49 protein-coding genes and 1 other annotated feature (2 of these 50 running past the window's edge) are annotated in these 57,671 nt (G+C 51.1%); of the genes, 11 read left to right on the top strand and 38 right to left on the bottom strand.

The genetic code is table 11. The features are described 5' to 3' along the window. From JFY74_03565 to JFY74_03550, 4 genes are all read right to left on the bottom strand, one after another. On the bottom strand, positions 1 to 2,127 hold the start of the coding sequence (locus tag JFY74_03565; GenBank protein ID QQG29153.1) for an amino acid adenylation domain-containing protein. 3,588 nt of this gene lie to the left of the window's left edge; only the first 2,127 of its 5,715 coding nucleotides appear in the window; it begins with the start codon at positions 2,125 to 2,127; the stop codon falls past the left edge of the window. A 76-nt stretch (positions 2,128 to 2,203) separates the two neighbouring features. Next, positions 2,204 to 3,121, bottom strand: a complete 918-nt coding sequence (locus JFY74_03560) for a diiron oxygenase (protein QQG29152.1) — start codon at positions 3,119 to 3,121, stop codon at positions 2,204 to 2,206. Positions 3,122 to 3,135: 14 nt separating this feature from the next. Further along, positions 3,136 to 3,420: a 2Fe-2S iron-sulfur cluster binding domain-containing protein gene (locus JFY74_03555; GenBank protein ID QQG29151.1), complete on the bottom strand. Its 285-nt coding sequence runs from the start codon at positions 3,418 to 3,420 to the stop codon at positions 3,136 to 3,138. 207 nt (positions 3,421 to 3,627) lie between these two features. Then, entirely contained in the window at positions 3,628 to 4,788 is a 1,161-nt protein-coding gene (locus JFY74_03550; GenBank protein QQG29150.1) for an MFS transporter, read from the bottom strand. 104 nt (positions 4,789 to 4,892) lie between these two features. Here JFY74_03550 and JFY74_03545 point away from each other — a divergent pair, with 104 nt between their 5' ends. Next, positions 4,893 to 5,660, top strand: a complete 768-nt coding sequence (locus JFY74_03545) for a helix-turn-helix transcriptional regulator (protein QQG29149.1) — start codon at positions 4,893 to 4,895, stop codon at positions 5,658 to 5,660. A 150-nt stretch (positions 5,661 to 5,810) separates the two neighbouring features. Here the strand turns inward: JFY74_03545 and JFY74_03540 are convergent, their stop codons facing one another. From JFY74_03540 to ribF, 10 genes are all read right to left on the bottom strand, one after another. Continuing rightward, positions 5,811 to 6,179 carry a VOC family protein gene (locus tag JFY74_03540; GenBank protein ID QQG29148.1) on the bottom strand — a complete coding sequence of 123 codons (369 nt, stop codon included), beginning with the start codon at positions 6,177 to 6,179 and terminating at the stop codon, positions 5,811 to 5,813. Positions 6,180 to 6,276: 97 nt separating this feature from the next. After that, positions 6,277 to 6,966, bottom strand: coding sequence for a YafY family transcriptional regulator (locus JFY74_03535; GenBank protein QQG30439.1), 690 nt, complete (start codon positions 6,964 to 6,966; stop codon positions 6,277 to 6,279). Positions 6,967 to 7,126: 160 nt separating this feature from the next. Then, complete coding sequence (gene carB, locus JFY74_03530) at positions 7,127 to 10,351, bottom strand: carbamoyl-phosphate synthase large subunit (protein QQG29147.1); 3,225 nt, start codon at positions 10,349 to 10,351, stop codon at positions 7,127 to 7,129. Positions 10,352 to 10,365: 14 nt separating this feature from the next. Next, a complete protein-coding gene (carA, locus tag JFY74_03525) occupies positions 10,366 to 11,514 on the bottom strand; it encodes a glutamine-hydrolyzing carbamoyl-phosphate synthase small subunit (GenBank protein QQG29146.1) in 1,149 nt (382 codons plus the stop codon). A gap of 445 nt (positions 11,515 to 11,959) precedes the next feature. Continuing rightward, positions 11,960 to 12,781 (bottom strand): 4-hydroxy-tetrahydrodipicolinate reductase, encoded by an 822-nt coding sequence (dapB, locus tag JFY74_03520; protein QQG29145.1) that lies wholly within the window; start codon positions 12,779 to 12,781, stop codon positions 11,960 to 11,962. A gap of 345 nt (positions 12,782 to 13,126) precedes the next feature. After that, a complete protein-coding gene (gene ispH / locus JFY74_03515; protein ID QQG29144.1) occupies positions 13,127 to 14,077 on the bottom strand; it encodes a 4-hydroxy-3-methylbut-2-enyl diphosphate reductase in 951 nt (316 codons plus the stop codon). Then, positions 14,058 to 14,531, bottom strand: coding sequence for an FKBP-type peptidyl-prolyl cis-trans isomerase (fkpB, locus tag JFY74_03510; GenBank protein QQG29143.1), 474 nt, complete (start codon positions 14,529 to 14,531; stop codon positions 14,058 to 14,060). Before fkpB ends, ispH begins: the two co-directional genes overlap by 20 nt. Further along, positions 14,531 to 15,046 carry a signal peptidase II gene (lspA, locus tag JFY74_03505; GenBank protein QQG30438.1) on the bottom strand — a complete coding sequence of 172 codons (516 nt, stop codon included), beginning with the start codon at positions 15,044 to 15,046 and terminating at the stop codon, positions 14,531 to 14,533. Before lspA ends, fkpB begins: the two co-directional genes overlap by 1 nt. Next, positions 15,043 to 17,856, bottom strand: coding sequence for an isoleucine--tRNA ligase (ileS, locus tag JFY74_03500; GenBank protein ID QQG29142.1), 2,814 nt, complete (start codon positions 17,854 to 17,856; stop codon positions 15,043 to 15,045). The genes lspA and ileS overlap by 4 nt, the downstream gene beginning before the upstream one ends. A 31-nt stretch (positions 17,857 to 17,887) precedes the next feature. Then, a complete protein-coding gene (gene ribF / locus JFY74_03495; GenBank protein QQG29141.1) occupies positions 17,888 to 18,829 on the bottom strand; it encodes a bifunctional riboflavin kinase/FAD synthetase in 942 nt (313 codons plus the stop codon). Positions 18,830 to 19,254: 425 nt separating this feature from the next. Here ribF and rpsT point away from each other — a divergent pair, with 425 nt between their 5' ends. Next, on the top strand, positions 19,255 to 19,518 hold the full coding sequence (gene rpsT, locus JFY74_03490) for a 30S ribosomal protein S20 (protein QQG29140.1): 264 nt from the start codon (positions 19,255 to 19,257) through the stop codon (positions 19,516 to 19,518). Between the two features lie 101 nt (positions 19,519 to 19,619). Here the strand turns inward: rpsT and nhaR are convergent, their stop codons facing one another. The 4 genes from nhaR to dnaK form a co-directional block, all read right to left on the bottom strand. Beyond that, positions 19,620 to 20,525, bottom strand: a complete 906-nt coding sequence (gene nhaR, locus JFY74_03485; GenBank protein QQG29139.1) for a transcriptional activator NhaR — start codon at positions 20,523 to 20,525, stop codon at positions 19,620 to 19,622. Positions 20,526 to 20,557: 32 nt separating this feature from the next. Next, positions 20,558 to 21,754: a Na+/H+ antiporter NhaA gene (gene nhaA, locus JFY74_03480; protein ID QQG29138.1), complete on the bottom strand. Its 1,197-nt coding sequence runs from the start codon at positions 21,752 to 21,754 to the stop codon at positions 20,558 to 20,560. Positions 21,755 to 22,040: 286 nt separating this feature from the next. Next, the gene (gene dnaJ, locus JFY74_03475) at positions 22,041 to 23,177 is read right to left on the bottom strand and encodes a molecular chaperone DnaJ (GenBank protein ID QQG29137.1); all 1,137 of its coding nucleotides are present in this window, start codon (positions 23,175 to 23,177) and stop codon (positions 22,041 to 22,043) included. A gap of 108 nt (positions 23,178 to 23,285) precedes the next feature. Beyond that, entirely contained in the window at positions 23,286 to 25,193 is a 1,908-nt protein-coding gene (gene dnaK, locus JFY74_03470; protein ID QQG29136.1) for a molecular chaperone DnaK, read from the bottom strand. Positions 25,194 to 25,675: 482 nt separating this feature from the next. On the opposite strand from dnaK, the gene satP reads away from it, so the two are divergent. Next, entirely contained in the window at positions 25,676 to 26,251 is a 576-nt protein-coding gene (gene satP / locus JFY74_03465) for an acetate uptake transporter (GenBank protein ID QQG29135.1), read from the top strand. A 113-nt stretch (positions 26,252 to 26,364) separates the two neighbouring features. Here satP and JFY74_03460 read toward each other — a convergent pair whose 3' ends face one another. Further along, positions 26,365 to 27,702 carry an MFS transporter gene (locus JFY74_03460; protein QQG29134.1) on the bottom strand — a complete coding sequence of 446 codons (1,338 nt, stop codon included), beginning with the start codon at positions 27,700 to 27,702 and terminating at the stop codon, positions 26,365 to 26,367. 127 nt (positions 27,703 to 27,829) lie between these two features. After that, positions 27,830 to 28,417: a molybdopterin adenylyltransferase gene (gene mog / locus JFY74_03455; protein QQG29133.1), complete on the bottom strand. Its 588-nt coding sequence runs from the start codon at positions 28,415 to 28,417 to the stop codon at positions 27,830 to 27,832. Positions 28,418 to 28,783: 366 nt separating this feature from the next. On the opposite strand from mog, the gene JFY74_03450 reads away from it, so the two are divergent. Further along, positions 28,784 to 29,872: a GGDEF domain-containing protein gene (locus tag JFY74_03450; protein ID QQG29132.1), complete on the top strand. Its 1,089-nt coding sequence runs from the start codon at positions 28,784 to 28,786 to the stop codon at positions 29,870 to 29,872. Positions 29,873 to 29,948: 76 nt separating this feature from the next. Here JFY74_03450 and tal read toward each other — a convergent pair whose 3' ends face one another. Further along, positions 29,949 to 30,902 carry a transaldolase gene (gene tal, locus JFY74_03445; GenBank protein ID QQG29131.1) on the bottom strand — a complete coding sequence of 318 codons (954 nt, stop codon included), beginning with the start codon at positions 30,900 to 30,902 and terminating at the stop codon, positions 29,949 to 29,951. Positions 30,903 to 31,204: 302 nt separating this feature from the next. Between tal and yaaA the strand changes: the two genes are divergently transcribed. Next, on the top strand, positions 31,205 to 31,978 hold the full coding sequence (gene yaaA / locus JFY74_03440; protein QQG29130.1) for a peroxide stress protein YaaA: 774 nt from the start codon (positions 31,205 to 31,207) through the stop codon (positions 31,976 to 31,978). Between the two features lie 396 nt (positions 31,979 to 32,374). Here the strand turns inward: yaaA and thrC are convergent, their stop codons facing one another. The 5 genes from thrC to JFY74_03415 form a co-directional block, all read right to left on the bottom strand. Next, on the bottom strand, positions 32,375 to 33,664 hold the full coding sequence (thrC, locus tag JFY74_03435) for a threonine synthase (protein QQG29129.1): 1,290 nt from the start codon (positions 33,662 to 33,664) through the stop codon (positions 32,375 to 32,377). Between the two features lie 3 nt (positions 33,665 to 33,667). After that, positions 33,668 to 34,597 carry a homoserine kinase gene (gene thrB, locus JFY74_03430; protein QQG29128.1) on the bottom strand — a complete coding sequence of 310 codons (930 nt, stop codon included), beginning with the start codon at positions 34,595 to 34,597 and terminating at the stop codon, positions 33,668 to 33,670. A 2-nt stretch (positions 34,598 to 34,599) separates the two neighbouring features. Then, on the bottom strand, positions 34,600 to 37,059 hold the full coding sequence (thrA, locus tag JFY74_03425; GenBank protein ID QQG29127.1) for a bifunctional aspartate kinase/homoserine dehydrogenase I: 2,460 nt from the start codon (positions 37,057 to 37,059) through the stop codon (positions 34,600 to 34,602). Positions 37,060 to 37,150: 91 nt separating this feature from the next. Next, positions 37,151 to 37,266 (bottom strand) — a sequence feature (Thr leader region). Beyond that, positions 37,205 to 37,273: a thr operon leader peptide gene (thrL, locus tag JFY74_03420; GenBank protein ID QQG30437.1), complete on the bottom strand. Its 69-nt coding sequence runs from the start codon at positions 37,271 to 37,273 to the stop codon at positions 37,205 to 37,207. It overlaps the preceding feature by 62 nt. 211 nt (positions 37,274 to 37,484) lie before the next feature. Further along, positions 37,485 to 38,171, bottom strand: coding sequence for a tRNA/rRNA methyltransferase (locus JFY74_03415; GenBank protein ID QQG29126.1), 687 nt, complete (start codon positions 38,169 to 38,171; stop codon positions 37,485 to 37,487). A 751-nt stretch (positions 38,172 to 38,922) separates the two neighbouring features. Between JFY74_03415 and arcA the strand changes: the two genes are divergently transcribed. After that, on the top strand, positions 38,923 to 39,639 hold the full coding sequence (gene arcA, locus JFY74_03410) for a two-component system response regulator ArcA (protein QQG29125.1): 717 nt from the start codon (positions 38,923 to 38,925) through the stop codon (positions 39,637 to 39,639). 55 nt (positions 39,640 to 39,694) lie between these two features. Here the strand turns inward: arcA and creA are convergent, their stop codons facing one another. Next, a complete protein-coding gene (creA, locus tag JFY74_03405) occupies positions 39,695 to 40,177 on the bottom strand; it encodes a protein CreA (GenBank protein QQG29124.1) in 483 nt (160 codons plus the stop codon). Positions 40,178 to 40,382: 205 nt separating this feature from the next. On the opposite strand from creA, the gene robA reads away from it, so the two are divergent. Next, positions 40,383 to 41,270, top strand: a complete 888-nt coding sequence (robA, locus tag JFY74_03400; protein ID QQG29123.1) for an MDR efflux pump AcrAB transcriptional activator RobA — start codon at positions 40,383 to 40,385, stop codon at positions 41,268 to 41,270. On the opposite strand, the gene gpmB is transcribed toward robA, so the two are convergent. Continuing rightward, positions 41,259 to 41,909 carry a 2,3-diphosphoglycerate-dependent phosphoglycerate mutase GpmB gene (gene gpmB, locus JFY74_03395; GenBank protein ID QQG29122.1) on the bottom strand — a complete coding sequence of 217 codons (651 nt, stop codon included), beginning with the start codon at positions 41,907 to 41,909 and terminating at the stop codon, positions 41,259 to 41,261. The genes robA and gpmB overlap by 12 nt on opposite strands. A gap of 50 nt (positions 41,910 to 41,959) precedes the next feature. On the opposite strand from gpmB, the gene yjjX reads away from it, so the two are divergent. Next, positions 41,960 to 42,499 (top strand): inosine/xanthosine triphosphatase, encoded by a 540-nt coding sequence (yjjX, locus tag JFY74_03390; protein QQG29121.1) that lies wholly within the window; start codon positions 41,960 to 41,962, stop codon positions 42,497 to 42,499. A 3-nt stretch (positions 42,500 to 42,502) separates the two neighbouring features. Here yjjX and trpR read toward each other — a convergent pair whose 3' ends face one another. Both trpR and sltY read right to left on the bottom strand, forming a co-directional pair. Further along, on the bottom strand, positions 42,503 to 42,850 hold the full coding sequence (gene trpR, locus JFY74_03385; protein ID QQG29120.1) for a trp operon repressor: 348 nt from the start codon (positions 42,848 to 42,850) through the stop codon (positions 42,503 to 42,505). Between the two features lie 72 nt (positions 42,851 to 42,922). Continuing rightward, positions 42,923 to 44,857, bottom strand: coding sequence for a murein transglycosylase (sltY, locus tag JFY74_03380; protein QQG29119.1), 1,935 nt, complete (start codon positions 44,855 to 44,857; stop codon positions 42,923 to 42,925). Positions 44,858 to 45,215: 358 nt separating this feature from the next. Here sltY and ettA point away from each other — a divergent pair, with 358 nt between their 5' ends. Further along, positions 45,216 to 46,883, top strand: coding sequence for an energy-dependent translational throttle protein EttA (gene ettA, locus JFY74_03375; GenBank protein QQG29118.1), 1,668 nt, complete (start codon positions 45,216 to 45,218; stop codon positions 46,881 to 46,883). Between the two features lie 81 nt (positions 46,884 to 46,964). Here the strand turns inward: ettA and JFY74_03370 are convergent, their stop codons facing one another. Beyond that, positions 46,965 to 48,668: a Tar ligand binding domain-containing protein gene (locus tag JFY74_03370; GenBank protein ID QQG29117.1), complete on the bottom strand. Its 1,704-nt coding sequence runs from the start codon at positions 48,666 to 48,668 to the stop codon at positions 46,965 to 46,967. Positions 48,669 to 48,921: 253 nt separating this feature from the next. Further along, positions 48,922 to 49,833: a LysR family transcriptional regulator gene (locus tag JFY74_03365; protein QQG29116.1), complete on the bottom strand. Its 912-nt coding sequence runs from the start codon at positions 49,831 to 49,833 to the stop codon at positions 48,922 to 48,924. Between the two features lie 119 nt (positions 49,834 to 49,952). On the opposite strand from JFY74_03365, the gene JFY74_03360 reads away from it, so the two are divergent. Beyond that, positions 49,953 to 50,954, top strand: a complete 1,002-nt coding sequence (locus tag JFY74_03360) for a zinc-binding alcohol dehydrogenase family protein (protein QQG29115.1) — start codon at positions 49,953 to 49,955, stop codon at positions 50,952 to 50,954. A 53-nt stretch (positions 50,955 to 51,007) separates the two neighbouring features. On the opposite strand, the gene serA is transcribed toward JFY74_03360, so the two are convergent. Both serA and rpiA read right to left on the bottom strand, forming a co-directional pair. Then, on the bottom strand, positions 51,008 to 52,240 hold the full coding sequence (gene serA / locus JFY74_03355; protein ID QQG29114.1) for a phosphoglycerate dehydrogenase: 1,233 nt from the start codon (positions 52,238 to 52,240) through the stop codon (positions 51,008 to 51,010). A gap of 294 nt (positions 52,241 to 52,534) precedes the next feature. After that, complete coding sequence (gene rpiA, locus JFY74_03350) at positions 52,535 to 53,194, bottom strand: ribose-5-phosphate isomerase RpiA (GenBank protein QQG29113.1); 660 nt, start codon at positions 53,192 to 53,194, stop codon at positions 52,535 to 52,537. A 226-nt stretch (positions 53,195 to 53,420) separates the two neighbouring features. Between rpiA and JFY74_03345 the strand changes: the two genes are divergently transcribed. Next, positions 53,421 to 54,314, top strand: a complete 894-nt coding sequence (locus tag JFY74_03345; GenBank protein QQG29112.1) for a LysR family transcriptional regulator ArgP — start codon at positions 53,421 to 53,423, stop codon at positions 54,312 to 54,314. Between the two features lie 85 nt (positions 54,315 to 54,399). Here the strand turns inward: JFY74_03345 and JFY74_03340 are convergent, their stop codons facing one another. From JFY74_03340 to fbaA, 4 genes are all read right to left on the bottom strand, one after another. Continuing rightward, positions 54,400 to 55,125 (bottom strand): oxidative stress defense protein, encoded by a 726-nt coding sequence (locus JFY74_03340; GenBank protein ID QQG30436.1) that lies wholly within the window; start codon positions 55,123 to 55,125, stop codon positions 54,400 to 54,402. Positions 55,126 to 55,313: 188 nt separating this feature from the next. Next, on the bottom strand, positions 55,314 to 55,928 hold the full coding sequence (argO, locus tag JFY74_03335) for an arginine exporter ArgO (GenBank protein ID QQG29111.1): 615 nt from the start codon (positions 55,926 to 55,928) through the stop codon (positions 55,314 to 55,316). 220 nt (positions 55,929 to 56,148) lie between these two features. Further along, positions 56,149 to 57,009: a small-conductance mechanosensitive channel MscS gene (gene mscS / locus JFY74_03330; GenBank protein QQG29110.1), complete on the bottom strand. Its 861-nt coding sequence runs from the start codon at positions 57,007 to 57,009 to the stop codon at positions 56,149 to 56,151. A gap of 331 nt (positions 57,010 to 57,340) precedes the next feature. Further along, positions 57,341 to 57,671, bottom strand: partial view of a class II fructose-bisphosphate aldolase gene (gene fbaA, locus JFY74_03325; GenBank protein ID QQG29109.1) — the 3' portion only. 746 nt of this gene lie beyond the right edge of the window; only the last 331 of its 1,077 coding nucleotides appear in the window; the start codon falls outside the window, past its right edge — the gene reads right to left on this strand; its stop codon occupies positions 57,341 to 57,343.

Below are 57,671 nucleotides of genomic sequence, written 5' to 3'. Positions count from 1 at the left end.
AACAACACAAACACTTTCCACCTGAGGATGGCGGCGAATAGCAGCCTCTATCTCGCCAATCTCAATACGAACCCCTCTGATTTTGACTTGATTGTCTTTACGGCCAATAAAAACAATATTGCCTTGCTCATCCCATTTAGCGATATCGCCAGTTTTGTAGATCCGTTCAGGATACGGATTACCTGGCAAAGGCAGCATCACAAATTTCTCATCGGATAGGGCTGGTTCATTCAGGTAACCATGGGCAAGGCCCACACCAGCAATATAGAGTTCCCCTTCAAAACCTATAGGTAAAAAATTGTGCTGGGCATCAAGAATGTAACAGCGATAGTTTTTTAACGGCTTACCAATGCAATTCCATGCAACACCATCACGATATTCACACAAAGATGTTGCAATCGTCGCTTCCGTTGGGCCGTAGCCATTGCATAGTCGGGTTCGGCTAGACCACCAAGCGATCACATCCGCTGGCGGCGCATCCCCCATTACAATCATAGAACGAAGTCCATGCCAATCCTCATGTGGCAGCAGTTCAAGAATAGCGGGTGTGAGGGTGACGTGCCCTATTTCATTCTTTACCAAATATTGATGCAGTGCAGTAACATCAGAATGTAAGACATCAGGTGCTAAATACACGACAGAACCGCTAACAAAAGCACCAAATATATCCCAACCAAACGCATCAAACCCCAACGATGCAATACAAAGCACCCTACTTTCGAGCTTTAATCCTATAAAATCACGGTGATTTTGCGCGAGATTACTAAGCCCAACTCTCGTGACCATGACTCCTTTAGGTTTACCCGTCGTGCCTGAGGTATAGCAGATATAAGCAAGTCCTTCTGCGGGAGTCTGAAGTATTCGATTATCCACCTGTATTTGCGCAAAATTGATATTATCAGGATGTAGGCAAAGAGACTCTCCCGCCTGTAACGGAGTTTCTGCAAGAATCAACACTGGCCGCACATCATCCAGAATATGTTGGTTACGTACCGCGGGAGCCTGTGGGTCAAGTAACACATAGGTTTTATTACTTTTCAAAATACCCAGTAGCACAATCAGCAATTGTGCGGATTTTTGCATAGATACGGCTATTACCGCGTTTGCCTGTCCACTCTGTTCCTGTAACCAACAGGCCATTTTGTCTGAGAGAGAATCCAATTCACCGTAGCTATAACTGCGTACATCCGTATGCAAAGCAATAGACGTTGGATACTCATTGGCTATGTTGCGAAACAAAGTAATGACATCATTTTTGAGCAGTGCTTTATCTTCCGTAGAATTAAACAGGCTCAACTGAGCCAGCTCTTCTGGTTCAACAACAATTGGCGCATAAACGGGATCCACGTCAGCCACCAGCAATGCACTCAGATAGCGGGTAAAATATTGAAAACGAAAATCATCTCCCATAACTTTAATCAAGGCACCATTACCTTGTGGGTGTATGCTGATCATAGTACGGGTTTGCACATATCTACTTTTTCTTAACGCTCCCGTTTCATTAAAAAAAAAGTGATATAGAGGTGGATTACCTGTCGATGTATTGACCGTCGAGAAATCAGTATCTGGTAACCAAATATGGTACGCAAAATCACTAGCACTCCCCCCATCCGTTTGATCACCGAAACGGCGTAGTAGAAGAGGAATCAACTTGCCAAGACGCTCTGGCGTTTCTGCAAAGAATTTTTCATCAAGTAAGTTAGATATTTCAAAATCATCAGGCACGCCTCCCCGTGAAAATTCAACAGTGATATCGGTAAGCTGATCTCTCACCCACTTAATTCTATATTGTGATTTATCTGTTTTTTCATTGAAAACACACTTACAAATACAACCAGAGTCCTCCTGACTAATAGAATAAAAAAATAAAAACTCAGCCTTCTCTAAAAAATCACTATCGCTAACAATGTCTTTATTTGATGCAATAAGAATGATATTTTTTGAGAACCCCTTCAACAACTCGATTTTATGAGGGTAATTTTCCGTTGTTACGATAAAATCAAACTGAGTATTAACACATGATGATTCAGAAAAAAAGCAAACCTGATGACCATATTCCATTACATCTTCAAAAAACGATTCACCAAGAAATAAATCACCAACAAAACCAATATTTAACATTTCCATAGAATATCCCTACAATATTAATTAGTCATGATAAACATCAACCATTCATCCTCTAATTAATCAAAAAAATACATTATTATTTTTTTATCGGAAGATCAGAAAGAATACCTGCCTTATCAAGAGAAACTAACATTTGACCTGTAATGATATTATTGGTCTCCCAAGGTTTGGTCGTAACAGGAGGATAAGTGTCAGCAATAACTATAGAAATATTTTCTTCACTCATATTGAGTTCCTGCAAAACTCTCTCGCCAATAGACTTTGAAATAGTATTCGTTACATATCCTTCAATAAAAGAAACAATAGATTCCTTCATTGCATCCTTCATCGCGCAATCACTGTGCTCCCAAATATATTCAAGTACTCGCTGAGAAAAACGAGCATGGCGTCCTTCATCAGCAACATGATCTTTCATTACTAAATAAAAAGATGGAAAGATATTTTCGTTATCAATTACATCAATTAAATCTGTCGTCAATGCTTGTTCTGAAAGTGAAACACAGAGCAGTCGGACTAAATCCTTCAATCCCTGAGGTACCAAACCCAATGCTATCGTTAGAGCGTATGAGGCTTCAGTATATTCAGGCATAGATATCATTGCGGTATCGGTCATCTGTTCAACTTGATTGATCAAATCCAACGCAACCAGGGCATGGTAAGATTCATCCACGACAACGGTTAAAGCTTCTAATCGCATTTCCTCTGGAAAATGTACCCCAACTGCATTTTTATAAAGCTTATAACTGGATTCATTTATAATATCTAATTCAATATTAGCAATGCCGTACAAATAATGATAAAGAGTCTGTATCTGTATGTATCGAATTGCATCCTCTCCCAATTCAATTACAAGAGGATGTATACAAATTGGTAAACGCTCGGGAGGAAAGAAAAGGGTAGCTAGTTTATCTTGTTCATTAATAACACGGCGTGGTCGAGATCTAACAATGGCAGCGCGATCCCATTTCTTTAACGTGTTTTCTATCATATTCATACTAGCACCCTTATTTAATAAAGCTCAAATTCAGCATCTGATTTAGGATAAGAACAACAGGCAAGAATAACGTTCTCTTTTATTTCATCGTCAGTTAATGATGTTTGGTTGTTTTGATGAACATGTCCTCTAAGCAAAATTATTTTGCAACAACCACACTGACCTTTTCGACATAAACTTGGGATGTTTAACCCCTTAACTTCCAAACTATCTAATAATGAAATATCAGAGCGACATAAACCAATATCTACTCCTTCAAAAAAAACCTGATAACAATCAGATTTTATTATTTCCGACATAAAAAACCTCCAAGACCAGAAAAAACACCCATCCATTTAAAATATAAAGCCTAAAAATATTTCCAATCGTTTATTATCACTGTATTAAAATACACGTAACACGTAACACGTAACACGTAGCAATATCGCTCACCATTCAAATTAAAAATGGAAAACAAAATAATCGTGAAAGAATAAATTTTCAGTAATAATTAAATAACGCTATTATTAATTTTCTAATTTTTCTATTAACTGTCTTTTTTCTTCACGTACAACGATTAATGCTAGGAATAGCATGCACAGTCCGCTCAGAGTTAGCACTATACCCAGTCGCTGCGCAAAACCAGCAATAACTAACCCTCCTCCAAGCATTAGATAATACATCAGCCCAAGGATTGCTCCGGCAGTGCCCATACACTCTTTATAATGACGCAGGGCACGCGCCAAAATATTAGGGATAGCTATACCATAGGCCATCACTACCAGTAGCATCGCCAGCACAAACCAAGGAGTGCCTTCCATCATAAAAACCAATCCTCCTCCCGCTAGCGCCAATGCACACGCCAGCATCAATAACGCAGAAAAGAGCCAATTTCTGGCAACGAGTGATTTATTTACTATCGCACCAATAGCGACGCCAGTGGCGAGTACAATGCCGGTATAACCAAACCATTGCTGTGGGATGTTAAGTGCTTCAAAACGAAACGGGGCAAGTTGGTAATAGCTGAATATGCAAGTATTGAACAGCGCCACCAGCAACGCGCTACACCAGATGTCACCATCTTTTATCATACGCCTAAATGTATTGATGAAGGCGTTTGGTGCTAACTGTAGCGGACGTGTTTCTGGCAATCGCCATGCAGCGTAACAAAGTAGTAATGCAGCTAAAATTGCAAGACCAGCAAATACTCCCTGATAGCTCCAGTAATGTGTCAGTAGCGCTCCACTCAACACTCCAACGGCAGGGCTAATCGCCATCGCAATCCCCATTAGAGAAAAAACCTGTGCCAGTTCGTGGTCATCAAAACGATCACGGATAACCGTTTGTGTACCAACAGATCCCACTGCTGCGCCAAACGCGGCCAAAGCGCGGGCAGCAAGTAAAATAGCAAAAGAGCTACAAAACACGGCAATAATAGAAGCCAACATGTATAGCACTAGCCCCGATAAAATGGCAGGACGCCTCCCGATCACATCACACATACGTCCCCAAACCACTACGCCAATAGCAAAGGCGAAAAAATAGAAGGACAACGTTTGTGCCGCAGACTCAGCACTGACATGAAAGCCCTCAGCAATATGCGTTAAAGCTGGGCTATAGATGGTCTCCACAACTTGAGGAAACATCATCATTGATGTCGCCAAAGTCAGGGTCAATTTGCGTTGCATAATGAGCCATGTAATTAATTTGTTAAAAGATAAGATAAAATAGCATAATCGCTCATTCGACATTACAATATAAAGGACATAAAACTTACAAAATCAGACATTATATGGCATGGATTACTGCAGAATCAGAATTCAGCCCAGATAGTTATGAGAATAGCGTCGTAGGTATCGCATCTGAGTTAGCCCAGCACGATTCTGGTATCCATTGGCATAAAATGGGTCAGTTGCTCTTTAGCCAGCAAGGGTGTATGCGTATTACTCTTAACGAGAGTATCTGTTTCTTACCACCAGCCCGCATAGCCTGGATCCCCTCAGAAGTTGTTCACCGAGTACAAATACGTGGCGTAGTGGGCTATCGTTCAGTGTACTTTGACCAAAAACACTACCCGACTCTTGCGGAGAATGTAGAAGTCCTTAACGCCACACCACTTTTACGGGAAGTCCTCGAACGAATCGCCTTTGCTGATTTTGCGGCCAACTGGCAACACGGCCCTGCCAAGAATATTCTGGCCGTTTGTCTGGATGAAATTCAGAGTGCCCATCGTGAACTCACTTTTCTTCCGTTACCGAAAGACAGACGGCTACAATGTTTAAGCAAAATGGAAACACCGCCGCCACTGCATACACTGGCATGCTACAGCGGTGCATCAGAGAAAACGATCAGCCGTATTTTGAGCCGAGAGACAGGACTCAGCTATCAACAATGGCGCCAGCAATGGCGACTGTTTAAAGCAATTGAATTACTGGTGGAAGCACATCCACTTTCTGAGATTGCCAGTATTCTTGAGTTTTCCAGCGACAGCGCCTTCGCTACATTTTTCAAGAATATGACAGGGAAAACGCCAAAGGCTTATATAACACATCGTGACTAGCCGTGCGGAAAAAAACCAATCGCGCTAGGTATCAAAGTGGCGCTAGGTTAGGCTTGCGGAGTGTTTGTTAGCCTAAAGCGATTGAGGGCATGGTGAACACCTTCCCAATTCCCACCAGGAAGGTGTGTTTGCATTTATTCCTAAGCGAACTTAGTAGCTGGCATAATAAACCCGTATCCGATGTTGATCGGGATCGAGCGCCACAAACGTCAAACCGAAATCCATCTGGGTGATGTCCTGAATCAGGGTCATCCCCTGTTCCTTCCAGTTTTCATACATCGCGCTTAGTGCAGCCTCATTCTCGACACGAATGGCTACTTCGCTACCACCGCCCGCCAGTTGGGTCACCGGTTTAACCTCATGTTTAGACCACACCCCCAATAACAACCCAGAGTCAAAGGCAAACATGGCAAAGTTTTCCGACTTCTCAACAGGTTGCAAATCAAACAGTTCACGATAGAAACGCTCGCTGGCAACGGCATCTTCCACATATAAAATAATAAGATTTGGTGCGTTCATCAGAGATTCCCTGTAATCAGGTGAGTAATAAGCAGAAGGCTTCTGCTTGCCTGAATGCATCGTAGTACGCACTGCTGTCAATTTTTGTCAGTAGCCATTACTGCTGAGGAATGTCTTCTTTTTCATGCCACTCTTTTAATAACTGCTGGCGACGGCGGGGATCACGCTGATCCAAAACCGTCATGCTGCGGATACGTTCAGCCTTGAAATGACGAAACTGCTGACGAAGCTCACACCAGGCGGCAATCACGTGGGTTTGATCGAAAAATCCTAATGCGAACGGCCAGATAATGCGGAGAGACTCATCGCCCTGAAGGTCGCAATAAGCAATCTCCGTACGACGCTCCGCCCGGATAGCGTGACGCAAAGCGGATAAATCGATCACCACAGCGGGAGTAAATTCTGCCTTCCCCATTAATAGCCCAGAAGAATCAAGCTCGTGGCGCAACTCTGGCGGTAATACCGCAGCAATCTTCATCAATGCATTACGGGCCGCGCCCGCCAAACGCTCATCTGCTCTTCGGACTACCCAGCGCGTGCCCAACACCAATGCTTCAATTTCCTCTTCTGAAAACATCAGCGGGGGTAGCATGAACCCTGGGCGCAAGATATATCCTAATCCCGCTTCTCCCTCAATATGCGCCCCCTGCAATTGCAGCGTGGCAATATCCCGGTAGAGGGTGCGTTGGCTTACACCTAGTTTTTCCGCAAGGTATGCTCCCGTCACAGGAAAACGGTGATGGCGTAATAGCTGTAAAAGTTCGAGCAAACGCTGCGTTCTGGACATGATCTTACCTTGGCTTAAGGCGCGGGAAGTCTCTTCAATATTGCTCTGAAAGCATATTGGTCGAAAAGAGGATTTCAGGCGAAGTAAAAATACAAAAAAACCAGCGCTGTTGCCAACGCTGGCTTTCATTGTCCGCTTACTGCCTACCGAAGTCGGTCAATCAGCCTTTAATCATCGCATGCATTTCCTGTACGGAAGTCACTTTCTCCGTCGGGTCTGCCGTCAATGACATCGCGGTCGCGAAACCACCGTTCAGCGTGGTGTCGTAGTGCACCTTGTATTGCAGCGCACTGCGGCGAATCAGCTTAGAGTCTTCAATCGCCTGACGTCCTGCGGTAGTGTTGACGATGTAAGTGTACTCACCGTTCTTGATGCGGTCCTGAATGTGCGGACGACCTTCATGCACCTTGTTCACCAGACGCGGATTAATACCCGCTTCACCCAGCTCAATCGCCGTGCCGTGCGTCGCATCCAGCTCAAAACCGTGCTTCAACAGCTTGGCTGCCAGATCGACCACACGAGCTTTATCACCTTCACGTACCGACAGCAGCGCGCGTCCAGTTTTCTTCATGTGCGAACTGCTGCCCAGCATCGCTTTAGCAAACGCTTCAGCAAACGTGCGGCCAACGCCCATGACTTCACCGGTCGAACGCATTTCTGGCCCCAGAATCGGGTCAACGCCAGGGAACTTGTTGAACGGCAGCACCACTTCTTTTACGGAGTAATACGGCGGGATAATTTCTTTCGTGACGCCCTGCTCAGCCAGCGTTTTGCCTGCCATCACGCGTGCCGCGACTTTCGCCAACGGAACACCGGTCGCTTTCGAAACAAACGGTACGGTACGCGCCGCGCGCGGGTTCACTTCAATCAGATAAACTTCATTATCTTTCACTGCGAACTGCACGTTCATCAGGCCGCGAACACAGAGTTCAAACGCCAGTTTTTCAACCTGCTGACGCATTACGTCCTGAATTTCTTTACTCAGCGTGTAAGCTGGCAGTGAACAAGCCGAGTCACCGGAGTGAACGCCCGCCTGCTCGATGTGCTCCATAATACCGCCAATCAGCACGCGCTCACCGTCACAAATCGCATCAACGTCAACTTCGATGGCATCGTCAAGGAAGCGGTCTAACAGTACCGGCGCATCGTTAGATACGCTAACGGCGTTTTGGAAGTAGCGACGCAGGTCAATTTCGTCGTACACGATTTCCATCGCGCGGCCGCCCAGAACATAAGAAGGACGGACAACCAGCGGGTAACCGATGCCACGCGCTTTTTCTACCGCTTGCTCAATCGTCGCGACCGTAGCGTTAGCCGGTTGCTTCAGGCCCAGACGATTCACAGCCTGTTGGAAGCGCTCGCGGTCTTCTGCACGGTCAATCGCATCCGGGCTGGTACCGATAACCGGCACACCCGCCGCTTCCAGCGCACGCGCCAGCTTCAGAGGCGTTTGACCACCGTACTGCACGATCACGCCTTTTGGCTTCTCGATGCGGACGATTTCCAGCACATCTTCAAACGTTACCGGCTCAAAGTACAGGCGGTCTGACGTATCGTAGTCTGTTGAAACGGTCTCTGGATTGCAGTTAACCATGATGGTTTCATAACCATCTTCACGCAGCGCCAGTGAAGCGTGGACGCAGCAGTAGTCAAATTCGATCCCTTGACCAATACGGTTCGGCCCGCCGCCCAGTACCATGATTTTGTCACGATCCTGAGTCGGATTAGCTTCACACTCTTCTTCATACGTGGAGTACATGTAAGCCGTATCGGTCGCGAATTCTGCCGCACAGGTATCGACACGCTTATAGACCGGATGCAGGTCGAATTTATCGCGCAGTTTGCGAATTTCGCTTTCTGCCACGCCAGCCAGTTTCGCCAGACGCGCATCGGCAAAGCCTTTACGCTTCAGCGTACGCAGGAAATCGGCATCCAGCGCGGTTGCGCCTTTTTCAGCGACCTGCTCTTCCAAACGCACCAGCTCTTCAATCTGCACCAGGAACCAGCGATCGACGTTGGTCAGGTTAAATACGCCGTCGACGGACATCCCCGCGCGGAAAGCATCAGCGATGTACCAGATACGCTCGGCACCGGCATCTTTCAGCTCGCGGCGGATTTTGGTCAGCGCTTCTGGGTCGTCCAGATCCACTTTCGGATCGAAGCCGGTTGCGCCCACTTCCAGACCGCGCAGCGCTTTCTGCAAGGATTCCTGCTGCGTACGGCCAATTGCCATCACTTCGCCCACAGATTTCATCTGCGTGGTCAGACGGTCGTTGGCACCAGCGAATTTCTCGAAGTTGAAACGTGGAATCTTAGTGACAACGTAGTCGATAGCAGGTTCGAAGGACGCTGGCGTACGGCCACCAGTGATGTCGTTCATCAGCTCATCAAGCGTGTAACCCACAGCCAACTTAGCCGCGATTTTCGCAATCGGGAAGCCTGTCGCTTTAGACGCCAGCGCGGAAGAACGTGATACACGCGGGTTCATTTCGATAACAATCAGACGGCCAGTTTTCGGGTTTACCGAGAACTGAACGTTAGAACCGCCCGTTTCTACGCCGATTTCACGCAGTACCGCCATCGAGGCGTTACGCATGATTTGATATTCTTTATCGGTCAGCGTTTGTGCAGGGGCGACGGTGATGGAGTCTCCAGTGTGGATCCCCATCGCATCGAAGTTTTCGATTGAGCAGACGATGATGCAGTTGTCGTTCTTATCACGCACCACTTCCATCTCATACTCTTTCCAACCAATCAGCGATTCATCGATCAACAGCTCTTTGGTTGGAGAAAGATCCAGCCCGCGCTCACAGATCTCTTCAAACTCTTCACGGTTGTAAGCGATACCGCCACCGGTGCCGCCCATCGTAAAGGAAGGGCGGATAATGCACGGGAAGCCGACGTCAGCCGCAACGGCCAGTGCTTCTTCCATATTGTGTGCAATACCGGAACGCGCAGTATCCAGACCGATCTTCTTCATCGCCACGTCGAAGCGGCGGCGGTCTTCTGCTTTATCAATCGCATCCGCCGTTGCACCAATCATGGTGACGCCGAATTCAGCCAGCACGCCCTGACGTTCCAGCTCCAGCGCACAGTTCAGCGCAGTCTGGCCGCCCATCGTTGGCAGCACTGCATCTGGACGCTCTTTTTCAATGATTTTGCGTACCACTTCCCAGTGAATCGGCTCGATATAGGTCGCATCGGCCATTTCCGGGTCGGTCATGATGGTTGCTGGGTTGGAGTTCACTAGAATAACGCGGTAACCCTCTTCACGCAGCGCTTTACACGCCTGCGCACCCGAGTAGTCAAACTCACACGCCTGGCCGATAACAATCGGGCCGGCGCCCAGAATCAGGATGCTTTTAATATCTGTACGTTTTGGCATTTTCTCGCTCCTGATTATTTAGCTGAAGAACGGTAAGTCTGAATCAAGTCAATAAAGTGGTCGAACAGCGGCGCGGCATCGTGCGGGCCTGGGCTTGCTTCTGGGTGTCCCTGGAAGCTGAACGCAGGCTTATCTGTGCGGTGAATCCCCTGAACCGTATGGTCAAACAAGGATTTGTGCGTGACGCGCAGCGTGTCAGGCAGATTATTTTCATCAACCGCAAAGCCGTGGTTCTGCGCGGTAATCATCACACAGTTGTTATCCAGATCTTTGACCGGATGGTTGCCACCGTGGTGACCCAGCTTCATTTTGATGGTCTTGGCACCGCTCGCCAGTGCCAGCAGTTGGTGACCCAGACAGATACCGAATACCGGAATATCCGTTTCCAGGAAGGTTTTGATCGCACGAATCGCGTAGTCGCACGGTTCCGGGTCGCCCGGGCCGTTAGAGAGGAAAATACCGTCTGGATTCAGCTTCAGTACGTCCTCAGCAGGCGTCTGCGCCGGAACAACCGTCAGGCGGCAGCCGCGATCCACCAGCATACGCAGAATGTTGCGTTTCACACCGTAGTCATAAGCAACAACGTGGTAAGGCAGCTCGCTTTCGTTTTTCGCCGCCGGCAATTCGCCTTCCAGCGTCCAGCTTCCCTGTAACCAGCTGTAGCTTTCTGCCGTCGTGACTTCTTTTGCCAGATCCATGCCCTTCAGCCCTGGGAAGGCTTTCGCTTTCTCCAGTGCGACGGCAGCATCCGGCGCATCGCCCGCGATGATGCAGCCATTCTGTGCGCCTTTCTCACGCAGCAGACGGGTCAGTTTACGGGTATCGATATCAGCAATGGCGACGATGTTGTTGCGTTTGAGGTATTCAGACAGGCTTTCTTCACTACGGTAGTTGCTGGCAATCAGAGGTAAATCGCGAATAACCAGACCTTGAGCCTGTACAGAGGGGGATTCTTCATCGTTGGCATTGGCGCCGACATTACCGATATGGGGATAAGTGAGAGTGACAATCTGGCGGGAATAGGAAGGATCAGTAAGGATTTCTTGATAACCGGTCATCGACGTATTGAAGACCACTTCCCCCACTGCCGACCCTTCTGCCCCAATGGCCCGACCGTGGAATTGGGTTCCGTCTTCCAGAACCAATAGCGCTGACTTAATCAAAACACCCTCCAAGGAATAAACAATCACGTTATTTGCATATTAATTCAGATTCGAGCCACTAAATCAATGCAAAAACTACCTGTAAGGCCAATTTTTGGCAAATTGGGCGCATTTTAATGATGGTCTTCCTGATTGTCTACCCAAACCGCTTTTTTTCTCTTATTTTTATGCTTTCCGAAATAAATAGTCGCCCACTGACGTAAAAAACCCTATCAACTGAGATAAGTAAACGGTTGCGAGACAACATTGCTAAAATAAGAGTAACAAATCACCAGCAAAGGACATTTTGGGAGTAAGGAGGGAAAATCATCACTAAAAAACAGAATAAAACACAAACAAATACCAATGATGATAGAAAAAAGAAGCCAAAAAGATAAAAATAAAGGTGAACGTAAAAACACCCACCTTTTTCAGTTAGATAAACTATTTATAAAAAAATAAAATACTACAAATCATCCAAATAAAGCACATCTTTCATATCAAAAAGGCCACTTTCTTTCGCACTAATCCAGATTGCAGCTCTTACTGCACCATTAGCAAATGTCATGCGGCTGGATGCCTTGTGGGTAATCTCAACGCGCTCACCCACATCAGCAAACATCGCCGTATGTTCACCGACGATATCGCCCGCTCGCACGGTCGCAAAACCAATGCTTTTCGGATCGCGTTCACCGGTGTAGCCTTCACGCGCGTACACGGCACAGGACTTCAGATCGCGTCCCAGCGCATCAGCGATCGCTTCGCCCATCGCCAGTGCGGTACCCGATGGCGCATCCACTTTGTGGCGGTGGTGTGCTTCAATGATTTCGATATCAGTATAGTCGCCCATGACTTTGGCCGCTTTTTCCAGCAGCTTCAACATGACATTGACGCCAACGCTGAAGTTCGCCGCAAACACAATGCCGATATCCTGCGCAGCCTGCTTAATCGCCGCCTTTCCTGCGTCATCAAAGCCGGTAGTCCCAATAATCATGCCTTTACGGTGCTGACGGCAAAACACCAAATGCGCTAATGTGCCTTCTGGGCGGGTGAAGTCGATCAAAATATCGAAATCATTCTGCACGGCATCCAGGCTTTCATTCACGGTAATACCGCTTTTCCCCAGCCCAGCAAGTTCACCGGCATCGCTTCCTATCAGAGACGAACCAGAACGCTCCAGCGCCGCGCCCAATACCACGCCGTCCATTTGCTCGATAGCCTGAATCAGCTGGCGTCCCATACGGCCGCCCGCGCCTACAACCGCAATACGGATGGATGAATCCTTCATAATGTCTCTCTCTCTTTTTAATCCCAACGACATAAAAATAACATCAGGTTAACGGGCGCTGCGCACTATCGCCAGCGGATTTACCGCCAGATTATAAAATACTGTTTGAAGCCGCAGAAAATCAGCAAAACTGTCTAACCAAAGGTATCAGAATGGCGCTCAGAGCGATGAAAAGCCGTAAGGTATTTGAAGATAAATACAAGCGGTTAAAAAACAAGCCACATGGCATAACGCATAAAAATTCATTTTTATGCATTAACATTTTCATGAGTGAATATAGGGGAAAGAAAACGGAAGGGGATAAAAGCGATAGGGCTTTAGCCTAGCCCTACCGCAGAAACAGCATTAATCTATCTGTTTGACTTCAACACGCAACTCTTTTGGCACTTCAAAGACGATGTTTTCTTCACGCCCTTGCATTTCAATTGCCACCTTGCCGCCCAATTCTTTCAGGCGCTGGATCACCTGTTGTACCAGAATATCCGGTGCCGATGCGCCTGCGGTCACCCCAACATGCGAAGCGCCCGCTACCCATGACTCCTGGATATCTTCCGCTGAATCAATCAGATAAGCCGCTTTCCCCGCACGTTGTGCCAATTCAGCAAGGCGGTTGGAGTTTGAAGAGTTTTTAGAGCCGACGACAAAAACCACATCCGCCTTATCTGATAAATGGCGAACGGCTTCCTGACGATTGGTCGTGGCATAGCAGATGTCATCTTTACGCGGGCCGACAATCTGCGGAAAACGCTCACGCAACGCATCAATCACCGCATAAGTATCATCAACAGAAAGCGTGGTTTGCGTCATAAAGCACAGATTGCTTTCGTCTTTTACCTGTAGCTGCCAGACATCCTCGGGGGATTCCACCAGATACATGCCACCCTCCGCATTGCTGTACTGCCCCATCGTCCCTTCAACTTCAGGGTGTCCGGCATGCCCGATAAGAATCGCTTCTACGCCTTTCTTACTGGCTCTGGCCACTTCCATATGCACCTTGGTCACTAGCGGACAGGTTGCATCGAATACCGTCAGATCGCGGTTTTTGGCTTCATTTCGTACCGCTTGTGAAACGCCATGTGCAGAGAAAATCAGAATCGCACCATCCGGCACATCTTCAATCTGCTCAATAAAAATCGCGCCACGTTCGCGTAATCCGTTAACCACATAGCGGTTATGTACTACTTCATGACGGACGTAAATCGGCGTACCAAAAAGCTCCAGCGCACGTTCCACAATGCTGATAGCCCGATCGACACCGGCACAAAAGCCGCGCGGATTAGCCAGCAGGATCTGCATGTGTCACCTCCTGTTGTACGGGATCGATATCCAGCACTTCAAGATCGAAGGTAATCGCCTGACCAGATAGCGGGTGGTTAAAATCCACAGTGACCGATTCTTCGGTCACATCGCGGATAATCCCCGGCATATCATTTCCGGCAACGCCGCTGAACAGCATGATGGTGCCAACATCCGGCACACCGGTCTGGGCGAAATCACGGCGCAGGAAGAACTGGATCAGGTTCGGATTGGTCGGCCCAAAGGCCGACTCTGGCGGCAGCGTAAACTTGCGTTTATCACCACGCTGCAATCCCAACAGCTGTTGTTCCAACGCGTCAGACAGGCTGCCGTCGCCAAGGCGAAACAGCGCTGGCTTGCCGCGCTCACGCGTGGATTCGGCCGCAGAGCCATCCTCCAGCGTCAGGATAAAATGCACCAGCAGCGCGCTGTTATGCTGAACACTCTCGGACATCAGTGACCCTTTTGCTTAACGGTATCAGTATCATCATGCGTACTGAAAAATCCTTCCAGTACGATGAGCGCCGCACCAATACAGATAGCGGTATCGGCAAGGTTAAAGGTGGCGAAGTGCCAGTCACCTACATAGAAGTCGATGAAATCGACAACAAATCCGTGCCATGTCCGGTCGAACAGATTGCCCAATGCGCCACCGATAATCAGCGAATACGCAATGTTATTGAGCCGCTGTTTGACGCTGCCACGGTACATCATCACCAGCAGTGCAACCACGATAGCAATCGCGATGCCAGCAAAGAACCAGCGTTGCCAGCCGCCTTTATCCGCCAGGAAGCTGAATGCTGCGCCGTAGTTACGGGCGTAATGCAGATTCAGAGAAGGCATCACTGGCACCGTATCCCCCAGCGCAAAGTGGGCAAGGATCCACTGTTTGCTGCCAAGATCGACAATTAAAACCAGTATCGCCAGCCAAAGCCAGCGCAGTCCACTCGAACAGATCTTATTCATCAGACAAATTTACGCTCTTCGCCGTTACCGCCCACGTTAGTCGCACAGCGACCACACACTTCAGGATGCTCGGCATTGCTACCGATATCCGTCTCGTAATGCCAGCAGCGTGGACACTTGTGTCCTTCTGCCTCACTTAAGGCAATTTTCAGTCCGGTGAGTTCCGTTGCCTGTGCGCTATCCGGCGCATTTTCATAACGTTCCACCAGCGCTTTTGACGTCAACAACGCGAAATGCAGTTCCTGACGCAGCTGGTTCAACTTGCCCGCCAGATTGGCATCGGCGTACAGCGTAACGGAAGCTTCCAGCGATCCACCGATGCGTTTGTCATTACGCGCCAGCTCGATGACTTTGTTCACTTCGCTACGCACTTTCAGAACATCCGCCCAGAACGCATCGTTCATGGTTTCTGCGCTATCCAGCGCGAACAGACCGTCATACCACTCTTCGGTAAAGACGTACTGCGCACGCTCGCCCGGCAGGTAGTTCCAGATCTCATCCGCGGTGAAGGACATAATCGGTGCCATCCAACGTACCAGCGCTTCTGAGATATGGAATAGCGCAGTCTGGCAGCTACGGCGTGCAACGCTGTCGCTTTTTGCCGTGTACTGACGATCTTTAATGATATCCAGATAGAAGGATCCCATCTCGATCGAGCAGAACTGCATCAGACGCTGTACGACGCGATGGAAATCATAGCTTTCATACGCTTCAAGGATCTCTTCCTGCGCGGCTTTCGCACAGCTAACCGCCCAGCGATCCAGCACAACCATGTCTTCTGGTTTCACGCTATCTTTCTGTGGATCGAACCCGTTCAGGTTCGCCAGCAGGAAACGCGCGGTGTTACGAATACGGCGATAGGCATCGGCAGAACGCTTCAGGATCTCATCAGATACGGCGATTTCACCGGAGTAATCCGTTGAACCGATCCACAGGCGCAGAATGTCGGCACCGAGTTTGTTCATCACGTCCTGCGGGCTGACGGTATTCCCGATCGACTTGGACATCTTGCGACCCTGACCATCAACGGTGAAACCGTGAGTCAGTACCTGACGGTAAGGCGCTTTGCCTTTGATCGCGGTGGAGATCATCAGGGAAGACATGAACCAGCCACGATGCTGGTCGGAACCTTCCAGATACATATCCGCTGCATGACCGCCAAATTCAGGACGAACGTCTACCACGGACGCGTGCGTCGATCCAGAATCGAACCACACGTCCAGCGTGTCTGGTACTTTGACGTAGTTGTCAGCGTCTGCGCCCAGCACGTCGGCCGGATCGAGATCCCACCATGCCTGAATACCGTCGGCTTCAACACGTTTCGCTACCGCTTCAATTAGCTCTGCGGTGCGCGGATGCAGTTCTTCCGTCTCTTTGTGGACGAACAGCGACATTGGCACGCCCCAGGTACGCTGACGGGAGATACACCAGTCAGGACGGTTGGCGACCATCGCTTCGATACGCGCCTGACCCCAATCTGGGATCCACTGCACGCCTTTGATTTCAGACAGCGACTGCTTACGCAGGCCTTTCTGATCCATGCTGACAAACCATTGTGGCGTCGCACGGAAAATGATCGGCGACTTATGGCGCCAGCAGCACGGGTAGCTGTGCTGCAATTTCTCTACGTGCAGCAACATGCCTTTTTCACGCAGGATTTCAACGATCAAGTCGTTAGCTTTGAAAACGAATTTGCCATCCAGTTCAGGATAGGTACCGCTCAGGTAGCAGCCATTCGGCCCCACCGGATTGGCGATTTCCAGATTGTACTTCTGGCTAATCACATAGTCGTCAGGACCGTGACCACCAGCGGTATGCACCGCACCGGTACCCGCATCCAGCGTCACGTGCTCGCCCAGAATGGCCGGTACGTCAAAGTTCAAGAATGGATGTTTGAAACGCAGCAGCTCAAGTTCCGCGCCTTTGCAGTCTCCCAGCACTTGCCACTGGGTCACACCTGCGCGTTTCATCACACTTTCAACCAGATCGGTCGCCAGAATCAGCGCCTGACCGTCAATCTGCACCAGCTGATAATCGAACTCCGCATTCAGCGAGATCGCACGGTTTGCTGGCAGTGTCCACGGCGTCGTCGTCCAGATCACCAGCGAAACAGGGCCGTCTACGCTCTTCACGCCGAATTTGGCTAATACCGCCGCCACATCGCTGGCGTTAAACGCGACATCAATGGATGGAGACGTTTTGTCGTAATACTCAACTTCCGCTTCCGCCAGCGCGGAACCACAGTCAGCACACCAGTGAACGGGCTTAGCACCCTTGTGCAGGTGACCGTTTTCAATGATGCGGCCCAGCGCACGGATAATATTCGCTTCGGTTTTGAAGTCCATCGTCAGGTAAGGACGATCCCAGTCGCCCAGCACGCCGAGACGAATAAAGTCGGCTTTCTGACCCGCAACCTGCTCTGCCGCATATTTGCGGCACTCAGCGCGGAATTCTGCCGCGCTGACTTTCTCACCCGGCTTACCAACCAGCTGTTCTACTTTCAGCTCAATCGGCAAACCGTGGCAGTCCCAGCCCGGCACATAAGGAGAATCGTAGCCAGACAGGCCTTTCGATTTAACAATAATATCTTTCAGAATCTTGTTAACTGAGTGACCAATGTGAATGTTGCCGTTCGCGTACGGAGGGCCATCGTGCAAAATGAAGGTCTTCTTTCCCTTCTTCGCATTGCGAATAATCCCGTACAGATCCTGCTCATACCAACGTTTCAGCATGTCAGGTTCGCGCTTGGCCAGATCGCCACGCATCGGGAACCCTGTTTCCGGCAAGTTCAGGGTAGTCTTATAGTCACTCATTAGATTCTCGATTTCGTTTCGGCTAGAAAAATTAAACCGGTGTCTTTAACCCGAAGAACGTCCGGGCTGTCACCACATCATCGGCGATTTGCTGTTTTAACGCATCGAGCGAAGCAAAACGCTGTTCATTACGGATTTTTTTACGCAGTACGACTTCAATGTGACGACTATAGAGGTTCATCGTCACGTCCAGCAAATGCACTTCAAGCTGCTGGCGTTTGTCACCGTTTACGGTTGGACGCGTGCCAATATTGGCAACGCCCGGTAGCGGTTCTTGCCCCAGCCCATAAACGCTGACGGCATATACGCCGCTGACAGGGGAAACCTGACGTTTTAGCGGTAGATTGGCAGTAGGGAACCCAATGGTTCGCCCCAATTCTTTGCCATGTTCCACGCGACCAGAAATGCAGTAAGGATGACCCAGCAGGCTTTCAGCCAGTTCAAGTTCATCACGACTGAGCGCCTCACGTACGGCAGTGCTGCTCACCCGTTTGCCGCCATTACAGAACGAATCGGTGCTGATGACATCAAACCCCGCCTCACGCCCAGCCTTCTGTAATAACAGGAAATCTCCTTGACGACCAGCCCCGAAACGGAAGTCATCCCCCACCACCAAAAACTTCGCGCCCAATTTTTTCACCAGCAGAGAAGAAACGAATGTCTCAGCATCGTAGGCAGCAAAACGAGCGTCGAATCTAACGCACAGCAGATAGTCCACGCCAGCCTGCGCCAGATATTTCACCTTGTCACGCAGACGTGTCAGACGGGCGGGCGCTTTTTCCGCAGCGAAGAGTTCCAGCGGCTGTGGTTCAAAAATCATAACCATCACTGGTAACCCACGAGCGCGACCTTCCTGCTTCAGTCGTTCAAGCAGCATTTGGTGTCCGAGGTGCACGCCGTCAAAATTACCAATAGTGAGCACACAGCCGTAATGGTGTGCCCGAAGATTGTGTATACCGCGAATTAGCTGCATGGCTGGCCCAGAACAAAGGGTTAATATTATGGAAATCGGCGGATTATACCTTGTACAGCGAGTAAGGTTAACCTGCGATTCGCGCCTTTTGCAGCCACCTTGTAAATCGTGCCAATATTTGCGCGTTTTTTAGCTGAATCGTCGATGGATGACGCCCATACGCAGAATATCCAGACGGCGGACAGCACATGCAATCCGACTTTACCGACGGCAGACAAGGCTTTATCAAATTCAGGATGAATTTATGATGCGAAAAGCTGTATTCCACCGCGTGAAGCTGCTAAAATCCTGCGCCATCACAACGTAACAAGTGTCGACGTACAAACGACGCTTATTTGCACAAATCCATTGACAAACGAAGGCTAAACGAGCATATTCCACGGCCTTTGAATTGTCCTCGATTGAATATATTTGGGAGTTGGACCTTGGCTAATATCAAATCAGCTAAGAAACGCGCCGTACAATCTGAGAAGCGCCGTAAGCATAATGCAAGCCGTCGCTCAATGATGCGTACTTTCATCAAGAAAGTATACGCGGCGATCGCTACTGGCGATAAAGAAGTGGCACAGAAAGCATTTAATGACATGCAACCGATCGTGGATCGCCAGGCTGGTAAAGGCCTGATCCACAAGAACAAAGCTGCACGTCATAAATCCAATCTGGTTGCGCGCATCAACGCCATGCAATAATCACGCATCTGCGTGTTCTTGCTAAGAAAAAACCGGCCTAGGCCGGTTTTTTTGCATCTGCCAGTAGCGTCATAACACATTGCCTACGCCACACCGCTCCACTACAAACCTGCAGTTCTATCACAGAAGAGCGTTGAGAAATCCGCGTTACAGACACGCTGCACCGCCGGATGTTGGATCATTCTGGCCGCAAAAATCGCATAATACTCGTCCTGAATGTTCTCGATCCTGCCGATCTCGACGATATCGCCCTGCTGGTAGATTTCATTGGCATACAGCGACGGTGCAACGAAAATCGCGTCGTTATTAATGCCAAACGCAGTCATCAGCGCCGCATCATCAAATTCGCCCAAAATAGTCGTCTGAATATTCTGCGCAGTAAACCAGTTCAGCAGTTTCCGTCCTAGCATGGTTCGCCGCCCGGGAATCAACAGCTTACGTTGTTCAAGGCAGGCCGGGAAAGGCTGCTCAGGGTGCGGGCGTTTGCAATAAAAACTCACACCACATTCGCCTAGTTTGATTGAAAACAGCCCTTCCTGTTGCGTTGAATCCACCGGGCAATCCGACAGAATCATATCCAGCTTATGCTGACTCAACTGCTCCAGCAGCATTTCGTGCGTCGACTCAAAACAGCGTAAATGAATATGTTCCTGTTCCGTCACGACCGTTTCGAGCACCCTGCTCACCAGCCGTTTGGACAGCGCATCGGCCACACCGACATCGAATAACAGGTTCGATTCTTTGCGGTAGTTCACAATATCCAACATTTCCTGGCTAAGCTGGAACATGCTATCCGCATAGCGAAAAACAAGCTGCCCCAGCTCCGTCGGTTCCAACCCGCGCCCTTTACGCTTGAAGAGCTTGCCCTGTAAACGCTCTTCTAGGCATTTGATTTGCCCAGTAATGGTCTGAGGCGTTAAGAACAGCGTCTCTGCCGCACCCGCAACGGATCCCGACTTATAAACCTGCCAGAAATAATAGAGATGGTTAAAATTCAAATGAGACACACCTGCCTCCTTTTCGCGCCTCCGGCATAGCATCAACCCTTACACGGCTGAACCGCCTTGTCCAGCGTAGGCAACACCCCACGCAATGCCAGATAGCCAAGCAGCGCCGCTAGCCCTGACGCCAGTAAGATTCCCAGCTTGGCATAGGTAATCAATTCCGCATCGCCGCCAGAGAATGCCAGCAGCGTAATAAATATCGACATGGTAAAGCCGATACCGCACAGCACAGAAACCGCCATGATCTGGTTAAAGCGCACGCCAGCGGGCAGGCGAGCATAGCCCAGCCGGATGGTTAGCCAACTGAACAAGGTAATGCCCAGCGGTTTACCGATCAGCAGCCCGGCAGCAATGCCAAGGCTCAAAGGGGAAAGCAGCTTTTCCAGCACAATCCCCTGTAGCACAATGCCTGCATTCGCGAAGGCAAACAGTGGAATAATCAGAAACGCGACCCACGTTTGTAAGCCATGTTCCAGCGTGGTTGCCGGAGAAGATTCCCCGTTGGACATACGTAAAGGAATAAAGAATCCGACGATCACCCCAGCGAGCGTCGCATGAACGCCACATTTCAGAATGCAGACCCACAAGACGATCCCCACCAGCAAATAGGCGGACGTTTTACCAACCTGCTGCTTGTTCATATAGGCCAGCGCCGCAATCGCCAGCACCGCACCGCCCAGCGCAGGCCAAAAGATTTGCTGCGTATAAAACAGGGCGATGATCAGGATCGCCCCCAGATCGTCAATGATCGCCAGCGCCAGCAGAAAGACTTTCAGCCCGGCGGGAACACGTTTGCCCAATAGCGTCAGCACCCCAACGGCGAACGCGATATCTGTCGCAGCGGGAATCGCCCAGCCAGCGCGCGTTACCTCATCATTCGCGTTGAAAAGCAGAAAGAGCAAGGCAGGAAAAATCATTCCACCTACCGCAGCCGCCAGTGGCAACATCGCCTGTTGGCGGCTGGCTAACGTGCCTTCGACTAACTCGCGTTTCACTTCCAGACCAATCAGCAGGAAGAAAATCGCCATCAGGCCGTCATTAATCCACAGCAGCAGATTCTTATTGATTTCCAGTGCGCCAAACCGCATTTCCACTGGCATCATCAGGAATTGTTGATAGCCAGTAGCAGTCACAGACCAATTCGCAAACACGATCGCCAAAACCGTTGCCATCATTAGCATCACACCCGCGGCGGCATCCAAGCGAATAAAGCGACGAATCATTGTTATCATTGACTTAATCTCCCATCAGGTACGAACGCCAATACCGTACGCTCGCTTTCTTGCTGGCAAGATTACGTGACCTAACCACTCGTTAAAAGCAGATTAAAACTGGCTTAATCGTCGTAAAAAACGATCTATTGAATTGAGGCTATCTAGAGGAAGGAATAAAAAAACGTCGGAAGCGTTTTTCAACATTGCGCAGCAACAGCCGCAAGATGACGGACAAGGATGTCCGTCATAAAAAAGCCGGTGGGTTTACCCCACCGGTTTCTTATCACGCGTTAACGACAAACTATTAACGGGTCAAATCATCGAAAAATTTCTTCACGCCATCGAAAAAATTTTTCGAACGCGGGCTGTTTCTCTCGCCAGACGGGCCACCGAAGCTCTCATCAAGCTCTTGCAGCAGCTGTCTTTGACGTTCGTTCAAATTAACCGGTGTTTCTACAACCACACGGCACAGCAGATCGCCCTGCGCACCGCCGCGTACCGATTTCACGCCTTTGCCACGCATACGGAACAGTTTCCCGGTTTGCGTTTCCGCAGGCACTTTCAGCTTCACGCGGCCATCCAGCGTCGGGACTTCAATCTCGCCGCCTAATGCAGCCATTGCAAAGTTGATTGGCACTTCGCAGTACAGATTGTTTTCTTCACGCTGGAAGATCGGATGCGCTTTAACCTGCACCTGGACGTACAGATCGCCTGACGGCGCGCCGTGTTCACCTGCTTCGCCTTCACCGGATAAGCGAATACGGTCACCCGTGTCCACACCCGCCGGAATTTTCACCGACAGCGTTTTGCTCTTCTCTACGCGACCATGACCGTGACATTTAACACACGGATCTTTAATGATCTTTCCGCGTCCATGACAGTGCGGACACGCCTGCTGCACGGTAAAGAAGCCCTGCCGCATCTGCACCTGGCCGTTCCCATGACAGGTTGGACAGGTTATCGGGGAGCTACCCGGCTTCGCACCGTTGCCGTGGCACACATCACACTCTTCCAGTGCGGGAATACGGATCTCTTTGGTGACGCCACGTACCGCCTCTTCCAGCGTCAACTCCATGTTGTAGCGTAAATCGGATCCACGGCTCGCGCGCTGACGGCGACCGCCGCCAAAAATGTCTCCGAACACGTCGCCAAAAATATCGCCAAAATCAGCACCACCACCGCCAAAGCCACCGCCGCCTCCGCCCATACCACCTTGCTCAAACGCCGCGTGACCGTACTGATCGTAGGCGGCGCGTTTTTGCGAGTCGGTAAGGATCTCGTAGGCTTCTTTGATCTCTTTGAACTTGGCTTCTGCCTCACTATCACCCTGATTACGATCCGGGTGGTACTTCATCGCCAGACGCTTGTACGCTTTCTTTATTTCGCGCTCATCCGCGTTTTTAGCAACGCCCAGGCTTTCGTAATAATCTTGCTTCGCCATTTATTTTCCTGCCCCTCAACATGCATGCACGGGCGCAGAGTTTCCTCGACGCCCGTGCTGATTGCCAGCAATAGCCTTGTGGCTGCTACTGCGCCCGCTCAAGGGCGATTACTTTTTATCTTTTACTTCTTCAAATTCAGCATCAACGACATCGTCGTCGCGACGAGCAGAGGCATCATCAGCGCCACCTTCAGCACCTGGCTGTGGCTGAGACGCTTCCAGCAGCTTGCCAGAAACCTGAACCAGCGCCTGAATCTTCGCTTCGATTTCTGCTTTGTCTTCACCTTTCAGCGCGCTTTCCAGCGCTTTCAGTGCGTCGTCAATGGCAGTTTTATCATCAGCGGCCAGTTTGTCGCCCACTTCTTCCAGCTGCTTACGCGTGCTGTGCAGCAGGTGATCGCCCTGGTTACGAGCCTGAACCAGCTCTTCAAACTTACGGTCAGATTCTGCGTTCGCTTCTGCGTCGCGTACCATTTTCTGAATTTCTTCTTCGTTCAGACCAGAAGATGCCTTGATGGTGATTTTCTGCTCGCGACCGCTGTTTTTGTCTTTTGCAGAAACGTGCAGGATACCGTCGGCGTCGATGTCGAAGGTAACTTCGATCTGTGGCATACCGCGCGGCGCAGCCTGAATACCATCCAGGTTAAACTGACCCAGAGATTTGTTGTCATGCGCACGCTTACGCTCACCCTGCAGAACATGGATCGTTACCGCAGACTGGTTGTCTTCCGCCGTTGAGAACACTTGGCTGTGTTTCGTCGGGATCGTGGTGTTTTTAGCGATCAGCGCCGTCATCACGCCGCCCATGGTTTCGATACCCAGAGACAGCGGGCTTACGTCCAGCAGCAGAACGTCTTTCACATCACCAGACAAGACACCGCCCTGAACCGCAGCACCGATGGCAACCGCTTCGTCTGGGTTCACGTCTTTACGTGGCTCTTTACCGAAGAAGTCAGCGACTTTCTTCTGCACCAGAGGCATACGCGTCTGACCACCAACCAGAATCACGTCCTGAATTTCAGAAACGGACAGGCCAGCATCCTGCAATGCCACTTTCAGCGGCTCCAGAGAACGATTAACCAGCTCTTCTACCAGTGATTCCAGTTTCGCACGGGTCACTTTGATGTTCAGGTGCTTAGGACCGGTCGCATCCGCCGTGATGTATGGCAGGTTAACGTCGGTCTGCTGTGCGGAAGACAGCTCGATCTTGGCTTTTTCTGCTGCTTCTTTCAGACGCTGCATTGCCAGCGGATCGTTGCGCAGGTCGAAACCTTGCTCTTTCTTAAATTCGTCAACCAGATAGTTGATCATACGGCTATCGAAGTCTTCACCACCCAGATGGGTGTCACCGTTGGTCGCCAGTACTTCAAAGGTTTTTTCGCCATCAACTTCATCGATTTCGATGATGGAAATATCGAACGTACCACCACCTAGGTCGTAAACCGCGATAGTGCGGTTGCCAACTTCTTTATCCAGACCGTATGCCAGTGCTGCCGCTGTTGGTTCGTTGATGATTCGTTTGACTTCCAGACCCGCGATACGACCAGCATCTTTGGTTGCCTGACGCTGCGCATCGTTGAAGTAAGCTGGAACGGTGATAACCGCTTCGGAGATGGTCTCTCCCAGATAGTCTTCCGCTGTTTTCTTCATCTTTTTCAGCACTTCAGCTGAAATCTGCGGCGGAGCCATTTTCTGATCTTTCACTTCCAGCCATGCATCGCCATTATCCGCCGCAATAATTTTGTACGGCATGATGTTGGCATCGCGCTGAACTTCTTCGTCTTTGAAACGACGACCAATCAGACGCTTGATAGCAAACAGTGTATTTTTCGGGTTGGTCACTGCCTGACGTTTAGCCGGTTGGCCAACCAGAGTTTCACCATCTTGCGTATAAGCAATGATTGAAGGCGTGGTGCGATCGCCTTCGCTATTTTCCAGTACTTTTACCTGAGTACCGTCAATAATCGCGACACAAGAGTTGGTTGTACCCAGGTCGATACCAATAATCTTACCCATCTAAACATCTCCACTAAAAAGTCATATTCGGTATGGTGGTTAAACCTACTGTGCGGGCAAAATGTCGTTTTTCAACAAAATTTCTCGTTTTCCAACGACACCCCCTCGTTTTCATCAGCAGCACACGTTTGATCTTCATGCTAACCACCGATGTAACGACCCGACACTCGCCTTTGCGGCAGGTCAAACTGTTTCGGTTGAAAATAAGATGGGGCCAACATTTCTATCATCAAGGGGGGAAGATGAAAAAAAATGACCTTTATCCCTCGTACGATCAAACTATTCTGCCTTCTCCATGTTGTGTCCATTCCCAACGCCCGATATGATGCCGCGCTCGCCGCAAAAATGGGAACATTTCCCTACACAATGGCGGGCAATAACACCTAAACGACACCTATCCCAACGTGATTGGCGCATTCGCTAACCTTAATGCCGCGTCCGACGCGAAGGGACTATTAATAATCTGTTATTGCAGAGGATTTATGAGCACGAACACGTTGGCAAATCCTGGTCCATTAGGACTGATGGGCTTCGGGATGACCACTATTCTGTTGAACCTGCACAACGCAGGCTTTTTCCCACTTTCTTCCATCATTCTCAGCATGGGTATTTTCTACGGCGGTATTGCCCAGATCCTCGCTGGCCTGCTGGAATATAAAAAAGGGAATACGTTTGGCGTGACCGCGTTTACGTCTTATGGCGCTTTCTGGCTGACGCTGGTTGCCATTCTCATGCTGCCGAAAATGGGCCTGGCAGAAGCCAGCGATGCCCAGTTCCTTGGCGTATTCCTTGGTCTGTGGGGCATCTTCACACTGTTTATGTTCTTCGGCACCTTCGGTACCAACCGCGCCTTGCAATTTGTCTTCGGCAGCCTGACCGTGCTGTTTGCTCTGCTGGCTGTGGGTAACTTTACCGGCAACCACGCTCTGCTGACCTTCGCGGGTTACGAAGGCATCATCTGTGGCGCTAGCGCGATTTATCTGGCAATGGCTGAAGTGCTGAACGAGAAGTTTGGCCGCACCGTACTGCCAATTGGTTCATGTGGCGCATCTCACTAAGTTCTGACGCCATACCCGTACCGACCAATCCTGTTTTACATGCTAACGAGCCCTGTCAGATTGACAGGGCTCGTTTGTTTTTGATGACGCGCTATTTTTTGAGAAAAGCGTGCTTAAACTTCGACGGGCGAACGATCGCGCGCCTCGCTATCGGCCGAAACCTGCGAGTCAGCATCCAGATCGCGCTGTAAATAAACCCCCAACAGCAATCCCACAGCAGCCAGCGTCAGGACATAGAAGGCTGGTGCCATCGGCGTCGCCTTCATAATCAGCGTCACGAAGACAGGCGTCAGGCCACCGAAAATGGCATAGGAAACGTTGTAGGAAAAAGAAATCCCTGAGAACCGCACCGCAGCCGGAAACGCTCGCACCATGACATAAGGCACACCGCCCACCACACCCACGCTGAGCCCGACAATCGCATAGCTGACAAAGAGCAACGTCGTACTGCTTGCTGCCGAGCTATAAAAGAACCAGCTGCATGCGGCCAGCGACAGGCTACCCACAATAAACAGCTTGCTGGCACCGAAGCGGTCAACCAATAGCCCCGCGCCGACGCAACCCACCATCAGCGCAATCGTTGCCAGACAGTTCGCCTGCAATGCCAGCGCAGCAGGAATACCGTGGACTTTTTGCAGGTAGGTCGGAGCCATCAGAATAACGACGACGATGCACGCAGACAGCAGCCAGGTCAGCAGCATTGAAACCATAACCGCACGTTTATGATTTAAGACGACAGATTTCAGCGGCAGCTCTTCTGCCAGCTTTTTCTGCTCACGCATTTCCATAAAGATGGGGGTTTCCTGCAACCAGCGGCGCAGATACATGGCGATAAGGCCGAATACCCCACCAATGAAGAACGGCAGACGCCAGCCGCCACCAGACATCTGCTCTGGCGTCAGCACCGTGTTCAGCAACGTTGCGATCAGCGAGCCTAGCAAAATCCCCATCGTCAAGCCGGCAGTCAGCGTCCCGCAGGCAAACCCAATACGGGCGCGAGGCACATGCTCCGCAACGAAGACCCATGCGCCGGGGACTTCGCCACCAATTGCCGCCCCTTGCAGCACGCGCATTAACAGCAGTAAAAGCGGTGCCGCAATACCAATGGCTTCATAGGTCGGCAGCAAGCCCATTGCCAGCGTCGGTAGCGCCATCAGTAATATGCTCAGGCTGAACATTTTCTTACGTCCGCTCTTGTCGCCAAAGTGGGCCATGATGATGCCCCCAAGCGGGCGAGCCAGATAGCCTGCGGCGAAAATACCGAACGTCTGAACCTGCCGTAGCCATTCAGGAATATCTGGTGGGAAGAAGAGATCGCCAATCACGGCAGCAAAGAAGACGAAAATAATAAAATCGTAAAACTCTAACGCGCCACCCAGCGCAGCCAGAGACAGCGTTTTGTAGTCCTGCCGGTTCAACCGGCGAGGATGGGCGTGTTGATCCTGAGTCATAAGTTACCGTGCATTGCCAGAGTGAGAAAAGAAGAACGTCACCGCAGTATGTAAAGTAGAAATTACTATAGCGGCAAAATTTTTATACACCAGCAAAGCTGAATCTTATGTTTCAAATCGGCTAACTTCAGTCTTTTATTTCGCGCACGGCATTTTTAGGGCGAAAAGCTGCTACTACATCCGCATTGGTTTCAATGTAAGGGCCTTCCAGCAGCTGGATACAATACGGTACGCTGGCAAAAATACCGGCCACAACCACCTTGCCATCGGCATCTTTTAAGCCTTCCAGCGTTTCCTTAATCGACTTGGGTTGTCCCGGCAGATTAAGAATCAGCGCCTGTTTACGCAGCACGCCCACCTGACGGGAGAGGATCGCGGTAGGAACGAAGCGCAGGCTGATCTGCCGCATTTGCTCACCAAACCCCGGCATTTCGCGATCGGCAATGGCCATCGTGGCATCCGGCGTGACATCACGACGAGCTGGCCCCGTTCCCCCAGTTGTCAGCACTAGATGACAGCCACGCTCATCCACCAGCTCACACAGCGTTTGTTCAATCATTGGCTGTTCATCCGGCACCAGCCGGGTTTCCACTTCAAAAGGCGTGGTCAGGGCGCTGCGGAGCCAGGATTCCAGTTCTGGGATGCCTTTATCCTGATAGACCCCGCCGGAAGCGCGATCAGATACGGAGACTAAACCAATACGCAATACATTCATAAGCACCTCATTTTAAACAAAACACCAATTTTATCAGGATATTAAATGTTGTCAGCGAAGAATCGCTTCCTACGATAAAATTCATATCACATCGGCTATTTTATACGGCAAGCAATATTTTATTTGATAACAATTATTAAATGCCGTCTCAAAAAATGTCGGCAATACCTATGCGATGAAAATAACAAAACAATAGAAAGGGTAAAACAGGCATCCAGAGAAAGACGTTTTATAAAATAAAATCAGGAGGGAAAAAGAGTAGGGCTGGCCACTACAGAACCCCACCTAAAATCCGATAATATGATAAACTTAAATCACTTCTTTACCACCAACTATAAGTAAAAAAGCTATACCAAGGAAGTAACTATGAACGACCTTAAGTATAAGATATTAAAATTATTCTCACACCCTACCTCATCCTTCTTCCTGTTCGGATTGATTTCCTTTTTCATTACTATTTTTCTTATGCATGAAGCGAATAAAAGCGCGTGGAAAGTAGAGCGACAGAACCTGGACACCACCATCAAGACGTATGAATCCTATAATATCGGAGGAGAGGTGACAGAGAGTGATGTCATCCGAAAAACGGGTAGCTACGTCACGGCACGAACAAGAACATTTGTATTTAATACGCGTGACGTACGTAGTGAATGTATTAATCGATTATCTTCATCCGACCTGACATTTAATGATATGGCTGTTATCCGTATTTGCCAGAATAAACTCCCATCAATTGGAGAATATGCAGGAAAAGGTACTCTTACTGTAATTTATCCCGTACTTTCCCCCACAGATGAATTATTAGGTATTCGTATTAGAACGTCTTCAGAAACCGCTCAGCCTTCATTTTTTGAAACCCTGGCCTCACTCGGTTCTGCCATTGTCATCCTGAGTATCGTGTTGCTTTGTGCCGTTTTAGGCAGCCTGCTGTCACTGCTGACGAAAAAATATTTGGTGGAATTGCCTATCATTGCACGATATGACGATCTCACGGGCTATTTACGGCGAGACGCGTTCTTTCTGGCCGCGAATAAGGCCTTCAGTATCGCCAATCTGACTAAGCGCCCCGTGAGCGTCATTCTGATCGACATCGACTACTTTAAGCAGGTGAATGATAGTTTTGGTCACAGCGTGGGTGATGATGCTTTAAAATTTGTTGCCGACACGTTCAAAAAATCATTTCGCCGCGAAGATATTTTTGGCCGGATTGGCGGCGATGAATTCGCGATCCTTTTACCGAATACCGGATTAGATGATGCGTATACCATCGTTGATAAAGCCAGAGAGCGTGTTAGCAACACGCCTTGTGAAACCGCCGCGGGCAAAATCAGGCTGACGGTCAGCATCGGGCTGGTTGAATACCATATCACTGGAGAAGATTTAATCGAAGTGATGAAGCGTGCCGATGATAATCTTTATATCGCGAAGAAAACCCGTAACGCGACGGCAAAATAGGCCTATTCCTGCCACAACGCCAAACTACAGACAAAAAAATAGCCGGGCATCCCGGCTATTTTCATCAGCAGAATGGTTACAGTAAATCTGCGATCATCTTTTCCAGTTTTTCCTGGTCGATAGCAAACTTACGGATCCCGTCGGCCAGTTTATCAATCGCCATTGGATCCTGGTTGTGTTGCCAGTAGAACTCAGCTTCCGTCATTTTCGCCGGACGAACTTTCACATCACCGACGTAAGACAGCTTGCGAACCACTTCACCTTCGCTTTCTGACAGCTCTTTCAGCAGGGCGGGTGCGATCGTCAGGCGGTCACATCCAGCCAGTTCCAGAATCTCACCGACGTTACGGAAGCTCGCGCCCATCACGACCGTTTCATAGCCGTGCTCTTTGTAGTAGTCGTAGATTTCGCTAACGGAAACCACGCCCGGATCTTCATGCGGCGCAAATTCTTTCTTATCGCCATTGGCTTTGTACCAGTCAAGAATACGGCCAACGAACGGTGAAATCAGGAACACGCCCGCTTCAGCACAAGCACGCGCCTGCGCAAAGGAGAACAGCAGCGTCAGGTTACAGTTGATGCCTTCTTTTTCCAGTTGCTCCGCCGCGCGGATGCCCTGCCAGGTGGAAGCCAGTTTAATCAGGATACGCTCGTTGCTGATGCCTGCGTCGTTGTAAAGCTTGATCAGGTGTTTTGCCTTCGCCACGCTGGCTTCGGTGTCATAAGACAAGCGCGCATCCACTTCTGTGGAGATGCGGCCGGGGATCAATTTTAAAATTTCGAGACCGATATTGACCGCCAGTTTATCCGTGGCATCCACGACCTGCTGTTTGCGATCGCTGCTCTGCTCACGCGCCCAGGCAATAGCCTCGTCGATAAGCTTGCGGTATTCAGGAATTTGCGCAGCGTTCAGAATCAGTGAAGGGTTAGTGGTCGCATCCTGCGGTTGGTACAGTTTCATTGCCGCAATATCGCCGGTATCAGCGACAACCGTGGTCAGTTGGCGTAGGGAAGTCAGTTTATCCGTCATGTTGGCATGTCTCGTTGTTTATACGTGGTGCTCGTGAATGAAAATAGCTCGTATATGAATCGACTGGTTATCTAATCGGGTGGCCGTCTGTTTTGCACCGAAATCTGATAATAACACGCGCACTTTCCCGTGCAAGCCAGCTGTTAATCCTCTCTACACAGCCCCGCCTCTTACCACACTAAAATCATCCTGCCGAAAAAATGAAGCGTCTTAAAAGATGAAGCTATTGTAGCCATCGCCGTTTTCTTATCAGGTTCTTGCTATAGTAGGTGCATCAAAAATCAGACCGACAGGACAGGCGCATGCTTATTACTATTTCACCTGCAAAAACGCTCGACTACACCAGTCCTTTGGCAACGACGCGTTATACCCAGCCGGAACTTCTGGACTATTCCAGCCAGTTGATTGATGTGTGTAAAAAACTGACGCCAGCACAGATCGCTTCTTTGATGAGCATCAGCGATAAGCTGGCTGACCTGAACGCAGGCCGCTTTAGCGATTGGCACCCGGATTTCACGCCGGAGAACGCGCGTCAGGCGCTGCTGGCGTTTAAGGGCGACGTTTATACCGGATTGGCCGCAGAAGATTTCAGCGAGGATGACTTCGATTTCGCCCAGCAACATCTGCGTATGCTGTCAGGCCTGTATGGCGTGTTGCGCCCGCTGGATTTGATGCAGCCGTATCGGCTGGAAATGGGCACCAAGCTGGAAAACAAAGCCGGTAAAGATCTCTACAGTTTCTGGGGCGACACCATTACTGAAAAGCTGAATCAGGCGCTGCACGATCAAGGCGATGATGTACTGGTTAATCTGGCATCGGACGAATATTTCAAAGCCGTTAAACCGAAAAAGCTTAATGCCCGTCTGATCAAACCCGTCTTCCTGGATGAGAAAAACGGTAAATTTAAGGTAATCAGTTTCTACGCCAAGAAAGCACGCGGCCTGATGAGTCGTTTCATTATTCAAAACCGTCTGACTCAGCCGGAACAGTTGAAAGCGTTTAATCTGGAAGGTTACTTTTTCGAGGCTGCGGACTCTTCAGCTAACGAGCTGGTATTCAAGCGCCACGAACAGTAATGTACTTTGACGAATGACAACCGCCTCCCAGCTTCCCTATCAGGATAGCCTTTATACACAATTACAGGAAGGTATCGCGGATTTTGCCGTTATCCGGCGTAAAAAAGTATGCTGAGGAGATAGCAGGCTTCGGATGAGCCGCAGGACGCGGCGAAAGCTTGCGCCACGTCGGGAACGTGTCGCAAGCGGTCCGTTAAGCCTGATACCGACGAAGGCACCGCGCCAGCGGCATAATTTCCCGCCGAAAGCCTGGGGTCACGGGGCGAGCGGCGTGTGAGCCGCCCCGTGTCGGGCGCGTGCTACAAAGTAGCATGAAAATGACGGTATTATCGCGCACGAAACCACCTCTTAGTCCGCATAAACCATGTCACTAAGAGGCAAATCCTTGCAGCAATCTTATTCCGGTAGCGACATCAGGAACTCACGCAGCTTCGCGAAATCATCTGGGAAGTTGTGCGACAGCAGATCCAGATCGGCACGCTCAGCCAGCGCTTCCGGCAGATCCAGTTCTTTGCCCAGAATGTCTTCCACGCTTTCCTTGAATTTCGCTGGGTGCGCCGTACCCAGGAACAGACCGAATTCACCCGCTTGCAACTGATCGCGCAGCAGACGGTAAGCAATCGCAGCATGCGGCTCTGAGAGATAGCCTAACGCATCCAGCTCATGCATGGTTTCTTTCGTCGTCTCATCGCTCACCGCGCCAAAGCCCAGCGTTTTCAACTGCCAGTTCTTACGACGGAACAACTCTTCCACGCGCGGCCAGTTGTTCGGCTGGCTGACGTCCATCGCGTTGGATAAGGTTGCCACCGTTTTATGCGGTTCCCAGTTACCATTGCTCAGGAAGCGCGGCACCGTGTCATTGGCGTTAGTCGCCGCGATGAAGCGCTTAATTGGCAGACCCAGCGATTTCGCCAACAGGCCAGCGGTCAGATCGCCAAAGTTACCGCTCGGTACAGAAACCACCAGTTGGTTACGGGCTTCCTGCGGCAGTTGTGCAACGGCTTCAAAGTAGTAGCAAATTTGCGCCAGCAAACGGCTGATGTTGATGGAGTTTGCTGAGTTCAGGCCGATTGCTTTTTTCAGTTCTTCATCATCAAACGCCTTTTTCACCAACGCCTGACAGGCATCGAAATCGCTGTCGATAGCGATGGTGTGAATGTTGCCACCCAGCGTACAGAACAGTTTTTCCTGCAACGGACTAATCTTGCCCTGCGGATACAAAATCACAACGCGGACATTTTCCAGACCGTAAAAGGCGTGCGCCACAGCGGCACCAGTGTCGCCAGAGGTCGCCGTCAGAATGGTAATTTTCTCGTCGCCAGACACTTCCGTCAGCATTTGCGCCATAAAGCGGCCGCCGAAGTCTTTAAAGGCCAGCGTCGGGCCGTGGAACAGCTCCAGCGCAGCGATATCTTCCGCCACTGGCGCAACCGGAGCCGGGAATGCAAAGGCCGCTTTCACACGCTCAAACACCGTTTCGGTCGCAATTTCATCGCCGATATAGGCGGACAGAATGCGGCTGCTGCGGGTCACAAAATCCAGATCCAACAGCGCATCGATTTCAGTGCGCTCGAATTCCGGCAGTTCCAGCGGGAAGAACAGCCCTTGCTGGCTACCCAGTCCTTGCTTGATAGCCTGAGCAAAACTGACCTGCTCGTTATGATCTTTAAGGTTGTACAGTTTCATGCGTTATCCCAGTTGTCGTGCGCCAGTCGTATCAAGACGGCAAATATGAACAAAACCTTCATCGTTCTGCAAATAGTTATCCCGCAGCCAGTCGGCCAGACGCTGTGCGCTCGCCATGTCGTTGCAGACGGAGAATAACGTTGGGCCAGAGCCGGAAATACCGCAGGCCAGCGCCCCGATATCTTCAGCAGCCTGGCGAGCGGCAGCAAAGCCGGGCAGCAGTTTCGTCCGATAAGGTTCCGCGATGACATCCTTCATCAGTTTTGCCGCCAGCGCGGCCTGTCCGGTATGGCAAGCGTGGATAAAGCCCGCCAGATAACGGCCGTGGCTGATGCAATCCTGACGACGATATTGCGCAGGCAGAATCGCGCGCGCTTCAGCAGTGGAGACTTTAATCCCCGGATACGCCATGACCCACAGCCAGTCATCGAATGACGGCACAGGCTGGCTGATGATGCCGTTTTCTTCCAGCATCAGTTGGACACCGCCGAGAAAACACGGGGCAACGTTATCGTAGTGAACGCTGCCGGAAATGCGCCCTTCCAGCTCACCCATCAGCGTCAGCAGACGGGTATCATCCAGCGGTTTACCGCAAAATTCGTTCATCGCCATCAACCCAGCGACGACAGAACAGGCGCTGGAACCGAGCCCTGAACCAATTGGCATATTCTTTTCGAGCGTCATCGCCACTGGCACGGTTTTGCCAATTTCCTGACAGAACAGTTCCCAACATTGATACACAATGTTTTCTTTCGGGTTGTCCGGCAGCTTGCTAACAAAACGCCCTTCATTACGCAGGCTGAACAGATCGGCGGCTTCAACAGAGACGCAATCCCCCAGCAGTGAACCGTCTACCGGCGAGACGGCCGCACCCAGCACATCAAACCCGACGCTGACGTTACCGATTGATGCAGGTGCATACACCTTAACCATAATTATGCTCCCAACTTCCATGACAAGGTGCGCAGCAGATCTGCGAACACACCAGCAGCGGTAACATCGTTACCCGCGCCATAACCGCGCAACACGAGCGGCAGTGGCTGATAATAACGGCTGTAGAATGCCAACGCATTCTCGCCATCTTTGACTTTAAACAGCGGATCGTTGCCGCCAACGGCACTGATCTTGACCTTACAGCGGCCTTCTTCAATCACGCCGACATAGCGCAACACTTTACCTTCATCGCGCGCTTGTGCAACACGGCTGGCAAACTCATCGTCTGCCGTCGGCAGGCGTTGCATAAAGCTGGCGACATCGCCGGATGCATCAAAGCTGGCAGGCAGAACGGATTCCACCTCAATATCGCCCAGCTCCAGTTGATAACCCGCTTCACGCGCTAGAATCAGCAGCTTACGCGCCACGTCCATACCGGACAGATCGTCACGCGGATCGGGTTCGGTATAGCCTTTTTCTTTCGCCTGCGTGGTCGCTTCCGACAGCGACATGCCTTCATCGAGTTTACCGAAAATAAAGGACAGCGAGCCAGAGAGAATTCCGGTAAAGCGAATCAGTTCATCGCCTGCATTCAGCAAATTTTGCAGGTTCTCAATCACCGGCAGGCCTGCACCAACGTTGGTGTCATACAGGAAACGACGACGGGATTTCGCCGCAGCGCTACGCAGTTGATGATAGTAATTCATCGATCCCGTGTTGGCTTTCTTGTTTGGCGTCACGACATGGAAACCATCGGCCAGGAAATCCACGTACTGATCGGCCACAGCCTGATTCGACGTACAGTCGACGATCACCGGGTTCAGCAGGTGGTATTCTTTAACCAGACGGATCAGACGGCCAAGATTGAACGGCTCGCGGGCTTTACCCAGCTCTTCATGCCAGTTTTCCATCGAGATGCCGTTAATGTTGGTCAACATCGCCTTGGAGTTGGCGATCCCACACACGCGCAGGTCGATATGTTTGTCTTTCAGCCACGGCTGCTGGCGGTGGATCTGATCCAGCAGTGCGCCACCCACGCCGCCGACGCCGATAACAAACACGTCGATCACCTGATCGGTGTTAAACAGCATCTGGTGGGCAACACGTACGCCAGTGGTGGCGACATCGTTGTTCACCACGACGGAGATAGAGCGCTCAGACGAGCCCTGCGCGATAGCCACGATATTGATATTTGCCGTCGCCAACGCCGAGAACAGACGTGCAGACAGGCCGCGCAGCGTACGCATGCCATCGCCCACCACAGAGATAATCGCCAGACGCTCCATCACATCCAGCGGCTCCAGCACACCTTCTTTCAGTTCCAGATAGAATTCGTCTTCCAGCGTTTTTCTGGCGCGCGCCAGCTCGTTTTGCGATACGCAGAAGCTGATGCTGTATTCGGAGGATGACTGCGTAATCAGAACAACAGAGATGCCCGCACGCGACATCGCAGCAAACACACGCGCAGCCATGCCGACCATGCCTTTCATGCCAGGGCCGGATACGTTAACCATCGCCATGTTGTTCAGGTTGGTGATTCCTTTCACTGGATACTGGGTATCCGTGCTATCCATGCCGATGAGCGTGCCAGGAGCCTGAGGATTTTCGGTATTTTTGATGAGGCAGGGAATTTGGAACTGGGCGATAGGAGCAATGGTGCGAGGGTGGAGGACTTTGGCGCCGAAATAGGACAGCTCCATCGCCTCCTGATAGGACATCGATTTCAATAATCGAGCGTCCGGCACCTGACGCGGATCGCAGGTATAAACGCCGTCCACATCAGTCCAAATCTCACAACAGTCGGCACGCAAACACGCAGCCAGTACCGCAGCGGAATAGTCAGAACCATTACGGCCCAGCACCACCAGTTCGCCTTTGTCGTTACTGGCAGTAAAGCCCGCCATCAGGATCACATGATCTTTCGGGATAGCGCTTTCAGCGATGCGGCGGGTCGATTCAGTGATATCCACTGTGGATTCAAGATAGTGTCCCTGCGCCAACAGTTTCTCGACCGGATTGATAACGGAGACCCCATAGCCGCGCGCCTGAAAGACCGCTTCCATGATGGCGATAGACAGTTTTTCTCCCCGGCAGATGATTGCAGCATTCACGCTGTCAGGGCATTGGCCCAGCAGCGCGATGCCGTGCAGAACGTGTTTCAGCTGTGCAAATTCCTGATCCACGAATGCCTTCAGGCGGGCATGGTCAAAACCGGGTTGAGATGCTGCAAGTCCTTGCAGTAATGAAGAAAAGATCGTTTCGGCGTCGTTTAAATGCGGCAGGATATCTTGTCCGGCGACGGTTTTCTCAATCATGGCAACCAAATGGTTGGTAATTTTCGCCGGCGCGGACAATACGGTAGCCACCTGTCCCTGGCGCGCATTGTTTTCGATAATGTCGGCAACGCGTGCAAAACGCTCCGCATTTGCTACTGAAGTCCCGCCAAATTTCAACACTCGCATTTTTATCTGTTCTCCTGAATTTCTGCCAACCAAACGCCGGAAGCGTTTTTTGTATGCCGCTTACAGACGGCGTTATTGGATAACCTGCCATAAAAAAAAAGCCCGCACTGTTCGGTGCGGGCTTTTTCTGGAATCTTTATATGCGTCAGCCCGCACCGTTACTGGTTGTATCGGTGATGGTAATAATCGTGGTGATTAGGCTGATAGTGCGCATGCTAAAATCGAATCTCGTTAGAAGTAGAGTTATCTGCCCTATTAGTTAGGCCAATCGCCCTTTGAAGTCAACGGATTTCTTTTTTTTCTTCTCGTCGAACGAAAAATTCCTGCCGCGCAACTCACTGCCTAAACAGGAATAAGCCGGACAAACCGTTGTCAAAATACGCAGTCCAAGATGTTCGACTACCAGAAAAACTATCTTTGCGATCTTATTTCGGCAATCTTTTTTCAATGTCGTGTAGCAACCGATGGAGCATCGCCGTATCGCGTTGCTCTAAACGCCCTAGCCGCTGATGCAGCCAGTCCCGCAGTTTTTCATCGTCCTCAACCGCCAGAGTAACCAAAAGCCGATCCATACGATCGCGCAGCGCCGACAACTGCCCCGCCACCGCTGGCTCTGCCGCTTCCGGTTTGACCTGCATGAGTTCAGCCAGTTGGTAACAATACACCATCACCGCCTGACCAAGATTCAGCGAGGGATAATCCGCTTTCATCGGCACGCCGGTCAACACATCCGCCAGTTCGAGTTCCTCATTCGTCAGGCCAACATCTTCACGACCAAACACCAGCGCCGCAGAGGCCATCCATTGAACCTTGTCCTGCAATACGCCGGTCAGTTCCGCTGGCGTGCAGTAATAGTGATACTTAGCCCGGCTGCGCGCGGTGGTCGCAACCGTAAAATCGACATCTGCCAGTGCTTCAGCCAACGTGGAAAACATCTGTACGTTATCCAGAATATCCCCTGAACCATGCGCCACCCAGCGGGCTGCGGGCTCTTGATGTACTGTGCTACCGACAATACGCAAGCTGCTGAATCCCATCGTTTTCATCGCACGAGCTGCCGCCCCTACATTTTCAGCCCGAGCGGGCTCAACCAAAATAATATGAAACTGCATAGACTCCTCAGTATGGGTTACATCCGTTTTGGCAAGCCTTCATCTGCTCGCCAAACAACGCAGCCCTGTAATCGATAACAATTTATTGATGACTACGATTTGTTGATAACGACAATTTGTTGGGCATTACGGTAAAAAATTAACAATAAACCAACAAAATTTCCGGCATCAATTCGGCCTTCGGTAGGCAACATCGGTGAGTCCAAAAAATGGGCGGGAAGATAAGACCCCAAGAAAAATAAGGTAAATTATTTTATTTCAATAAGTTATAAAAGCACCACCGACTGTGTAGCGCCAATTATGATTATTGGCATTTGCTATGCTAAATCGTTCATAAAAAGTGCTAAATTGTGACGTAAACTGGCAATCCTATAAGTGTTTATCACAAAATAGTTAACGTGCTAAAATGAAATTTGATATATGTCAACAGAACCGTAGATTTATCAGCAGGCAAAATCTGTGCTTACTGTTATGTTGCTGTTAATAAGGTTAAACTGTGCGCCACTTTGAGCGCAGTTAAATTAGCGCCACGCTCACCCGCTAGCAGTACCTCTAAGCGGGTAGAGAATGAACACCAGTAACGCATTTACGTACTTGAGTCTGACGTTGAGCGAGAGCGTAGTCTACCTCGATAAGCTCCAGGGAAGTACCCAGAATAACTGGCGTTGTAGCCAGCGGGCCAGCAGGGTATGACAGCGACTTCTGTACTTCCGATTTCTATAATTTAAGTTGGCAATTTTAGGTAGCAAACATGCAGACGCCGCACATTCTTATTGTTGAAGACGAGCTAGTAACTCGTAATACCCTCAAAAGCATTTTTGAGGCGGAAGGATACGTTGTTCACGAAGCCACTGATGGCGCAGAAATGCACCACATTTTGTCCGAGAATGACATCAATCTGGTGATCATGGACATCAACCTGCCAGGAAAGAACGGCCTGTTGCTGGCACGTGAATTGCGCGAGCAAGCCACCGTTGCCTTGATGTTCCTCACTGGCCGCGACAATGAAGTCGATAAGATCCTCGGTCTGGAAATCGGTGCGGATGACTACATCACCAAACCGTTCAACCCACGTGAACTGACGATCCGCGCACGTAACCTGCTGTCACGTACCATGAATCTGGGCAGTGGCACCGAAGAGCGTCGTCTGGTGGAAAGCTATCGTTTCAACGGCTGGGAACTGGACATCAATAGCCGTTCTCTGATTAGCCCGGCTGGTGAACAATACAAGCTGCCGCGCAGTGAATTCCGCGCCATGCTGCACTTCTGCGAAAACCCAGGCAAGATTCAGTCTCGTGCAGAACTGCTGAAGAAAATGACGGGCCGTGAGCTTAAGCCACACGACCGTACCGTTGACGTCACTATCCGTCGTATCCGCAAGCACTTTGAATCCACAGCTGATACGCCAGAAATCATCGCGACGATCCACGGCGAAGGCTACCGCTTCTGCGGCGATCTGGAAAATTAATTCCCCTCAGCCGGAGCAGGCATCTGCTCCGGCTGTTTTCCCTTCTTACCGCACGTTATTCACTCTTTCCCCACGGCATAACCGGCACCGCGCTTAACGCATTTTTCGGCGAACCATCGACTAAGCGATCGGAATAAGTAAGGTAGATCAGCGAATTGCGCTTTTGATCGTAAAATCGAACAACCTGCAATTTCTTGAAAACCAACGATGTTCTTTTCTGGAACACCACGGATCCGCGATCGCCGCCGTTTTTGATTTTATCGGACAGCGTAATCGGCCCAACCTGCTGGCAGGAAATAGCCGCATCCGACGTGTCTTCCGCCAGCCCTAATCCGCCCTTGATTCCGCCTGTTTTAGCTCGGCTAATGTAGCAGGTCACATTGGATACATCCGGATCGTCAAACGCTTCCACTACGATCTTGTGATCCGGCCCCAGCAGTTTAAAGGCCGTATCGACAGACCCAACTTCTTCCGCACTGACAACGCCTGCGGTGGATAGCAATAGCAGACCCGCTCCCATGATGCGCGTTATGTTCATATTTCAGGCCCTGTGACAATTCATAACAAATGGTTAATAACCACAATTAAAAAGGGGATGAGCAAAATAAACCGCTATAATCTCCCTCCTTATCCAAATTACCTGCGGAACATTTTCAAAAATCTTCGGCAGTACCAAAGTGAAAATATTGCTATGATGCGGGATCTCAATACGCTCGCGCTCAATGTGTTTGATGAGGAAGATTATGGATCAAGCCGGTATCATACGTGACTTGCTTAACTGGCTGGAAAGCCATCTCGACCAGCCGCTATCACTCGATAATGTGGCGGCGAAAGCGGGTTATTCCAAGTGGCATCTGCAAAGAATGTTCAAAGATGTGACGGGCCATGCCATTGGTTCATATATCCGAGCGCGGAGATTAACCAAAGCGGCGGTGGCACTCTGCCTGACCAGCCGCCCTATCCTGGATATTGCCCTGCAATACCGTTTTGATTCACAACAGACGTTTACCCGCGCGTTTAAAAAGCAGTTTACCCAAACGCCAGCGTCTTATCGTCGTTCCGATAACTGGAATACTTTTGGCCTTCGTCCGCCGATCCGACTCGGTGCGTTTACGCTGCCGCAGCCGCAGTTTATCACGCTGCCAGAGACACAGTTGCTTGGGCTAACGCAAACCTATAACTGCCGTCTGGAGCAGATTTGTAACTTCCGTACGGAAATTCGCGTCCACTACTGGCGTCAGTTTTTAGGAGAGACCTGCTCCGTTCCTCCCGTACTTTACGGGTTGCATCATTCACGGCCGAGTAAAGAGAAAGACGACGAACACGAAGTGCTCTACACCACCGCGCTGGAGCCACAGTATCTGCCCGATGACGTCCACACTGGCGAGCCCGTCACGCTACCGGGCGGCGACTACGCGATGTTTGTTTTTGAAGGGCCAAATGACGAGCTACAGGATTTTATTATCAGCCTGTATGACACCTGTCTGCCGACCTTTCAGCTCACGCGCCGCAAAGGGTTTGATGCCGAGCGTTTTCACCCTAACCGCGATACAGACGGGGAAATACCCGCTATCATCCGCTGCGAGTATTTTATCCCCATCCAACATACCGAGCCGCTCTCAGCGCTGTAACTCATCCAGTGCCGGAATATCCAAATGCGAAATATCTCCGGCCGTTTCCACCACCCATCCGGGTGCTAGCCACGGGCTTTGCTGATAATCAATGCGCGACAGGGAACAGTTGCGCAGACGCAAGCGCCGTTCAGCCGATGCGGGTAACCCCAGAACCGTACTCAGCAAGCACCCCAGCGCCATCCCGTGGCTAACCAGCAAAGGACGACTTCCCGCTGGCAACGCCAGACAACGTTCCAGAACACCGTGCATGCGCAATGCCACATCAACCATCGACTCGCCTTCTGGGATGCGGCCATCGGGCGTGCCATCCACCAGCCCTTTACGCCACCTTTCTTCCCCGTCGGTCAGTGAATCCAAATCGCGGGCTTCTAAGACGCCCATGTTCAATTCACGTAACCCGGGCTCCAGGATTATCTGGCAATCACCACAAGATTTAGCGATGATTTCTGTCGTCTGACGCGTTCTTCCGAGATCGCTGGTAAAAATATGCGTAATCCCTAACGTCCTGATTCGTCCAGCAACTTGCTGTGCCTGTTGCTCACCTCTTGGCGTCAGCGCACTGTCCGATTGACCTTGAATACGTCGAGCCACATTCCATTCCGTTTCGCCGTGGCGAACAAGATATACCTGTAACATGGTTATTTTCCGTTATACTGCGTCAAATTAACTAAAGGTACGAAACTGTTATGTATCACGTTGTTGCTGCAACTACCAACCCGGCAAAGATTAAGGCTATTACTCTGGCATTCACCGATGTCTTTGGTGCAGAAAACTGCCGCATCGAAGGCGTTGACGTCGACAGTGGTGTCCCGCGCCAGCCTCTTGGCTCTCTCGAAACCCGTACGGGCGCCAGAAACCGCGTCATGATGGCACGCCAGGTGCGTCCAGAAGCCGATTTTTGGGTCGGTGTCGAAGCAGGCATTGAAGAAAGCATGACTTTCGCCTGGATGGTGATCGAAAATGCTCACCTGCGTGGCGAATCACGTTCTGCAAGCCTGGTTCTTCCAGAAAGTATATTACATGGTATCCGTGAAGGGCGGGAATTAGGCGATGAAATGGAGCGTTTGACGGGCGTTCAGAATATTAAACATAAAGGTGGTGCCATCGGCGTCTTCACCGACGGCAAATTGTCGCGTACCAGCGTATACCATCAGGCGCTGCTGCTGGCCCTGGTGCCGTTCCATAATCCGATCTATCAGATTCCCGTTCAGGCAGCAAAACCGTAACGGTTACGCATCGTCACCTAACGGCTTATCTGCCGACAGCAACTGCGCTTCCAGCCAGCTTTTTAACGCGGGGGGCGCGGCTTTCAGACTGTTTGAACCGCGTGTAATCGTCGCAATTCCCGCACCTAACTCGCTTTTCAGCTCACGCTGGCTCATTTCACCCCGCATTAGCTCCTGTATAATTCGCACCCGCGTTCCCAACGCTGTACGCTCATCCGGCGTCAGCAAGAGTTGAAGCAGCGGCAATTGAAGATCCTCCGCAATAGACTGCTGCAATAGCGCGACAAAGCGTAACCAGTGCTCATTGTCTTGTTCAGAAAGTGCTGGGTCGATAAGCGATAACGGAGTCATAACGGGCTGCCATACTATTTAACTAGTACGGCAGCATAACACAATTTCAGGCAACGAGCGCAACGCCGCGTCTCAATAACGCCGCTGCCATTCCGCATCCGTCAGCACACTGGCTGGCTGATTAAGGAAATAGCGATAGAAGACGTCATACGCCAGCACATTTTTCACGTAACCCCGGGTTTCTGAGAACGGAATACTTTCGATAAACGCAACGGGATCGATGCGCCCTGCGCTGTTCTTCAGCCAGGTATTCACACGCGACGGCCCGGCATTATAAGCCGCTGAAGACAGAATGCGGTTACGGCCAAATGTCTGGTACACGTACTCCAGATAGCTCGTCCCTAACAGGATATTGGTTTCGGGATCGAACAACTGGCTGGTGTTCGTATAGAACGTGATATTGCTCATTTTGGCCGTATGCTGCGCTGTCGCGGGCATCAACTGCATCAGGCCCGATGCACCAACCGGGGAACGTGCTTTCGGGTTCCAGGCGCTCTCCTGACGAGCTATCGCCATCGCATAACTCTGGCTGATGCCTTTCCCCTGCGTTTCACGGCGGAATTCATCGTTCCAGGCCAGCGGGAAACGCTCTTCCAGATGATCCCACAGCTTCGCGACAATCGTCGCCTGCACGCTCAAATCCGCCCAGCGCTGCTCAAACGCATAGCGAGCCAGCGCTTCCTGCTGCGGCTTGCTGCGATTAGCCACCAGCCCGACCCACTCGCTGCGCGCCAGATTATCCATCTGCCAGAACATCAACTCCCGCACGCGAGTGATTTCCGGTAGCTGAGACAAAGAAGGATCTGGCTTCACTGCCGTCATGATAGTAATGGGATAGCGCTCGTTCAGTTTCTGCGCCGCCGCCATCGGATAGAACCCGCGTTCCTGCATCAGGCTGCGTAATAGCGTCTCGCCTTCCTGACGTTTGCCCTGATCCAACAGCGCCGCCGCGCGCCAGTAGCGCCATTCGTCTTTCTGTAACGCCTCCGCCGGTAAGCGCGCCATCCAGCTTGTTAGCCCCTGACGATCGCCTGCACCCAACGCCATACGTACGCGGCGTTCCAGCAACGTGGTTGACGTGCTCTTTCTCACTACGTCATCCCGCCACTGCGCCTGCTCTGGCGTGGCATCGTTGCCCATCAAACGCCAGGCGATGGTTTCTTCCATTGCCTGACGCTCTGCGGCACTCATTTTCTGCAAACGGACAATAACCGGCAGCATTGAACGGGCATTATCGGCATCCTGGCGCGCCGTGCGCGTGAAGGCCGAGAGCGTGACTTTACGCGTAAAATCCGTCGGTCCGACGGTACGGGCGAAGCTCTCCAGCGAATTCGGATCGTTCTGGAGTTTCAGCAGCGCATCGCCCATCGTTTTATAATCGTCGGGTAACTGCTTGATGAGATAGCTCACCAGACTGCCGCTGCCTTCGTCCATTGCCAGACGTGCGCGTTCCAGCGTCGTCAGCGGCGTCTGTTCGCCTGCCTGCTGCCAGACGGAGAAGAGTTTATCGCACACGGTAGGGAGCGAGCGTCCTGTCAGCCAGATATCACGCGTGGCTTCCCACACGCCCTGACGCTGACCCGTTGCCCATTGGGCGTAATAAAAGTTACAGCGGGCGCTGACCGGCTTCGGCGGCTGGGGGCTAAATGCCAGCAGCCCAATCCAGTCCTGACGACGCGCCAGTTCATTCACAAAGCTGGTAGAGAGATTACGGGCAGGCGGCAACGTCGGGTGCGTTGCCATAAACTGCTTCACCTGCGTCGCACTGACCTGACTCAGATCCTGCGTGAGCGAACGGTATTCAAGATAAGGATAAAGTGGATAACTGCGCAGCGTTGGCATCAGCTGCGCCACCGTGTCCATCTGGTTGCTGTCCCATGCTTGCTTAACCTGCTGATAGCGCTGACGCTGTTCGTCCAGAGAATCCGCCAGCACATGGCCGGAAAACCCAGCCAGACATATCGCCGAAACGGCGTACCACCAATGACCCGCTTTTATCACCTGCATTAACCTCATCCGTTATCGAACTTGCTATCGGCATCCTTCATCGTATCGATACCCCTATCCTATCGGGCAGATCCAGTGTGGCACATCATGCCAGACAACGATATGCCGATCCGCAAACCGATTCTGAAATTCATCAGGCGGGCCGAGGTCTCAGATCGACCACGGCAAATCGCCGGATAGCTGGGATCGCGGGCCGAAACCCGCTACACTTCATACTTAGAGTAATGCGCCTAGAATAATCGATCCGCTGCTGGGGTATTTCCTTGGCAGCGATTTAGTATTAGGTAACACAGTGCTACATATGGTCACCCGCTTATGGTGACAAATCATAGAGATAAGAGAGAGGCGAAGTCGCAACGTGGCTCAATATGTTTATACCATGCATCGCGTCGGTAAGGTCGTACCGCCGAAGCGTCACATTCTGAAAAACATCTCCCTCAGTTTTTTCCCCGGTGCCAAGATCGGCGTGCTGGGTCTGAACGGAGCCGGTAAATCAACGCTGTTGCGTATTATGGCTGGCATTGATACGGACATCGAGGGCGAAGCTCGCCCACAACCTGGAATCAAAATCGGCTATTTGCCGCAGGAACCGCAGCTAAACACGGAGCACACCGTACGTGAATCCGTAGAAGAAGCGGTATCTGAAGTCGTCACCGCGCTGAAGCGTCTTGATGAAGTCTATGCGCTGTATGCTGACCCGGATGCAGACTTCGATAAATTGGCCGCCGAACAAGGCCGGTTGGAAGAAGTCATTCAGGCGCACGACGGTCATAATCTGGATAACCAGCTAGAGCGTGCCGCTGATGCGCTGCGCTTGCCGGAGTGGGATGCAAAAATCGCTACCCTGTCCGGGGGGGAACGTCGCCGCGTGGCGCTGTGCCGTCTGCTGCTGGAAAAGCCGGATATGTTGCTGCTCGACGAACCGACCAACCACCTGGATGCCGAATCTGTCGCCTGGCTGGAACGTTTCCTGCACGATTTCGAAGGCACCGTAGTGGCGATTACCCATGACCGTTACTTCCTCGATAACGTAGCGGGCTGGATTCTGGAGCTGGACCGTGGCGAAGGTATTCCGTGGGAAGGCAACTACTCTTCTTGGCTGGAGCAGAAAGATCAGCGTCTGGCACAGGAAGCCTCTCAGGAAGCGGCACGCCGTAAATCCATTGAGAAAGAGCTGGAGTGGGTGCGTCAAGGCGCTAAAGGCCGTCAGTCCAAAGGTAAGGCACGTCTGGCACGCTTTGAAGAGCTGAACAACACCGAATACCAGAAACGTAACGAAACTAACGAACTGTTTATTCCGCCTGGTGCTCGTCTCGGCGATAAAGTGGTGGAAGTCACCAACCTCAGCAAGTCTTACGGCGAACGTCAGCTCATCGACGGGCTGTCTTTCTCCGTACCGAAAGGCGCGATTGTCGGCATTATTGGCCCGAACGGTGCCGGTAAATCGACCCTGTTCCGCATGATGTCCGGTCAGGAACAGCCAGATGGCGGCTCGATTGAGCTGGGCGAAACGGTAAAACTGGCGTCAGTTGACCAGTTCCGTGATGCGATGGACAACAGCAAAACCGTCTGGGAAGAAGTTTCTGGCGGGCAGGACATCATGCGTATCGGCAACACCGAAATGCCAAGCCGCGCTTACGTTGGCCGTTTCAACTTTAAAGGAGTTGATCAGGGCAAACGCGTTGGCGAACTGTCCGGTGGTGAACGCGGCCGTCTGCATCTGGCGAAGCTGCTGCAGGTAGGCGGCAACGTGCTGCTGCTCGATGAACCCACCAACGACCTGGATATCGAAACCCTGCGCGCGCTGGAAAACGCCCTGTTGGAATTCCCTGGCTGTGCCATGGTGATCTCGCATGACCGTTGGTTCCTCGACCGTATCGCAACGCACATTCTGGATTATCAGGATGAAGGTAAAGTGGAATTCTTCGAAGGTAACTTTACCGAGTACGAAGAGTACAAGAAGCGTACGCTGGGTGCCGATGCGCTGGAACCACACCGCATCAAATACAAGAAGATCGCTAAATAAGCCGTCATCGAACGTGATAAACAAATGGCCCGCAATAAATTGCGGGCCATTTTTCTTTCCAATACTGCTTCACTTACCTAATCAGAACGTTTCCCAGTTTTGACTATCGCTGCCTTTGCTACTGGCTCCGGCGAGAGCCATCGCTGGCGCTAAGCGCGGTTGCGGTGCAGCCTTCGGTAAGGACGATTTCAGTCTCTGAGCCACGCCAGCCAGCTTGAATACCGAGACAGCCTGCGTCAGACGTGCAGCCTGTTCTTCAAGTGAAACGGCTGCCGCCGAGGCTTCCTGCACCAACGCCGCATTCTGCTGCGTCGCACTATCCATTTCAGACACGGCTTGACTCACCTGCCCAATGCCACGGCTCTGTTCGTCAGAAGCGGAAGCAATTTCACCCATGATGTCGGTCACGCTGACAACCGCGCGGACAATCTCACCCATGGTTGTGCCCGCCTGAGACACGAGCCCAGATCCGGTATCCACCAGCCTGCTCGATTCGCCAATCAGCCCTTCAATCTCTTTCGCTGCCTGTGCACTACGCTGTGCCAGACTACGGACTTCGCCCGCTACCACGGCAAAACCACGCCCTTGCTCACCCGCCCGCGCAGCTTCTACCGCCGCGTTCAGCGCCAGAATGTTGGTCTGGAAAGCGATGCTATTAATGACGGAAGTGATTTCGGAAATACGGCGTGAACTGGTAGAAATGTCCTGCATGGTATCCACCACGTTCTTCACGATCTGCCCGCCCTTCTCCGCTTTTTCAGAGGCATTTTTTGCCAGTTGGCTGGCGTGATGGGCATTGTCAGAGTTCTGTTTCACTGTTGCGGTCAGTTGTTCCATGCTCGCGGCGGTTTCCTCCAGCGCGGCCGCCTGCTGTTCGGTGCGTGAAGAAAGATCGACGTTACCCGCCGTAATTTCTGACGACCCTTGATAGATCGAATCCGCGCCTTCGCGCACGATCGTCACCGTATCCGTCAGTTCCGCCTGCATGTTCTGGATATTCGTCCCCAGAATGCCGATTTCATTACGCCCCATCACCATCGCCGGCTGCGTCAGATCGCCTGCGGCAATCTTCTGGATACGCTCAACCAGTCTGTTGATTGGCGCGAGGATCACATTGCGCACCATGATGTAGGCCATGATCGCCATAATGATAGACAGGACAAATGAGCCCGCCATCATCCAGTAACCCAGCTTGGCATTCTCCGCCGCACGCAGGTTGATATCCTGCGCGGCTTTCGTGAGTTCAGTCACTTTCTTGCGTACGGGAACACTGAACGCTTCATCTAGCTGACGAGCTAGCGTACTTTCCAGCGTAACCGTATCTTCAAATTCCCCGTCACTGGTTGCTTTCTGCATAGCCAGAATTGCGTTATCGCGATAGTCGGCGTACGCCTTAAGAATTTCGCCATCCAGCACGCTTTCACTCTCCAGTTTATCTGGACGCGCGAGGTATTCATCCAAACGCTTCTGCGAGGCTCTGACGCGACCAGCAGCCTGATCTGAAGCGGATTTAAAGACCTCGTGATCGCTAATACGGTTTGCCGCCCCCGCCTGAATAAGCAGCAGTCTGGCAACGCGTAACTGATCGAGGCTGCTGCTGATACCGGCGCGAATATCAGACAACTCATTAGCCTTATCAAGTGAATTATTACTCTGCTTTAAAAAATAACTCGCTGTGCTAATAGAAAGCGCAAATAAAATCAGGATAATTGAAAAAAGAGTAATAAATAACGAGACGAGACGTATATTGTTGATGTAACTCAACTTCTCTTTTTGAATAGACATCGGTTGCATTCTCATTTTCACCATCACTGGTCTACATTATCTCTGCCATCACAGGTGCGGCAGAGCCCAGATATCACCGTGACAATAATGCCACGCAGAACAAACCTTTTATAAAAAAAAGCAAAAAGGAACCAATATTGTTATCGGCATTTTCAGCCTAAAGCGTACCTAAAATAAGTTGATAGAAATCACGTTTCAATAAAAATCAAAAAACACCTAAAAAAATGAAACAAAAACATTATAGGTACGACCATCACAGCTGCTTTTTCAAAAACGTTGAGTAATCATCCAGCGCGCGATGTTGTAAAACAAAGTCGATAAAACATGCCAATGCGGGCGAATTCAGTTTGCGGCTAGGGTAGACCAGATAAAGTTCGTTGGCTTCCGCCTGCCAATCCGGCAAGACCCTGACCAGCTTGCCGGAAACCGCCTCATCCCGACAGAGAAAATCCGGCAGTAGCGTAATCCCCGCCCCCGCAATCGCGCACTCGCGGGCGTAAAGCAGGTTATCCGTAATATGCGAATCGGGCAGTAACCAGCGATAGAGTTCTGAACCGCGATGAAGGAGCCACTCCGTCCAGGCATGATGCGCAATACAGCGGTGTTGCTGAAGCTGCTGTGGGTGGAGTAATGCCGCGTGCCGCGCCAGATAGTCAGGCGATGCCAGCAAGTATCGCGGAGTCTGCCCAAGCGAACGCCCGATAAGTGAAGAGTCATGAGGCTTACCGGTACGAAAAGCGACATCAAAGCCCTCCTGCACCAGATCGATCACGTCATCTGAAATCAGCACATCCAGCGATACCGCCGGAAAGCGCTGCTGAAACTCGGCAGTGAGGCGCGCCAGCAGCGTGGAACCTAATCCCGCCGGGCTGGTGATACGCAGTCGCCCGCTGGGGTTATCACGCAAGCGCTGTACGGCAAGATCGGCACGCTCACTGGCTTGCAGCATCTCCTGACAGTGAATCAGGTAGCGCTCGCCTGCAAACGTCAGATTGAGCTGGCGCGTCGTTCGGTTCAGCAACCGCAGGCCGATCTGCTGTTCAAGCTGGCTAATACGCAGGCTCAGGCTGGATTTTGCCAGGCCGGCTTTACGCGCCGCCTGTGTAAAACTGCCACACTCGGCTACCAGCGCAAACAGCGCCATATCCTGCAACTGTTTAAACATGATTGTTTACCTCAGACGAACACTGCATTATTTATTGTCCATCTTATCAGCCCTATCTCCGTGTTCTACACTTTGCTCTATTAACAAGACCGCATTCTGAAAATAATGAGGAACAGACCATGACCGCTCATGCGATAGCCGTTGATCCACAACAGCCAGAAAATTTCATTGCCATCACCCAGGACATCCCCGAACCCGGTGAATACGATCTGTTGATCGGCGTAAAAGCCATTTCCGTCAATCCGGTGGATACCAAGGTTCATGCCGGATTGCGTCAAAATGGATTACAGCAGCCCCGAATTCTCGGCTGGGATGCTACCGGCGTCGTGCTGAAAACCGGTAGCGCCGTGAGCCACCTTCAGGTAGGCGATGAAGTCTGGTACGCCGGCGACATCACCCGCCCCGGCAGCAACACCACCCATCAGTTGATTGATTCACGCATCGTGGCACGCAAGCCCGTCTCGCTGGACTGGGCCGCGGCCGCCGCACTGCCGCTCACGGCGCTGACTGCATGGGAAGGCTTATTCGAGCATCTGAAAATACAGCAGGCCGACAGTGAGAAAACGCTGTTGATTATCGGCGGCGCAGGTGGTGTAGGCTCTCTCGCGATTTCTCTGGCGGCATTGCGCAGTTCGGTGAATATCATCGCTACCGCGTCACAGCCAGACTCGGCAGAGTGGTGCCGCCAGCGCGGTGCCCATAAGGTCGTTGATTACCGCAATCTGGTCGAGTCTCTGGAAAAAGAAGGGATCAAACAGGTCGATTACATTTTCTGCCTGAACGACACGGACGGCCACTGGGATGCCATCAGTAAACTGATCGCGCCGATGGGGCATATCTGCACCATCGTGGAAAACAAAAACCCGCTCGACCAAACGGCGCTGAAACTCAAAAGCGCTGCGCTGCATTGGGAATTAATGTTTACCCGCAGCATGTTCACCACGCCGGATATCGCGGAACAAGGGAACATTTTGCACGAAGTCGCACAGCTGGTTGATGCAGGAAAACTTCAGGGAACCGCGAGCGAAACGCTGCAAGGGTTAACGGTAGACACGCTGAAGCAGGCTCACGGTAAAGTGCTGGAAGGGCATATGCGCGGCAAGATCGTTATCGCGCTTTAAAAACGTAACCAGCCCCAAAAGGGGCTGGCTGTTTATTCACTGATTAAAACGAATCAGAACAGCAGACGGGCACGAATGGTGCCAGGGATTGCCTTCATCAGTTGCAGTGCCGTTTGCGCACCGTCAGTTTCAACATCAATCACCACATAACCAATTTCAGGTGTCGTTTGCAGATACTGCGCGGCGATGTTAATGCCCTGCTCTGCAAAGATCTGGTTAATTTTGGTAATCATGCCAGGACGGTTTTCATGGATGTGCAGCAGGCGACTGGCGCGTACGCCATGAACGGGCAGTGATACTTCCGGGAAATTCACCGCAGACAGCGTAGAGCCGTTGTCTGAATATTTCGCCAGCTTACCGGCGACTTCATCACCGATATTTTCCTGCGCTTCCTGCGTGGAACCACCGATATGTGGTGTCAGCAGCACGTTATCAAACTCACACAGCGGTGACAGGAACGGATCGCTGTTGGTTGCCGGTTCTTGTGGGAATACGTCAATCGCCGCACCGGACAGATGCTTGCTTCTCAACACTTCGCACAAAGCAGGAATATCAACCACCGTGCCGCGAGCAGCGTTAATCAAGATTGAGCCAGGCTTCATCAGCGCCAGCTCTTCCGCCCCCATCATATCCTGCGTGCTTTCATTTTCTGGCACGTGCAGGCTCACCACGTCGCTCATATTCAGCAGGTCGGACAGGTGGCGCACCTGCTGAGCATTACCCAGCGGCAATTTACTTTCGATATCATAGAAGTAAACGTGCATACCCAGGCTTTCAGCCAGAATACCTAACTGCATACCGATATGGCCGTAGCCGATGATCCCCAACTTTTTACCGCGTGCTTCAAACGATCCCACAGCCAACTTGTGCCAGATACCACGGTGCGCTTTCGCGTTGGCCGCCGGGATACCGCGCAGCATCAGCAGCATTTCACCGATCACCATTTCTGCCACGGATCGGGTATTGGAAAAAGGTGCGTTAAATACCGGGATACCGCGTTTGGTCGCGGCCGACAGTTCAACCTGATTAGTCCCGATACAGAAACACCCTACCGCGATCAGTTTTTCCGCAGCAGCAAAAATCTCTTCTGTCAGATGGGTACGCGAGCGGATACCCACAAAATGCGCATCGCGGATGGAGGCTTTCAGCGCCTCTGGATCCAGTGCTCCTTTATGGAACTCGATGTTGGTGTAACCCGCTGCACGCAGGTTATCCAGCGCGCTCTGATGCACGCCTTCCACTAACAGAAACTTAATCTTGTCTTTTTCCAATGATACCTTTGCCATTTCCCGACCTTATTTTCAGACTTCAAATGTGACAGAGTGCTCAATAGCTTCTGCCAACATAACAAAAATTACGCAGTCAGCAATACAAACGATTGCTTCGCCCAAATCGCGCCACAGAGGAGCGCGCCTGATTTATGGCAAAAAATATTGCCAAAGATGTGCATCGCCATATCGGCGATAAACAAAATAAGAAAATGTGATATTAAGTACCAAAAATGAGCTATTAACTAAATAGATTTTTTTAGCTAAAAAATTTCTGACGTGGGTGTTCACCACGCCAGAACGATCATGAACTCATCTAACGACGGTTTTTACACCCTCAGCCGTGCCGACTAACGCAACATCCGCACCACGGTTGGCAAACAGCCCAACGGTCACAACGCCTGGGATACCATTAATGTGGTTTTCTACCGCGACCGCATCCATGATATTCAGGTTGTGCACATCCAGAATGACGTTGCCGTTATCCGTCACTACGCCCTGACGATAGACCGGCTGCCCGCCCAGCTTCGCCAGTTCACGCGCCACGTAAGACCGCGCCATCGGGATGACTTCGACCGGCAGCGGGAATTTGCCCAGCACGTCAACCTGTTTGGATGCATCAACAATGCAGATGAACTGCCGTGACAGTGCTGAAATGATTTTTTCGCGGGTCAGCGCTGCTCCACCGCCCTTGATCATCTGCATGTGTCCGTTGATCTCATCCGCGCCATCCACGTAGACATCCAGCGAATCCACATCATTAGCGTCAAAAACGGGGATGCCCAGACTTTTCAACTTTTCCGTTGAGGCATCCGAACTGGAAACCGCGCCTTTGATTTGATGTTTTATCGAACCCAGCGCATCAATAAAGTGTGCAGCCGTCGATCCGGTTCCTACTCCCACAATAGTGTCTGGGCGGACGTAGTCGAGCGCTGCCCACCCCACTGCTTTTTTCAGTTCATCTTGCGTCATAATCTGCTTCTGGCCTGTAGAATCGATATACGAAAACGTGTGCGTATTATAGAACATGCTTATTGGGGAAAGCGTGCAAATTCACCTCACCGCCGATGCATTATTTCACATATACCGTGCTGAATCGTGATTGCACACAACAGCCAAAATAAGATTTCTGCATGGCAAATCAGCAAAATGTGGCATAGTGAAAAAAACAGACTCATTCAGGGGATTTTGACTTTTCATGAAACGCCCGGACTATCGAACGCTTCAGGCTCTGGATGCCGTCATCCGCGAGCGTGGTTTTGAACGCGCTGCCCAAAAATTGTGTATTACCCAATCTGCCGTTTCGCAGCGTATTAAACAGCTCGAAAACCTGTTCGGCCAACCGCTGTTGGTCAGAACCATCCCGCCCCGCCCAACGGAACAAGGGCAGAAACTGCTGGCTCTGCTGCATCAGGTCGAACTGCTCGAAGAAGAGTGGTTGGGTAATGAAACCAACAGCGACATTCCGCTGCTGCTGTCGCTGGCGGTGAACGCCGACAGTCTGGCAACCTGGCTGCTGCCTGCGTTACAGCCGGTGCTGGTTGATTCACCGATTCGTCTTAATTTGCAGGTAGAAGATGAAACGCGCACTCAGGAAAGGCTGCGCCGGGGTGAAGTGGTCGGTGCGGTGAGTATTCAGTCTCAACCGCTGCCAAGCTGTCTGGTAGATAAACTGGGGGCACTGGACTATCTGTTTGTCGCGTCGCCGACTTTTGCCGCCCGCTATTTCCCGAATGGCGTAACGCGTTCGGCGCTGCTGCGTGCCCCTGCGGTCGCCTTCGACCATCTGGATGACATGCATCAGGCTTTCTTACAGCAGAACTTTGATTTGTCGCCCGGCAGCGTTCCTTGCCATATCGTGAATTCGTCGGAAGCCTTTGTACAACTGGCGCGACAAGGCACAACCTGCTGCATGATCCCACATCTGCAAATCGAGAGAGAGCTTGCCAATAACGAGTTAATCGACCTGACGCCAGGGCTGTTTCAGCGCCGGATGCTCTACTGGCACCGCTTCGCGCCGGAAAGCCGGATGATGAGGAAAGTGACGGACGCTCTGCTCTCGCACGGCCATCAGGTACTACGACAGTCATAAGAGATAGTGCAAAAAATAACAGGCCTGTCTGAGCAGGCCTGTTGGTATCATCAATGGTTTACGCAACCCTGTTTTAGCGTGAGCGTTACTGCGTACGCAGCAGCTCAAACACGACATCCACCTGATCGTCAAAGTGAATGGTTTGCTGTTCATAGGTTTGCGCCGCTTCGCTTTGCACCGCGGCATCTGCCGTTTTAAACATCCGAGCCATTGGCATCGGCTGATAGTTGGCAACGTGATAGCGAACGCTGTAGATCGGCCCCAGCTTGGCATTGAAGCCTTGCGCTAGCGCTTCCGCCTGATTCGTCGCCTGCTCAATGGCTTTCTTACGCGCTTCATCACGATAGGTTTCTGGGTTAGCAACGCCTAATTCTACCGTGCGAATCTCATTCAGCCCCGATTTCAGCGCCCCATCCAGCAGCTCGTTCAGTTTGTCTAACTGACGCAGCGTCACTTCCACCTGACGTACGGCACGATAGCCTTTCAGCACTGACCCACCCGTTTTCAGATAGTCATATTCTGGTTGTGTGCGTAAATTGGCAGCATTAATATCTTTTTTCTCAATGCCGTTCTTACCCAAAAAATCAAAATATTGTGCAACGCGGGCATCGACCTGTTTTTTCGCGTCCGCTGCATCTTTCGATGACACACTCACTTCAATTGCCAGACGCGCAATGTCTGGTGTCGCGTCTACGCTGGATGTCCCTGACGTCACGATATGCGGGCCATCAGGCAGTTCCGCAGCCTGCGCAACCATCGACACACCGCCAAATCCCACCGCGGTAGCCAACACCAGCGCATGTAGTTTCATCATACCTCGTTTCACACTCTCTCCTTACTTATGTTTCGTCACGCATGCCGCTGGCAGATTGTCTGCACCAACACGGTATCTTCCAGAATGAAAGAGACAAGACGGATCGCTCTACCGAACAACATAACGCATTACCAACTCCACACAATATAGGTGAATTTCTGAAACGTAGCGTAAGGTGACGTCATTTATTGCCAGCCGTGACGCGCCAACTGCAAGGCAATGCCCCACATCACTACGCCGACAAAAAAGTTGATGACCCGCTGTACCCGCGGCGTATTCAGCCACGGCGCCAGCCAGGCGGCCAATAGCGCCAGTGCAAAGAACCAAGTGAAGGAAGCCGTCATCGTCCCCAGCGCGAACCAGCTTCGGGCATCGTCCGCAAACTGGCTTCCCAGACTCCCGAGCACCACAAAGGTATCCAGATAGACATGCGGGTTAAGCCAGGTCACCGCCAGCATGGTCGCAATAATGCGCCAGCGGCTTTGTTTCATCACTTCCGCGCTGGCCAGCGCAATATTCTTGCTGAAGGCCGTTTTCATGGCTCCCCAGCCGAACCAGAGCAGAAACGCAACGCCGCCCCAGGTCACCGCCCCCAACAGCAATGAGGACTGACTAAGTAACGCGCTGCCGCCAAAAATACCGGCTGCAATCAGCACCATATCGCTCAAGGCACATAGCAGTGCCACCATCAGGTGATACTGCCGGCGAATTCCCTGATTCATCACAAACGCATTCTGTGGCCCAAGGGGAAGAATCATCGCCGCCCCTAACAGAACGCCCTGTAAATAGACCGCCCACATACTTCTCTCCTACGCCGTTTATTGTTGTCGCGGGGAGTTTATGGAAGCCGATTAGATAAGTGAAATTGAATATTCTAACGCTACATTAGCCACGCTAATGCGCTGAAATGAGAGGAAGTAAACGCTAGATGAGAGGACGATTTCTGACGATGCACCATGCCGATATCAGAACATTGCTACTACAAACATGGTGCATATTTAGCGGATTATGTCAGCGCGTTCACTCTGGCTGTTTCGCTTCGGATGGTACGTTATGCAGGTGCACATCCATCTGCGGATAAGGAATGCCAATACGGTGTTCATCCAACACACGTTTAAAGCTTTCCAGCAGGTCCCAATACACCATCTGCGCGTTTCCATTGGTTGTCCACACCCGCACCACAAAATTCAGCGATGACGCTGCCATTTCATTCAGGCGAATCGTGACACCCTTGTCGTGCTGGATTCGATCATCTGCAGCAACAATATCGCCTAACAGCTTTTTCACCACGTCGATATCAGCATCGTAGGCTACACCGACAATAATTTCGGTACGACGATCCGGTTCACGAGAGCTGTTGATGATGTTGCCAGCAATGATCTTGCCGTTCGGGACTACGATGATTTTGCCGTCAGACGTGCGCAGCGTCGTCGAGAAGATCTGTACCTGCGTAACCGAGCCAGACACGCCGCCCAAATCCACCCATTCGCCGGTACGGAAAGGCCGGAAAATCACCAGCAAGACGCCCGCAGCAAAGTTGGCTAACGACCCCTGTAATGCCAGACCGACAGCCAAACCCGCGGCACCCAATACCGCAATCACCGATGCAGTCTGTACGCCAACCCGGCTCAATACCGCAATCAGCGTGAACGCGATAATGCCATAGCGCACCAGCGCAGACAGGAAATCAGCCACGGTTGAATCGATAGAACGGTTAATCATCAGTTTATTGATGGTACCGGAGACGATCCGAGCGATCACCAGACCAACGATGAGGATCACTAATGCTGCGACGATATTCACGGCATACTGCAAAAACAAGTTCTGGTGTGTCACCAACCAGTCCCCTGCCTGATCCAACCCCGTATTAAGTTCTTCCATTTGAACGCTCCTGTTTTCTTAATCACTGGGAAAGCATAACGTCCATAACTGAAACCGCAACATTGAGTCCCAAAAGCCCCAAAAATTAAGGCTCCCGTAGGAGCCTTAGCATCAAATCATGTTTATACCCGTCATACTTCAAGCTGCATGTACGTTGGCTTTCCTCGCTCCCCCCAGTCACTTACTGATGTAAGCTCCAGGGGACTCACTGCGTCGCCGCGTTACGAGGCACATAAATGCGCCTCGCCCTTGCGGGCCAACGCTTTGCGTTGTTCAAAAAGCTAACGTTTTGTCCTGCAACTCGAATTATTTAGGGTATACGTCGTCTGACTTACAGCACATCAACAGCATTAAGCTCTTTGAAAGCTTGTTCCAAACGAGTCACCATGCTCGCCTGAGCGGAACGCAGCCACACACGCGGGTCATAGTATTTCTTGTTCGGCTGATCTTCGCCTTTCGGGTTACCCAATTGGCCTTGCAGATACGCTTCGTTTTCTTTGTAGTATTTCAGGATACCTTCCCACGTTGCCCACTGGGTATCGGTATCGATGTTCATTTTCACTACGCCGTAGCTAACTGAATCTTTGATTTCCTGAGCGCTGGAACCAGAACCACCGTGGAACACGAAGTCCAGGCTGTTGTGCGGCAGGTTATGTTTCTTG

The sequence above is a fragment of the Pectobacterium carotovorum genome (assembly GCA_016415585.1).
In the GTDB taxonomy this organism is placed as follows: Bacteria; Pseudomonadota; Gammaproteobacteria; order Enterobacterales; family Enterobacteriaceae; genus Pectobacterium; species Pectobacterium carotovorum_K.
Note: the sequence above shows the minus strand (reverse complement) of the source record. Positions and strands in the feature narration are given on the sequence as shown.

Coding starts and splice junctions, on each gene's coding strand:
- trpR (QQG29120.1), bottom strand. CDS start 42,850: ATGACTCCGTTATCGCTTATCGACCCAGCACTTTCTGAACAAGACAAT.
- sltY (QQG29119.1), bottom strand. CDS start 44,857: ATGCAGGTGATAAAAGCGGGTCATTGGTGGTACGCCGTTTCGGCGATA.
- JFY74_03555 (QQG29151.1), bottom strand. CDS start 3,420: ATGTCGGAAATAATAAAATCTGATTGTTATCAGGTTTTTTTTGAAGGA.
- JFY74_03450 (QQG29132.1), top strand. CDS start 28,784: ATGAACGACCTTAAGTATAAGATATTAAAATTATTCTCACACCCTACC.
- JFY74_03460 (QQG29134.1), bottom strand. CDS start 27,702: ATGACTCAGGATCAACACGCCCATCCTCGCCGGTTGAACCGGCAGGAC.
- serA (QQG29114.1), bottom strand. CDS start 52,240: ATGGCAAAGGTATCATTGGAAAAAGACAAGATTAAGTTTCTGTTAGTG.
- mog (QQG29133.1), bottom strand. CDS start 28,417: ATGAATGTATTGCGTATTGGTTTAGTCTCCGTATCTGATCGCGCTTCC.
- robA (QQG29123.1), top strand. CDS start 40,383: ATGGATCAAGCCGGTATCATACGTGACTTGCTTAACTGGCTGGAAAGC.
- ileS (QQG29142.1), bottom strand. CDS start 17,856: ATGAGTGACTATAAGACTACCCTGAACTTGCCGGAAACAGGGTTCCCG.
- dnaJ (QQG29137.1), bottom strand. CDS start 23,177: ATGGCGAAGCAAGATTATTACGAAAGCCTGGGCGTTGCTAAAAACGCG.
- ribF (QQG29141.1), bottom strand. CDS start 18,829: ATGCAGCTAATTCGCGGTATACACAATCTTCGGGCACACCATTACGGC.
- mscS (QQG29110.1), bottom strand. CDS start 57,009: ATGGAAGAACTTAATACGGGGTTGGATCAGGCAGGGGACTGGTTGGTG.
- argO (QQG29111.1), bottom strand. CDS start 55,928: ATGTGGGCGGTCTATTTACAGGGCGTTCTGTTAGGGGCGGCGATGATT.
- thrB (QQG29128.1), bottom strand. CDS start 34,597: ATGGTTAAGGTGTATGCACCTGCATCAATCGGTAACGTCAGCGTCGGG.
- arcA (QQG29125.1), top strand. CDS start 38,923: ATGCAGACGCCGCACATTCTTATTGTTGAAGACGAGCTAGTAACTCGT.
- JFY74_03415 (QQG29126.1), bottom strand. CDS start 38,171: ATGCAGTTTCATATTATTTTGGTTGAGCCCGCTCGGGCTGAAAATGTA.
- fkpB (QQG29143.1), bottom strand. CDS start 14,531: ATGTCCGAGAGTGTTCAGCATAACAGCGCGCTGCTGGTGCATTTTATC.
- JFY74_03345 (QQG29112.1), top strand. CDS start 53,421: ATGAAACGCCCGGACTATCGAACGCTTCAGGCTCTGGATGCCGTCATC.
- yaaA (QQG29130.1), top strand. CDS start 31,205: ATGCTTATTACTATTTCACCTGCAAAAACGCTCGACTACACCAGTCCT.
- JFY74_03370 (QQG29117.1), bottom strand. CDS start 48,668: ATGTCTATTCAAAAAGAGAAGTTGAGTTACATCAACAATATACGTCTC.
- ispH (QQG29144.1), bottom strand. CDS start 14,077: ATGCAGATCCTGCTGGCTAATCCGCGCGGCTTTTGTGCCGGTGTCGAT.
- JFY74_03560 (QQG29152.1), bottom strand. CDS start 3,121: ATGAATATGATAGAAAACACGTTAAAGAAATGGGATCGCGCTGCCATT.
- dapB (QQG29145.1), bottom strand. CDS start 12,781: ATGAAGGATTCATCCATCCGTATTGCGGTTGTAGGCGCGGGCGGCCGT.
- dnaK (QQG29136.1), bottom strand. CDS start 25,193: ATGGGTAAGATTATTGGTATCGACCTGGGTACAACCAACTCTTGTGTC.
- JFY74_03550 (QQG29150.1), bottom strand. CDS start 4,788: ATGCAACGCAAATTGACCCTGACTTTGGCGACATCAATGATGATGTTT.
- JFY74_03535 (QQG30439.1), bottom strand. CDS start 6,966: ATGTCCAGAACGCAGCGTTTGCTCGAACTTTTACAGCTATTACGCCAT.
- tal (QQG29131.1), bottom strand. CDS start 30,902: ATGACGGATAAACTGACTTCCCTACGCCAACTGACCACGGTTGTCGCT.
- yjjX (QQG29121.1), top strand. CDS start 41,960: ATGTATCACGTTGTTGCTGCAACTACCAACCCGGCAAAGATTAAGGCT.
- thrA (QQG29127.1), bottom strand. CDS start 37,059: ATGCGAGTGTTGAAATTTGGCGGGACTTCAGTAGCAAATGCGGAGCGT.
- carB (QQG29147.1), bottom strand. CDS start 10,351: ATGCCAAAACGTACAGATATTAAAAGCATCCTGATTCTGGGCGCCGGC.
- JFY74_03340 (QQG30436.1), bottom strand. CDS start 55,125: ATGAAACTACATGCGCTGGTGTTGGCTACCGCGGTGGGATTTGGCGGT.
- JFY74_03360 (QQG29115.1), top strand. CDS start 49,953: ATGACCGCTCATGCGATAGCCGTTGATCCACAACAGCCAGAAAATTTC.
- JFY74_03540 (QQG29148.1), bottom strand. CDS start 6,179: ATGAACGCACCAAATCTTATTATTTTATATGTGGAAGATGCCGTTGCC.
- gpmB (QQG29122.1), bottom strand. CDS start 41,909: ATGTTACAGGTATATCTTGTTCGCCACGGCGAAACGGAATGGAATGTG.
- rpiA (QQG29113.1), bottom strand. CDS start 53,194: ATGACGCAAGATGAACTGAAAAAAGCAGTGGGGTGGGCAGCGCTCGAC.
- JFY74_03545 (QQG29149.1), top strand. CDS start 4,893: ATGGCATGGATTACTGCAGAATCAGAATTCAGCCCAGATAGTTATGAG.
- satP (QQG29135.1), top strand. CDS start 25,676: ATGAGCACGAACACGTTGGCAAATCCTGGTCCATTAGGACTGATGGGC.
- JFY74_03365 (QQG29116.1), bottom strand. CDS start 49,833: ATGTTTAAACAGTTGCAGGATATGGCGCTGTTTGCGCTGGTAGCCGAG.
- thrC (QQG29129.1), bottom strand. CDS start 33,664: ATGAAACTGTACAACCTTAAAGATCATAACGAGCAGGTCAGTTTTGCT.
- nhaA (QQG29138.1), bottom strand. CDS start 21,754: ATGATAACAATGATTCGTCGCTTTATTCGCTTGGATGCCGCCGCGGGT.
- creA (QQG29124.1), bottom strand. CDS start 40,177: ATGAACATAACGCGCATCATGGGAGCGGGTCTGCTATTGCTATCCACC.